The 55,842-nt window shown below is 61.3% G+C and carries 53 protein-coding genes and 2 tRNA genes (2 of these 55 only partly in view); 18 read left to right on the top strand and 37 right to left on the bottom strand.

What is annotated here, in order from left to right; all coding sequences use genetic code 11:
• The 3 genes from mprF to J3P90_RS20025 form a co-directional block, all read right to left on the bottom strand.
• Positions 1 to 1,855, bottom strand: the 5' portion of a protein-coding gene (gene mprF, locus J3P90_RS20035; RefSeq protein WP_434676593.1) for a bifunctional lysylphosphatidylglycerol flippase/synthetase MprF. 713 nt of this gene lie to the left of the window's left edge; 1,855 of the gene's 2,568 nt are visible here — the first part of the coding sequence; the start codon lies at positions 1,853 to 1,855; its stop codon lies off the left edge, out of view.
• A gap of 224 nt (positions 1,856 to 2,079) precedes the next feature.
• Positions 2,080 to 2,156 (bottom strand) — tRNA-Met (locus tag J3P90_RS20030).
• A gap of 220 nt (positions 2,157 to 2,376) precedes the next feature.
• Positions 2,377 to 2,453 (bottom strand) — tRNA-Met (locus J3P90_RS20025).
• A gap of 282 nt (positions 2,454 to 2,735) precedes the next feature.
• On the opposite strand from J3P90_RS20025, the gene dinB reads away from it, so the two are divergent.
• Complete coding sequence (gene dinB / locus J3P90_RS20020) at positions 2,736 to 3,797, top strand: DNA polymerase IV (RefSeq protein WP_420764295.1); 1,062 nt, start codon at positions 2,736 to 2,738, stop codon at positions 3,795 to 3,797.
• A gap of 63 nt (positions 3,798 to 3,860) precedes the next feature.
• Here dinB and J3P90_RS20015 read toward each other — a convergent pair whose 3' ends face one another.
• The 4 genes from J3P90_RS20015 to J3P90_RS20000 all read right to left on the bottom strand — a co-directional run bounded on the left by J3P90_RS20015 (position 3,861) and on the right by J3P90_RS20000 (position 8,673).
• Positions 3,861 to 4,814: a hypothetical protein gene (locus J3P90_RS20015; RefSeq protein WP_434609900.1), complete on the bottom strand. Its 954-nt coding sequence runs from the start codon at positions 4,812 to 4,814 to the stop codon at positions 3,861 to 3,863.
• A gap of 17 nt (positions 4,815 to 4,831) precedes the next feature.
• Positions 4,832 to 6,547 carry a proline--tRNA ligase gene (locus tag J3P90_RS20010; protein WP_420764297.1) on the bottom strand — a complete coding sequence of 572 codons (1,716 nt, stop codon included), beginning with the start codon at positions 6,545 to 6,547 and terminating at the stop codon, positions 4,832 to 4,834.
• Between the two features lie 144 nt (positions 6,548 to 6,691).
• A complete protein-coding gene (locus J3P90_RS20005; protein WP_434675286.1) occupies positions 6,692 to 8,275 on the bottom strand; it encodes an AmpG family muropeptide MFS transporter in 1,584 nt (527 codons plus the stop codon).
• 44 nt (positions 8,276 to 8,319) lie between these two features.
• Positions 8,320 to 8,673, bottom strand: a complete 354-nt coding sequence (locus tag J3P90_RS20000) for an MGMT family protein (RefSeq protein ID WP_434562610.1) — start codon at positions 8,671 to 8,673, stop codon at positions 8,320 to 8,322.
• A gap of 155 nt (positions 8,674 to 8,828) precedes the next feature.
• Here J3P90_RS20000 and J3P90_RS19995 point away from each other — a divergent pair, with 155 nt between their 5' ends.
• A complete protein-coding gene (locus tag J3P90_RS19995; RefSeq protein ID WP_420764300.1) occupies positions 8,829 to 9,836 on the top strand; it encodes a DUF481 domain-containing protein in 1,008 nt (335 codons plus the stop codon).
• Between the two features lie 177 nt (positions 9,837 to 10,013).
• Here the strand turns inward: J3P90_RS19995 and J3P90_RS19990 are convergent, their stop codons facing one another.
• Positions 10,014 to 10,223, bottom strand: coding sequence for a cold-shock protein (locus J3P90_RS19990; RefSeq protein WP_002554837.1), 210 nt, complete (start codon positions 10,221 to 10,223; stop codon positions 10,014 to 10,016).
• A gap of 353 nt (positions 10,224 to 10,576) precedes the next feature.
• Here J3P90_RS19990 and dcd point away from each other — a divergent pair, with 353 nt between their 5' ends.
• Both dcd and J3P90_RS19980 read left to right on the top strand, forming a co-directional pair.
• The gene (gene dcd, locus J3P90_RS19985; protein ID WP_017126297.1) at positions 10,577 to 11,143 is read left to right on the top strand and encodes a dCTP deaminase; all 567 of its coding nucleotides are present in this window, start codon (positions 10,577 to 10,579) and stop codon (positions 11,141 to 11,143) included.
• 102 nt (positions 11,144 to 11,245) lie between these two features.
• On the top strand, positions 11,246 to 11,452 hold the full coding sequence (locus J3P90_RS19980; RefSeq protein ID WP_420764301.1) for a hypothetical protein: 207 nt from the start codon (positions 11,246 to 11,248) through the stop codon (positions 11,450 to 11,452).
• Between the two features lie 34 nt (positions 11,453 to 11,486).
• Here the strand turns inward: J3P90_RS19980 and pdeM are convergent, their stop codons facing one another.
• From pdeM to J3P90_RS19930, 10 genes are all read right to left on the bottom strand, one after another.
• Positions 11,487 to 12,143: a ligase-associated DNA damage response endonuclease PdeM gene (pdeM, locus tag J3P90_RS19975; protein WP_434675285.1), complete on the bottom strand. Its 657-nt coding sequence runs from the start codon at positions 12,141 to 12,143 to the stop codon at positions 11,487 to 11,489.
• Positions 12,143 to 14,629: a ligase-associated DNA damage response DEXH box helicase gene (locus tag J3P90_RS19970; RefSeq protein WP_434675284.1), complete on the bottom strand. Its 2,487-nt coding sequence runs from the start codon at positions 14,627 to 14,629 to the stop codon at positions 12,143 to 12,145. Before J3P90_RS19970 ends, pdeM begins: the two co-directional genes overlap by 1 nt.
• Positions 14,630 to 14,876: 247 nt before the next feature.
• Positions 14,877 to 15,641, bottom strand: a complete 765-nt coding sequence (locus J3P90_RS19965; protein ID WP_434675283.1) for an ABC transporter ATP-binding protein — start codon at positions 15,639 to 15,641, stop codon at positions 14,877 to 14,879.
• Between the two features lie 13 nt (positions 15,642 to 15,654).
• On the bottom strand, positions 15,655 to 16,773 hold the full coding sequence (locus J3P90_RS19960; protein ID WP_434675282.1) for a succinylglutamate desuccinylase/aspartoacylase family protein: 1,119 nt from the start codon (positions 16,771 to 16,773) through the stop codon (positions 15,655 to 15,657).
• A gap of 27 nt (positions 16,774 to 16,800) precedes the next feature.
• Positions 16,801 to 17,511 (bottom strand): ABC transporter permease, encoded by a 711-nt coding sequence (locus J3P90_RS19955; protein ID WP_434562618.1) that lies wholly within the window; start codon positions 17,509 to 17,511, stop codon positions 16,801 to 16,803.
• On the bottom strand, positions 17,508 to 18,236 hold the full coding sequence (locus J3P90_RS19950) for an ABC transporter permease (protein ID WP_420764307.1): 729 nt from the start codon (positions 18,234 to 18,236) through the stop codon (positions 17,508 to 17,510). Before J3P90_RS19950 ends, J3P90_RS19955 begins: the two co-directional genes overlap by 4 nt.
• 58 nt (positions 18,237 to 18,294) lie before the next feature.
• Positions 18,295 to 19,077, bottom strand: coding sequence for a transporter substrate-binding domain-containing protein (locus tag J3P90_RS19945; protein WP_434609912.1), 783 nt, complete (start codon positions 19,075 to 19,077; stop codon positions 18,295 to 18,297).
• Between the two features lie 259 nt (positions 19,078 to 19,336).
• Positions 19,337 to 21,025, bottom strand: a complete 1,689-nt coding sequence (locus J3P90_RS19940) for an ATP-dependent DNA ligase (protein ID WP_434675281.1) — start codon at positions 21,023 to 21,025, stop codon at positions 19,337 to 19,339.
• A complete protein-coding gene (locus J3P90_RS19935) occupies positions 21,022 to 22,053 on the bottom strand; it encodes a ligase-associated DNA damage response exonuclease (RefSeq protein ID WP_434562624.1) in 1,032 nt (343 codons plus the stop codon). The genes J3P90_RS19940 and J3P90_RS19935 overlap by 4 nt, the downstream gene beginning before the upstream one ends.
• A gap of 220 nt (positions 22,054 to 22,273) precedes the next feature.
• Positions 22,274 to 24,724, bottom strand: a complete 2,451-nt coding sequence (locus tag J3P90_RS19930; RefSeq protein WP_434675280.1) for a penicillin acylase family protein — start codon at positions 24,722 to 24,724, stop codon at positions 22,274 to 22,276.
• A gap of 245 nt (positions 24,725 to 24,969) precedes the next feature.
• On the opposite strand from J3P90_RS19930, the gene J3P90_RS19925 reads away from it, so the two are divergent.
• Entirely contained in the window at positions 24,970 to 25,527 is a 558-nt protein-coding gene (locus tag J3P90_RS19925) for a cysteine hydrolase family protein (RefSeq protein WP_434562628.1), read from the top strand.
• A 128-nt stretch (positions 25,528 to 25,655) separates the two neighbouring features.
• Here the strand turns inward: J3P90_RS19925 and J3P90_RS19920 are convergent, their stop codons facing one another.
• From J3P90_RS19920 to J3P90_RS19905, 4 genes are all read right to left on the bottom strand, one after another.
• Positions 25,656 to 25,856 carry an SEC-C metal-binding domain-containing protein gene (locus J3P90_RS19920; RefSeq protein WP_034146774.1) on the bottom strand — a complete coding sequence of 67 codons (201 nt, stop codon included), beginning with the start codon at positions 25,854 to 25,856 and terminating at the stop codon, positions 25,656 to 25,658.
• 5 nt (positions 25,857 to 25,861) lie between these two features.
• Complete coding sequence (locus J3P90_RS19915; protein WP_420764313.1) at positions 25,862 to 26,347, bottom strand: LEA type 2 family protein; 486 nt, start codon at positions 26,345 to 26,347, stop codon at positions 25,862 to 25,864.
• A gap of 67 nt (positions 26,348 to 26,414) precedes the next feature.
• Complete coding sequence (locus J3P90_RS19910; RefSeq protein ID WP_434611530.1) at positions 26,415 to 26,891, bottom strand: YchJ family protein; 477 nt, start codon at positions 26,889 to 26,891, stop codon at positions 26,415 to 26,417.
• Positions 26,892 to 26,905: 14 nt separating this feature from the next.
• Positions 26,906 to 27,403 (bottom strand): DUF6231 family protein, encoded by a 498-nt coding sequence (locus J3P90_RS19905; protein ID WP_434675279.1) that lies wholly within the window; start codon positions 27,401 to 27,403, stop codon positions 26,906 to 26,908.
• A gap of 193 nt (positions 27,404 to 27,596) precedes the next feature.
• Between J3P90_RS19905 and J3P90_RS19900 the strand changes: the two genes are divergently transcribed.
• The 4 genes from J3P90_RS19900 to J3P90_RS19885 all read left to right on the top strand — a co-directional run bounded on the left by J3P90_RS19900 (position 27,597) and on the right by J3P90_RS19885 (position 30,254).
• Positions 27,597 to 28,292 (top strand): OmpA family protein, encoded by a 696-nt coding sequence (locus J3P90_RS19900; protein ID WP_420764315.1) that lies wholly within the window; start codon positions 27,597 to 27,599, stop codon positions 28,290 to 28,292.
• A gap of 90 nt (positions 28,293 to 28,382) precedes the next feature.
• Complete coding sequence (locus J3P90_RS19895) at positions 28,383 to 29,108, top strand: OmpA family protein (RefSeq protein ID WP_420764316.1); 726 nt, start codon at positions 28,383 to 28,385, stop codon at positions 29,106 to 29,108.
• A gap of 122 nt (positions 29,109 to 29,230) precedes the next feature.
• Entirely contained in the window at positions 29,231 to 29,503 is a 273-nt protein-coding gene (locus J3P90_RS19890) for a DUF1145 domain-containing protein (RefSeq protein WP_420764317.1), read from the top strand.
• Positions 29,496 to 30,254 carry a collagen-like protein gene (locus tag J3P90_RS19885; RefSeq protein WP_420764318.1) on the top strand — a complete coding sequence of 253 codons (759 nt, stop codon included), beginning with the start codon at positions 29,496 to 29,498 and terminating at the stop codon, positions 30,252 to 30,254. Before J3P90_RS19890 ends, J3P90_RS19885 begins: the two co-directional genes overlap by 8 nt.
• Positions 30,255 to 30,305: 51 nt before the next feature.
• On the opposite strand, the gene J3P90_RS19880 is transcribed toward J3P90_RS19885, so the two are convergent.
• Complete coding sequence (locus J3P90_RS19880) at positions 30,306 to 30,770, bottom strand: CopD family protein (protein WP_434675278.1); 465 nt, start codon at positions 30,768 to 30,770, stop codon at positions 30,306 to 30,308.
• 98 nt (positions 30,771 to 30,868) lie between these two features.
• Here J3P90_RS19880 and dinG point away from each other — a divergent pair, with 98 nt between their 5' ends.
• The 4 genes from dinG to pdxH all read left to right on the top strand — a co-directional run bounded on the left by dinG (position 30,869) and on the right by pdxH (position 36,211).
• A complete protein-coding gene (dinG, locus tag J3P90_RS19875; RefSeq protein ID WP_434675277.1) occupies positions 30,869 to 33,013 on the top strand; it encodes an ATP-dependent DNA helicase DinG in 2,145 nt (714 codons plus the stop codon).
• A 143-nt stretch (positions 33,014 to 33,156) separates the two neighbouring features.
• Positions 33,157 to 34,302, top strand: a complete 1,146-nt coding sequence (locus J3P90_RS19870; RefSeq protein ID WP_434675276.1) for a serine hydrolase domain-containing protein — start codon at positions 33,157 to 33,159, stop codon at positions 34,300 to 34,302.
• 118 nt (positions 34,303 to 34,420) lie between these two features.
• Entirely contained in the window at positions 34,421 to 35,539 is a 1,119-nt protein-coding gene (locus J3P90_RS19865; RefSeq protein WP_434675275.1) for an OmpA family protein, read from the top strand.
• Positions 35,540 to 35,563: 24 nt separating this feature from the next.
• Entirely contained in the window at positions 35,564 to 36,211 is a 648-nt protein-coding gene (gene pdxH, locus J3P90_RS19860) for a pyridoxamine 5'-phosphate oxidase (RefSeq protein WP_434609929.1), read from the top strand.
• Here pdxH and J3P90_RS19855 read toward each other — a convergent pair.
• Positions 36,159 to 36,440, bottom strand: coding sequence for a hypothetical protein (locus J3P90_RS19855; RefSeq protein ID WP_420764324.1), 282 nt, complete (start codon positions 36,438 to 36,440; stop codon positions 36,159 to 36,161). The two genes, pdxH and J3P90_RS19855, sit on opposite strands and share 53 nt — an antisense overlap.
• Positions 36,441 to 36,612: 172 nt before the next feature.
• On the opposite strand from J3P90_RS19855, the gene J3P90_RS19850 reads away from it, so the two are divergent.
• Positions 36,613 to 37,077: a glycine zipper 2TM domain-containing protein gene (locus J3P90_RS19850; protein ID WP_024776354.1), complete on the top strand. Its 465-nt coding sequence runs from the start codon at positions 36,613 to 36,615 to the stop codon at positions 37,075 to 37,077.
• A gap of 201 nt (positions 37,078 to 37,278) precedes the next feature.
• Here J3P90_RS19850 and nhaA read toward each other — a convergent pair whose 3' ends face one another.
• Entirely contained in the window at positions 37,279 to 38,466 is a 1,188-nt protein-coding gene (gene nhaA, locus J3P90_RS19845) for a Na+/H+ antiporter NhaA (protein ID WP_434675274.1), read from the bottom strand.
• 263 nt (positions 38,467 to 38,729) lie between these two features.
• Between nhaA and J3P90_RS19840 the strand changes: the two genes are divergently transcribed.
• Positions 38,730 to 39,824: a PLP-dependent cysteine synthase family protein gene (locus tag J3P90_RS19840; RefSeq protein WP_434675273.1), complete on the top strand. Its 1,095-nt coding sequence runs from the start codon at positions 38,730 to 38,732 to the stop codon at positions 39,822 to 39,824.
• A 126-nt stretch (positions 39,825 to 39,950) separates the two neighbouring features.
• Here J3P90_RS19840 and J3P90_RS19835 read toward each other — a convergent pair whose 3' ends face one another.
• From J3P90_RS19835 to J3P90_RS19825, 3 genes are all read right to left on the bottom strand, one after another.
• The gene (locus tag J3P90_RS19835) at positions 39,951 to 41,564 is read right to left on the bottom strand and encodes an NAD(P)/FAD-dependent oxidoreductase (protein WP_434675272.1); all 1,614 of its coding nucleotides are present in this window, start codon (positions 41,562 to 41,564) and stop codon (positions 39,951 to 39,953) included.
• Between the two features lie 109 nt (positions 41,565 to 41,673).
• Positions 41,674 to 42,348, bottom strand: coding sequence for a COG3650 family protein (locus J3P90_RS19830; RefSeq protein ID WP_434676592.1), 675 nt, complete (start codon positions 42,346 to 42,348; stop codon positions 41,674 to 41,676).
• Positions 42,349 to 42,407: 59 nt separating this feature from the next.
• Positions 42,408 to 43,007, bottom strand: coding sequence for a short chain dehydrogenase (locus J3P90_RS19825; protein ID WP_434562638.1), 600 nt, complete (start codon positions 43,005 to 43,007; stop codon positions 42,408 to 42,410).
• Between the two features lie 104 nt (positions 43,008 to 43,111).
• Between J3P90_RS19825 and J3P90_RS19820 the strand changes: the two genes are divergently transcribed.
• Positions 43,112 to 44,020 (top strand): LysR family transcriptional regulator, encoded by a 909-nt coding sequence (locus J3P90_RS19820; protein ID WP_434562640.1) that lies wholly within the window; start codon positions 43,112 to 43,114, stop codon positions 44,018 to 44,020.
• Positions 44,021 to 44,208: 188 nt separating this feature from the next.
• Here the strand turns inward: J3P90_RS19820 and J3P90_RS19815 are convergent, their stop codons facing one another.
• From J3P90_RS19815 to J3P90_RS19790, 6 genes are all read right to left on the bottom strand, one after another.
• Positions 44,209 to 44,910 (bottom strand): ABC transporter ATP-binding protein, encoded by a 702-nt coding sequence (locus J3P90_RS19815; protein WP_072409624.1) that lies wholly within the window; start codon positions 44,908 to 44,910, stop codon positions 44,209 to 44,211.
• A complete protein-coding gene (gene livG, locus J3P90_RS19810) occupies positions 44,911 to 45,678 on the bottom strand; it encodes a high-affinity branched-chain amino acid ABC transporter ATP-binding protein LivG (protein ID WP_420764330.1) in 768 nt (255 codons plus the stop codon).
• On the bottom strand, positions 45,675 to 46,931 hold the full coding sequence (locus J3P90_RS19805; protein WP_420764331.1) for a high-affinity branched-chain amino acid ABC transporter permease LivM: 1,257 nt from the start codon (positions 46,929 to 46,931) through the stop codon (positions 45,675 to 45,677). The genes livG and J3P90_RS19805 overlap by 4 nt, the downstream gene beginning before the upstream one ends.
• The gene (gene livH / locus J3P90_RS19800; protein WP_434609939.1) at positions 46,928 to 47,851 is read right to left on the bottom strand and encodes a high-affinity branched-chain amino acid ABC transporter permease LivH; all 924 of its coding nucleotides are present in this window, start codon (positions 47,849 to 47,851) and stop codon (positions 46,928 to 46,930) included. The genes J3P90_RS19805 and livH overlap by 4 nt, the downstream gene beginning before the upstream one ends.
• A gap of 230 nt (positions 47,852 to 48,081) precedes the next feature.
• Positions 48,082 to 49,209 (bottom strand): branched-chain amino acid ABC transporter substrate-binding protein, encoded by a 1,128-nt coding sequence (locus J3P90_RS19795; protein ID WP_420764333.1) that lies wholly within the window; start codon positions 49,207 to 49,209, stop codon positions 48,082 to 48,084.
• Between the two features lie 60 nt (positions 49,210 to 49,269).
• Positions 49,270 to 49,506, bottom strand: a complete 237-nt coding sequence (locus tag J3P90_RS19790; RefSeq protein WP_434562644.1) for a hypothetical protein — start codon at positions 49,504 to 49,506, stop codon at positions 49,270 to 49,272.
• A 42-nt stretch (positions 49,507 to 49,548) separates the two neighbouring features.
• Between J3P90_RS19790 and J3P90_RS19785 the strand changes: the two genes are divergently transcribed.
• A complete protein-coding gene (locus tag J3P90_RS19785; protein WP_264428324.1) occupies positions 49,549 to 49,854 on the top strand; it encodes a DUF2288 domain-containing protein in 306 nt (101 codons plus the stop codon).
• A gap of 284 nt (positions 49,855 to 50,138) precedes the next feature.
• On the opposite strand, the gene J3P90_RS19780 is transcribed toward J3P90_RS19785, so the two are convergent.
• A complete protein-coding gene (locus J3P90_RS19780) occupies positions 50,139 to 52,313 on the bottom strand; it encodes a hypothetical protein (protein ID WP_420764335.1) in 2,175 nt (724 codons plus the stop codon).
• Positions 52,314 to 52,674: 361 nt separating this feature from the next.
• Here J3P90_RS19780 and J3P90_RS19775 point away from each other — a divergent pair, with 361 nt between their 5' ends.
• The gene (locus J3P90_RS19775) at positions 52,675 to 54,024 is read left to right on the top strand and encodes a spinster family MFS transporter (RefSeq protein ID WP_434562648.1); all 1,350 of its coding nucleotides are present in this window, start codon (positions 52,675 to 52,677) and stop codon (positions 54,022 to 54,024) included.
• 174 nt (positions 54,025 to 54,198) lie between these two features.
• Here the strand turns inward: J3P90_RS19775 and J3P90_RS19770 are convergent, their stop codons facing one another.
• On the bottom strand, positions 54,199 to 55,734 hold the full coding sequence (locus tag J3P90_RS19770; protein ID WP_434674608.1) for an MDR family MFS transporter: 1,536 nt from the start codon (positions 55,732 to 55,734) through the stop codon (positions 54,199 to 54,201).
• Between the two features lie 49 nt (positions 55,735 to 55,783).
• Positions 55,784 to 55,842 carry the 3' portion of a 4-hydroxybenzoate 3-monooxygenase gene (gene pobA / locus J3P90_RS19765; protein ID WP_434650145.1) on the bottom strand. It continues 1,132 nt past the right edge of the window, so the window shows 59 of its 1,191 coding nt (coding positions 1,133-1,191); the start codon falls outside the window, past its right edge — the gene reads right to left on this strand; the stop codon is at positions 55,784 to 55,786.

Here is a 55,842-nt window from a genome sequence, read left to right as displayed (position 1 = left end):
AGTAAGGCAGGTTCTCGGCGCGTACCTGGTAGAACACTGGCCGGGCGTGATAGATGTCGCACAGGTCACGGAACTGCCAGATCATTTCCGCCCGTTGCTGGGTCGGCCCGATCGGGTCGTACAGCGCGACAAGGCTGCGGCCGCGACGGGCGTACATCAAAAATGCCTCGTCGTTGGGGTGAAACAGCAGCGCCTTGTCGCCGGTCAAGGCCAAGCCGCCGTCGGGTTGAGACGACGCCATGAGAATGGTCTTGGCGCGTTCCAGCTCTTGTGCCGTAGGCAAGTGAATCACCGGCCGCGCGGTGCGCAGCAACCAGGTCAGCGACACCACCACCAGCAGCACCGCGGCACCGAGCAATGAGCGCAGGCCGCGGGGAGCGTCGGCATCCAGGGTGAATTGCCACCACAGTTGATGACTGTAGGGCACGTCCTGATAGGCGAACAGCAACAGCCAGATCGACGCCCCCAGGACGCACAGGCTAGCGATCAAGAACAATGGCGAAAACGGCAACTCGGTCAGGCGACTCGGCCTGTAGAACGAACGCCGGAAGATCGACAGCAGGGCAGCAGTCAAGGTCAGCAGCGTGGCTTCTTCCCAATCAAAGCCCTTGAGCAGCGAGAGCAGGGCACCCACCAGCAATAACACGGTGGTGAGCATCCAGGCGGCGGACAGGCGACGGCGCAAGCCTTGGGCCAGCAACAGGCACAGCACGCCAATCAGGCTGGCGCCAAAGTGCGAGGCATCCACCAGTCGGTGAGGAATCAGAAAGCCGATGTGCTCCAGGCGGGTGTCGATTTCGGGTGTCACCCCGGAAAACAGCAGCACCACGCCCGACAAAAACACCAGCACGGCCAGGATCGGTGCCGCGAAACCTGACGCCGCCCGCAAGGACTGGCGTGTCTGGAAGAGTCGTTGCGCCTCATTGATCAGCAGCAGCACGCACGCTACCAGCATCGGCAGCAGCACGTAGATCAAGCGATACAGCAGCAAGGCGGCGGCCAGCGGCGCGGCACCCAGCTTGTCGGCAAACGCGGCCAGCAGGATCGCCTCGAACACCCCGACCCCGCCCGGCACGTGGCTGAGTACACCGGCGGCCAGCGCGAGCAAGTACACCAACAGGAATGGACCGAACGGGGGCGCCTCGGGCAGCAACAGATAGAGCACCGTCGCGGCAGCTGCGACGTCCAGCGCGGTAATCACCAATTGCAGGAGCGTCAGGCGTCGGCCGGGCAGCCGCAAGGTCCGGCGACCGGCCCTGACCAGCAGGCTGTCGCGGTAGGGTTGGTCCGGCAGGCGACGGCGATAGATACCCACCGCCAGCACGCCAGTCAGCAGCAGCACCGCGACGGCGATCGATCCCAGCAACGTGGCTGGAAGATGCAAGGCGGCGGATGCCGCAGGCAGATTGCTCAGTGTCGCCAGGGCGGCCAAGGGCGGCAGGGCGCAGCCCAGCGACAGGCTGGCGAACAACGTCATATGGGCGACATCCGTCGCTCCCAGGCCATGGCGAGCATACAGGCGATAACGAACCGAGCCGCCCGACAGCAGCGACAGGCCGATGGCGTTGCCAATGGCGAAAGCGCTGAAGCCCCCTAGCACCAGGGTTTGCGGCGGCAGCTTCACCCCCGCGTAGCGGGTGGCGGACCACTCATAGCCCAGCAGAATGACAAAACCGGCCACGGTCGCGGCGATCGCGCCGAGCAGCGCCGGCCTCGGCACCTCGAGGATCGAGTCGTGAAGGGCGTAAAGGTCGAGCTCGCTCAACAGATGGCGGCAGGCGATCAAGGCAATTGCAAACAGGAGCAGCGTGACAGCGAGGCCGATCGGTTGCCGGTACTGGCTGATCCGCTCCATCCAGCGCAATCGCTCGGCCTTGATCGGTTGTGTCGCAGAAACAGTGTCTTGTGGGTCAGACGAGTGGGCGCGCATCAATCACCTCTTGAGCTATGCGCGACAGGATGGGGGTATCCAGCCAAGTTACCAATCCCTGCGGTGGAAAATATTACAAAATATTTGTCATGGAGTTTTTTCGACACGCACAAAAAAGGCCACTCTTTCGAGTAGCCTTTCTTGATGTTTGGTTGCGGGAGCCGGATTTGAACCGACGACCTTCGGGTTATGAGCCCGACGAGCTACCAGACTGCTCCATCCCGCGTCTGTGTGGCGGCATTCTACAGGCGAACGCCAGAGTGTCAACCGTTAATAAGGGGCTGGGTGAAATAAACGACGAGTTCACCTAAATACACGAAAACAAAAGAAAATTGTCCTACAACCATCAGCAAGGGCTTAGGTTGATAGAAGCGCCATGGGGCGCAGGCGCATAAATCAGGCGTGCACAAAAAAGGCCACTCTTTCGAGTAGCCTTTCTTGATGTTTGGTTGCGGGAGCCGGATTTGAACCGACGACCTTCGGGTTATGAGCCCGACGAGCTACCAGGCTGCTCCATCCCGCGTCTGTGAGGCGGCATTCTACAGAAGATCGACGGGCTGTCAACCCTTGCTTAGGAAAAACATGTTCCGCTTCAAGCGGTTAGCCCAGGGGCAGGGCTAGGTTTCGCGCTGTGACGCAAGCCGGGCAAGGGCTGGCGCCCTATTGGCGGGCTCTGGGTGATTGAGGAAATACATCCATGTAGGAATTTTCAAGGTTCAACGAAGGATCTTTCAAAGCACTGGTGCTATATACAGGTTCGAATGAGATACTGGCGCCCCGAATCAATCCGTGTGCCGCTTCTCTCATGACGCAACGCAAAATCATCCACGTCGACTGCGACTGCTTCTATGCCGCTATCGAGATGCGTGATGATCCGCAGCTGGCCGGCAAGCCATTGGCGGTCGGCGGCTCGGCGGACCGGCGCGGCGTAATCGCGACCTGCAACTATGAGGCCCGAGCCTATGGCGTGCGCTCTGCCATGTCTTCCGGCCATGCGCTGAAGCTCTGCCCTGACCTGACCATCGTCAAGCCGAGGATGGACGCCTACCGAGAGGCGTCGAAGGAAATCCACACGATCTTCAGCGATTACACCGATCTGATCGAGCCGCTGTCCCTCGACGAGGCTTACCTGGATGTCTCCGCCAGCGCGCATTTTGGCGGCAGCGCCACGCGTATTGCCCAAGACATTCGCCGGCGTGTCTCCAATCAGCTGCACATCACCGTGTCCGCTGGCGTTGCGCCGAACAAGTTTCTCGCCAAGATCGCCAGTGATTGGAAGAAGCCCAATGGCTTGTTTGTCATCACCCCCGACCAAGTGGAAGATTTCGTCTCGGCATTACCGGTGAATAAACTCCACGGTGTTGGCAAGGTCACCGCCGACAAGTTGAACAGGCTCGGGATCACCGATTGTTCACAGTTGCGTCAGTGGGACAAGCTCGCCCTGGTGCGTGAATTCGGCAGTTTTGGCGAGCGCCTCTGGAGCCTTGCCCGTGGGATCGATGAGCGTCTGGTGCACAACGACAGCCGTCGTCAGTCCATCAGCGTGGAAAACACCTACGACGTTGATCTGCCCGATCTGAAAAGCTGCCTGGATAAGTTGCCGGAGCTGATGGAAACCCTCAGCGGGCGCATGGCGCGGATCGACAGCAGTTACCGCCCGGGCAAGCCATTCGTCAAAGTCAAATTCCATGATTTCACCCAGACCACCCTGGAGCAGTCCGGGGCCGGGCGGGATCTGGGCAGTTACCAGCTTTTGTTGACCCAGGCCTTCAACCGTGGCGGCAAGCCGGTGCGGTTGTTGGGGATCGGGGTACGGTTGGAGGATTTGCGGGGAGGGTATGAACAGTTGGAGCTGTTTGATCGGTAAGCGCTCGTTGTGGTGAGGGATAATCCCCTCACCACAGGGGAAACATCCCTCGTTCAGCCAGGTTCAACTCGCCCCTGGGTCCGCCACCAACCGTCCGCCATCCTTGGTCAACGCCTTCAGGAACTCGGTCTGCAGTTCCGGATCGTTGCGGGTCAGTTCGATCAGGCTTTGCTCCAGCTCACTGGCTTCTTCTTCAAGGCCCAGTTCCGACAGGCGTTTGACCCGGTGAACCCACTGGCTCACTTCGTCATCTTCCAGGTCGTCGTAGATCAATGCGTGGGCTTCGACCAATTTGCTGCGCAGGGTGCTGCTGATGCTCAGCGACGAGTCGGTATGCACCTCGTCCTGGGCATCCGTCACGCTGATTTGCAATTTGCCGAACTGGCTCAGGTCATGTTCGGCGAACGGGCTTTCCAGCAGGTTCAAGCGCAGCACCCCGTTGCGGTCGGTGCTCATCTCGAATGTCTGGCGGGCGGCCTTCACCTGTACCGAGCGTTCGCTCCAGGGCAGGCTCGAGTGCTCGGTGCGCTTGTCGCGCTGGATTTCGTCGATACCGGCCAGGTTTTGTTGCGCTCGACCGTTGGACGGGACGTTCATGAATGGGTTCAGGCCGGCGAAACCGTAGCTGATCCAGTCACGGGTCGCGGTGTCAGGCAAGGTGCCCAGGGCGAACACATTGACCACGTTCGCGCCGACACCGGCCACCACCGCCACCGCGCCCAGCGGGATCTCATAGACCTCGCGCCAAGGCTGGTAGGGCGTGTAGCGATCGTAGTGCCGGGTGACTTCGAATTCAGTGACCTCGAAAGTCTTTTGCTCGTTGATCCGAACCCGACGCTGCGGTAAGTCGAGCACCTTGGGCTCGCCCACATCGATCTGCAGACTATGGTCGAGCAGCTTGCGCTCGATCCGCTCTTCGTGCTCGTTGCGTTGCGACATCTGGTTGGCGCAGCCGCTGACCAGCAGGGCGCCGCACAGTGCGGCGCCCCCGAGGCCTAAGGTGTTTCGCTTGAACATGACGTCTCTATCTGGTCTCAGCGGCGGATACGAGCCTGGAGGAAGGACAGCACTTCGGCGACCGGTAGCGCTTGCGGCTCGGCCTCGGTGCGGCTCTTGTATTCCAGGTTGCCTTCGGCCAGGCCGCGATCACTGACTACGATCCGGTGCGGGATACCGATCAGTTCCATGTCGGCGAACTTGATACCGGGGCTGGTTTTCTTGTCGCGGTCGTCCAGCAGCACCTCGAAGCCAGCGGCCGTCAATTCGGCGTAGAGCTTGTCGGTCGCTTCGCGAACCTGTTCGGTTTCATAGCGCAGCGGCACCAGCGCGACCTGGAAGGGCGCCAGTGTGTCGCTCCAGATGATCCCGTTCTCGTCGTTGTTCTGCTCGATGGCAGCGGCCACCACGCGGGATACACCGATGCCGTAGCAGCCCATCTGCAGGGTGACCGGCTTGCCGTTGTCGCCCAGCACCTCGCATTTCATCGCCTTGCTGTACTTGTCACCCAGCTGGAAGATGTGTCCGACTTCGATACCGCGTTTGATTTCCAGAGTGCCCTTGCCGTCCGGGCTTGGATCGCCGGCCACCACGTTGCGCAGGTCCGCGACGGCTGGAACCGGCAGGTCGCGCTCCCAGTTCACGCCGAAATAATGCTTGTCGTCGATGTTGGCGCCGATGGCGAAATCGCTCATCAGCTCCACCGAGCGATCGATGATGATCGGCAGCGGCAGGTTCAGCGGGCCGAGGGAGCCGGCGCCGGCGCCGATGGCGTCGCGCAGCTCGGCGTCGGTGGCCATGACCAATGGGCTTGCGACGCCAGGCTGGTTGGCCGCCTTGATTTCATTGAGCTCGTGATCGCCGCGGACGATCAGGGCGATCAGCTTGCCTTCTTCTTCCGCGCGCACGATCAGGGTCTTGATGGTGCGTTCGATCGGCAGGTTGTAGCCTTCCACCAACTGGGCGATGGTCTTGGTGTTGGGTGTATCCACCAGGCGCAATTCTTCGGTCGGCGCGGCGCGGGACGTTTCCCGTGGCACGGCTTCGGCTTTCTCGATGTTCGCGGCGTAGTCGGAGCCGTTGCTGAAGACGATGTCGTCTTCGCCGGACTCGGCCAGTACGTGGAATTCGTGGGAGCCGGCACCGCCAATGGAGCCGTTGTCGGCTTCAACCGGGCGGTATTTCAGGCCCAGGCGGGTGAACACGTTGCAGTACGCCTGGTGCATGCGGTCGTAAGTAACCTGCAGCGACGCCAGGTCGGCGTGGAACGAGTAGGCGTCCTTCATGATGAACTCGCGACCGCGCATCAGGCCGAAGCGCGGACGGATCTCGTCACGGAACTTGGTCTGGATCTGATACAGGTTGATGGGCAGCTGCTTGTAGCTGCTCAACTCGTTGCGCATCAGGTCGGTGATCACTTCTTCGTGGGTCGGGCCTGCGCAGAAGTCGCGACCGTGACGGTCCTTGATGCGCAGCAGCTCGGGGCCGTACTCCTCCCAGCGTCCCGACTCCTGCCACAGCTCGGCCGGTTGGGTGCTCGGCATCAACACTTCCAGAGAGCCGGCGGCGTCCATTTCTTCACGGACGATGGCTTCGACCTTGCGCATGACCCGCAGGCCCATCGGCAGCCAGGTGTACAGGCCGGAGGCGAGTTTGCGGATCATGCCGGCACGCAGCATCAGCTGGTGGCTGATCACGACGGCGTCGGAAGGCGTTTCTTTCTGTGTGGCGAGCAAAAATTGACTGGTGCGCATGGTTGGCCGTTGTCGGTTGCTGATGACGAGAAGTGACGCAGCATTGTACGGGCGAGATGCCCTGGCGTACAGGCGCGTGGCCTGTTGCCGGATCCAGGCGCCGCTTTCTTCGGCGCCTGCTGAGCTTTCCTACGATTCTTGGGCCTACGACTCTTGGGCGGGCCGGGTCGGCGTCGATTTCGACTCCGGCTCTGACTCTGACTCCGTTCCGTGCGTCGAGTCCTGGCGGCGATTTTCCTGATACCAGTGGAGCGCGATCAGCAGCAAGGTTGGAACGCCGAGCAGGGCGGTGATCAGGAAGAAATCGTGATAGCCGAACTTTTCCACCATGACCCCGGAATACCCACCGATCAGGCGCGGCAGCAAGAGCATGATCGAGCTGAGCAGGGCGTACTGGGTTGCGGAAAATTTCAGGTTGGTCAGGCTGGACAGGTACGCGACGAATGCCGAGGTCGCCAGGCCGGAGCTGAAATTGTCCAGGGAGATGGTGACAATCAGCATCTCCAGGTCGGCGCCCATCCCCGTGAGCATCAAGAACAGGATATTGGTGGCCGCCGAGGACACGCCGCCAATGAACAGGATCGGCAAGATGCCGAATCGCACGATGAGCAGGCCGCCCATGCCTGCGCCCACCAGCGTCATGATCAGCCCGAATATCTTGCTGACGCTGGCGATCTGGTCCTTGGTAAATCCTTGGTCGATGTAGAACACGTTGGCCATGACGCCCATGACCGTGTCGGACATCCGGTATGTGGCGATCAGGCCGAGCAGCAGCAGCGCCTGCCAGCGGTAGCGCAGGATGAAGTCGTTGACGGGGGTGAGCACCGGCGCCAGGCCGCGACGGCCCATCGACGACAAGCACATGACAGTCAGGAGGATATAGAGGATGGCGCGCAGGAACGCCCGGTCCTTGAGCAGCAGGTCGAGCAGGCTGACGCCCTCGAACAGCACGCTGGCGAAGTCGGTGTTATAGAGTTGGGTGAACATGGCCGGAACCGACACCAGGAGCACGATCAGGACGAACACCGATGCGAGCTGATGGACGAAGGTATAGCGCCCGGCCTGCAACTGTGTGCGCAGTGGCACCGGAGGCTCGCGCATGAACAGTGAGGTCAGCAAGGCGGGCACCATCAGCACGCCGAACAACAGGTACGTGCCCGCCCAGGCCGAATGTTTGTAGCTGAACCCGGTGGAGCCGAAGCCCTCGGCGAAAAACAGCGCGCCGGCCGTGGCCAGCAGGGCGGCGACCCGGTAGCCGGACATGTAGCTGGCGGCCAATGCGGCCTGGCGGGTGTCGTCCACGATTTCCAGTCGATAGGCATCGACGGCGATGTCTTGGGTCGCGGAGGCGAAGGCCACTATCACCGCGATTGCGATCAGCCAGGACAGGTGCTTTTGCGGATCGCAGAAACCCATGCCCACCAGGCCCAGGATGACCAGCCCTTGGGATAGCACCAGCCAGGATCGGCGGCGTCCCAGCTTGCCCAGCAGTGGCAGGCGCCATTGGTCCAGCAATGGCGACCAGACCCATTTGAAGGCGTAGGCGAGGCCGATCAGGCTGGCGTAACCGATGGTCTCGCGAGCCACGCCGGCTTCGCGCAACCAGACCGAGAGCGTGGAAAACACCAGCATGTACGGCAAGCCGGCGGCGAAGCCAAGCAGCAACAGCACGAGCGTCGAAGGACTGGCATAGGCGGCGAGGGCGGCGCGCCAGGTTTTACGGGGCATGGGCTGGAGTCTGCCTCAAAAATTGCGAAAACAAAGCGCGCACTCTAACCGCTGTGCTCTACCGGGCGCCAGCCATGGCGCTGAATATCAACACGATTATTCAGGACACTGATCCCCTCCGTGCGCAAGCGCGCGCGTTGTTCGTCCCCTGAGGGGCTTCCCACCGGCAGGCTGATCCGACCGCCGGCACCGAGCACGCGATGCCACGGCAGCTTCGTGTCGCCGGGCAATTGGCTGAGGGTTCGTCCGACCCAGCGCGCGGCGCGGCCCAGCCCGGCCATTTCGGCGAGTTGGCCGTAGGTTACGACTTTGCCGGCAGGCACCTGTGCCAGGGTGAGGTAAAGCGTGGTGCGGCGGATCTGGGCGGCGTTCTCGGTGGCCGAAGTGGCGTCAGTCACAAGCGCGGTTCCTGAAAGTGTCCGTCTGTAGATTAATTCCTACAGGGCGGGTTGATAAATGAACTCATCTTCCATACGTGGGTCAGTCGTTGCTGAGGTGTCATCCTGGGGGATAATGCCGCCTTTTCATCGCAAACTTGAGCCCATTATCGCTTATGTTGTCCAGAACCCTGCTTTGCCTAGCTGTTACGAGCGCCTCCATGCCTTTGCTTGCCGATACCGTCTGGTTGAAGAATGGCGACAAGCTCAGCGGCAAGATCACCGTTTTCGACGGCGGCAAGTTGCTGATCCAGACCGATTATGCCGGCGCGGTCCCTATCGATTGGAAACAGGTCAAGACCCTTGAAAGCGACCAGCAGTTGTTGGTCAAGCAGGACGCTTACAGTGGCGAGAAAGCCAAGGCGTTGCAGGCGGCCGAGGATGGCAAGGTGACCTTGGCCAATGGTGATGTGCCCAAAACCGTCGAGCTGGCGAGCATCCAGCAGATTCTCAAGCCCAAGCCGGTGGTCGAGGATTTGGTGTGGAAGGGCAATATCGACGCCGCACTGGATTACCAGCGGGCGGAAAACGACACCGACGACTACGACATCGACTTCAAGACCTCGGCGCGCCACGGCAGGTGGCGGCACACCGCCGAAGGCGAATACAACCGCGAATTCCAGGACGACATAGTCTCGGCTGATAACTGGCGACTGGAGTACTCCCTCGACCGGTTCATCACCGATAAATGGTTCTGGCAAGGTCGGCTCAACTACAAGCGCGACAAAGTCGAGGACCTGGCCCGCCAGCGTGTCGTGGGTACCGGTCCGGGCTACCAGTTCTGGGACGACGAACTGGGTGCGTTCTCCCTGGGTTCGCTGCTCAACCGCACCGATTACGAGTACAGCGATGGCGGCAAGGACAACTTCTATTCCGTCGCCATGAAATGGGACTACAACCGTTACCTGATCGGCAAGCGGGTTGAGTTTTTCACCAATGGCGAAGTCGGCAAGCCGCTGTCTGGCGTGGCGGATTATGCCTACGACGCAGAGTTGGGGTTGCGCTATAAAGTGACCGACTGGGCGTCACTCAATCTCAAGGCCGAGAAAGATGTCATCGAAGGGACGGAAGACAGCGACATCAGTAAGACGCGCTACACGGCTGGGTTCGGTGTGACCTGGTAATCCCAGGCTAATCAACGAACCCTCCTGTGGGAGCGAGCTTGCTCGCGATAGCGGTGGATCAGACAGACCGCTATCGCGAGCAAGCTCGCTCCCACAGTTTTTTTGTGCCTGAAAAATCAACAGGCACAAAAAAGCCCCGCTTTTAAGGGCGGGGCTTCTTACTAAAGCAAGTACAAGTTAGATAACTTGAACTTCTTCAGCTTGCATGCCTTTCTGACCGCGGGTAGCGATGAAAGAAACCTGTTGGCCTTCTTTCAGGCTTTTGAAGCCGTCGGATTGGATAGCTTTGAAGTGAACGAACAGATCGTCACCGGATTGTGGAGTGATGAAGCCGAAGCCTTTTTCATCGTTGAACCACTTAACGGTACCGGTTTGGCGATTAGACATGGTGTAACTCCTTGAACAAAGATAACTGCGACTCAGGAAGAACCCTGGCCGAGACTGAGTGCAAAGAGCAGGAAAAATTCTTGTAGATGGTTGGATCGAAATTCAACATATCGTGTAGAGATTCTCAGTGACACAAGCAGCACAGTGACGCCACCTTAACCCTTTTTCCGGAACGTGCCAATGGTCTTTGCGAAGGTTTCTCGGTTTTAATGACTGACGGCGCTGACGGTTGCCGCCAGGGCCCGGAAATCAAGGTGGATCGGCGAGAATTGCGTCCCGCACTTTGAACCCGCCCCGCGCCCCGGTAAGATGCCGGACAGTTTTTTCCACCTCGCTATTTCAGGAAACCCGCCATGAGCATCAAATCGGACAAGTGGATTCGCCGCATGGCGCAAGAGCACGGCATGATCGAGCCCTTCGTAGAGCGCCAGATGCGTGGCGAAGGCGCCGACCGGCTGATTTCCTTCGGTGTTTCCAGCTACGGCTACGATGTGCGCTGCGCCGATGAATTCAAGGTGTTCACCAACATCAACTCGGCCACAGTCGACCCGAAGAACTTCGACGAGAAGAGCTTCGTCGACATCAAGAGCGATGTCTGCATCATTCCGCCGAACTCCTTCGCCCTGGCCCGCACCGTCGAGTATTTCCGTATTCCGCGCAACGTGCTGACCATTTGCCTGGGTAAAAGCACCTATGCCCGTTGCGGCATCATCGTCAACGTCACGCCCCTGGAACCGGAATGGGAAGGCCATGTGACCCTGGAGTTTTCCAACACCACGACCCTCCCGGCCAAGATATACGCCAACGAAGGCGTGGCGCAGATGCTGTTCCTCGAATCCGATGAAGAGTGCGAAGTGTCCTATAAGGACCGGGGTGGCAAATACCAGGGCCAGCGCGGCGTGACACTGCCGCGCACCTGATTCTGACGAGCTGTTGGAATTCCTGGGCGGGCAGGCACTCTATGAAGTGTACTGCCCGTTTTTTTGCGTCAGCCCAATGGGCCTTCGCTCAGGAGTAGCTCTATGAAGATCGATCCGCGAATCAGTGCCGAACTGGCAAGTCTTGAGCCCAATCAGATCGGCGTCCTGGCTTGGTCACTGCTGGCCCATCCTGCTGAAGCGGCAGGCGGCATCCCCGGTCAGCCAGATCCCGATACCCCCAACGAGCAGCCAACCGAACCCGGCGAACCGACACTTCCCGACGAGCCGCCTCCTGCGCCCGTAGCCTGATCACATATGGCCCGTCAGTTGAAGCGAATGCGCTTCAGCTGACGGGCCATATTTCGTTGTCGCCAATCACGAAGATCTTGCAGTCGTTGTCCTGCTCGACCCGATAGCCTCCGGTGAACGCACCGAAGGCCGGCAGCAGGCTGACATCACTACCGAGGCGGAAACACGGAAGCCGAAGCCGTTGCCGGCCTTTGCCTGTCAAGTGATAGACCGGGTGCACATGCCCGGCCAGCACATGTCGGCTTGGGTGCGGCGTGGGTTCGTGTTGCACGGCGAACGGGCCCAGCAGCAGTGGCTCGGGTACGACGCGGATATTCATTGAGGGCGGTGGATCGCCAGCGCTCTTGTCGTGATTGCCACGTATGAGCGTGATGGGAAGTCCTTGATGCCGTTCACGCCAACCGGCGAGAGCGTTCAGTGTGCCGGGGGCATGGGAACCAGGCCCGTGAAGGAAATCCCCAAGGAAAATCAGCAATCGACACGGCACGCTTGCCAGCAGTTGATCCAGCACGGCGATATTGCTCGCCGTCGTGCCGTGGGGCACCGGTTGGCCGAGGCTGCGATAGGCAGCGGCCTTGCCGAAATGTGCGTCGGCCACCATCAGGGTTTCCTGGGCCGGCCAGTACAGGGCTTTGTGCGGCAGCAGCCAGAGTTCTTCACCGGCGAGGTTGATGGGGTAGGGCGCGGGCATCAGACGGTACCTTTATCGGCGGTTCGTTCCAGTTCGCTGACCATCCGGCGGATGCGATCGGCAAGTTTTTCCGAGCTCATGCTTTCGCGGAACCGTTCCACCAATAACGGGAAGCCCAGCGGGGTGGGGCGTTTAATGATGTGCAGGTCCAGCTTCAACGTATCGAGGCGTTCCAAGGTCTGCTCCAATCGGCGTATATCCAATTCTTCGCGCAGGACCTCCTCGCCGGCCTGGGCCAGCAGCAGGTTATCGGCGTCGTATTGCTTGAACACTTGAAAAAACAGTCCGCTGGAGGCCTGGACTTGCCGTGTGCTCTTCGGCGCGCCGGGATAGCCGGCGAATACCAGCCCGGCGATTCGGGCGATCTCGCGAAAGCGCCGCAGCGCCAGTTCTCCGGCATTCAGGCTGGCGAGCACGTCCACCAGCAGATTATCGGTGCGCAAGAGCCCCGGGTTCAGGTGCGCTGACCAGTCCACTTCGGTGGCGCTGAGCAGTTCCAGTCCGTAGTCGTTGACCGCGATGGAAAATGTCACCGATTGTCGCTGGCTGACGCGCCAGGCCAGCAGGCTGGCAAGCCCGAGGTGAACCTGGCGCCCGGCGAACGGATAGAGGAACAGGTGCCAGCCCTCCCGGGACTTGAGCGCTTCGGCCAGCAACGTGCCCTGCGTGGGGAGGCCGGACCAGCGCAGTTGCGTCGATAGCAATGGTTGCACGGCGCGCATCTCCGGGCCGTCGAAATGGCCTGCGGCGGCCTCGCTCAGGCGTGCTACGACCGCGGCGGCAAGTTCGCTGGAAAGTGGCATGCGGCCGCCGTTCCAGCGTGGCACGGCAGCTTTTTTCGCCTGGCTGCGCCGCACGTAGGCCGTCATGTCTTCGACCCGGACCAGTTCCAATAACCGCCCGGCGAAGAGAAACCCGTCGCCGGGACGCAGCCGCGCGATAAAACCTTCTTCCACGCTGCCCAAGGTTTTGCCGCCCCCGCCCTTGCTCCAGAACTTCAGCTGCAGGCTGGCGTCGCTGACGATGGTGCCGATGCTCATGCGGTGGCGCCGGGCCAGGCGTGCGTCAGGCACGCGCCATACGCCGTGCTCGTCCGGCTCGACCCGTCGATAGTCAGGGTAGGCCGTCAACGAGAGTCCACCGTGGCGCACGAACGCCAGGGCCCATGCCCATTCGGCAGGGTTCAAATCGCGGTAAGCCCAGGCGCCACGCACCTCGTCGAACAGTTCGTCGGGCCTGAAACCGCCGCCCAGGGCCATGCTGACCAAATGCTGGACCAGCACGTCCAGGGGTTTGTGCGGCGATTCCCGGGGCTCGATGCGCCGCTGCGCCACGGCGTCCTGCGCGGCGGCGGACTCGATCAGTTCCAGGCTATGGGTCGGCACGAGTGTGATTCGCGAGGTCCGTCCCGGCGCGTGGCCGGAGCGTCCGGCGCGCTGCATCAGCCGCGCCACACCCTTGGCCGAGCCGATCTGCAACACCCGTTCTACCGGCAGAAAATCCACCCCAAGGTCCAGGCTTGAGGTGCACACCACCGCTTTGAGCTGGCCATCCTTGAGGGCTTGTTCCACCCAATCCCTGGTCTCGCGGGACAACGAGCTGTGATGCAGCGCGATCAGCCCGGCCCAGTCCGGACGTGTCTCGAGGATCGCCTGGTACCAGATTTCCGACTGCGCACGGGTGTTGGTAAAGACCAGGCAGCTGCTGCTGGCGTCGATTTCGGCGACGACCTGGGGCAGCATTTTCAAGCCGATGTGCCCGGCCCAGGGGAAACGTTCAAGGGTCGGCGGCAACAGCGTATCGACCTGTAGGGCCTTGGCGTTGGCGCCCTGCACGCTGGCACCATTGCCTTGTGGGATAAGCACCTGTTCGGCGTGGGCCTGGTTACCCAGGGTCGCGGAGACTCCCCACACAATCAGCCCCGGATGCCAGCGCCGCAGGCGGGCCAGGGCCAGTTGCAGCTGCACGCCACGCTTGTTGCCGAGCAATTCGTGCCATTCATCCACCACGACCATGCGCAAGGTCGAAACGGCGGTTTGCGCGTCGGCGCGGGCCAGCATCAGGGTCAGGCTTTCCGGGGTGGTGATCAGCGCCGTGGGCAGGCGTCGGCCTTGGCGGGCGCGTTCGTTCGCGCTGGTGTCACCGGTGCGCAGGCCGACGGTCCAGGGGATCTGCAACGGGTCGAGGGGCGCTTGAAGTGCCTTGCCAGTATCAGCGGCCAGCGCGCGCATCGGCGTTATCCACAAGACTGTCAACGGCTCGGCCGCAGGTTTGCGTTTTCGGGGTTTGTCCGGCGGCGGCACGGCGCGGGCGAAACGGTTGAGAGCGGCAAACCACACGGCGTAGGTCTTGCCGGCGCCGGTGCTGGCGTGCAGCAGCCCCGACTCGCCGCGCTTGACCGCGGCCCACACATTTTTTTGGAAAGCGAACGGCTTCCAGCCCCGGGCGTCGAACCACTTTTTTGCGAAGTTGCTGGATGTCGCCATGCGTGCCGTGTGCGCCCTGAAGGTCCTTCTTCAGTGACCACGGCAGGAGATGAAGGTTTATTTGATCGACTGGTCGGGCACGGACCTTTGTGGGAGCGAGCTTGCTCGCGATAGGGCCAGCTCAGGCAGCATCGATGGCGACTGGTCTATCGCCTTCGCGAGCAAGCTCGCTCCCGCAGGTATTGCTGTGTTTAAGACTCGTTGATTGAACGCCAGCGGGAGCAAGCTCCCTCGCCACGGAGGGGAGTTATTTCAGATTGCCGCTGAGGAACTGCTTGAGTCGCTCGCTCCTGGGGTTGCCCAGCACGTCTTGCGGCGCGCCTTCTTCTTCCACCAGGCCCTGGTGCAGGAACAGCACCTGGTTGGAAACCTTGCGGGCGAAGCTCATTTCGTGAGTCACCATGATCATGGTGCGGCCTTCTTCCGCCAGGCCTTGGATCACCTTCAACACTTCTCCCACCAGCTCCGGGTCGAGGGCGGAAGTCGGTTCGTCGAACAGCATGACTTCCGGCTCCATCGCCAAGGCGCGGGCAATCGCCACGCGCTGTTGCTGCCCGCCGGACAGGAACGCCGGGTATTGCTCGGCGACGCGGGCCGGCAGGCCGACCTTGTCGAGATAACGACGGGCGCGCTCGTCGGCTTCCTGCTTGCTGACGCCCAGCACCCGGCGTGGCGCCATGGTGATGTTTTCCAGCACGGTCATGTGGCTCCATAGGTTGAAGTGCTGGAACACCATGGCCAGGCGCGTACGGATGCGTTGCAGCTCGTCGGCATCGGCCACGCGCATGCCGTGATGATCCTTGATCAACTGGATCGACTGGCCGTCCAGGGTCATGGCGCCGTCGTTGGGTTGTTCGAGGAAGTTGATGCAGCGCAAGAAGGTGCTTTTGCCCGAGCCGCTGGCGCCGATCAGGCTGATCACGTCGCCGGTCCTGGCCTTGAGTGAAACCCCTTTGAGCACCTCGTGCTGGCCATAGCTCTTGTGCAGGCCTTCGATGGTCAGTTTGTACATGGAACAGGCATCCTCAAGGCGAAAGTAAGTAGCCGCTGCGGTAGGCTTCGGTTCCGGCGACATGGGCGATGACCATGCCGGCGGTGGCCATGCGGCGCAGCGAGCGGGCATAAAGCAGCCCGGCGTTGCGGCAATGAACGGGCGTGACGGTGTCGTTGACCGGGTCGATGATTTCGGCGATCAGTTGCCCCGCCTCCATGTACTCGCCGGGCAGGGCGTTGTACACCAGCAGCCCGCCAACCGGCGTCGCCACCGGTTCGACGGCCGCCAGCGGCGTGGCCGGGTAGGGCAGGTCGGGCAACGGCACCGGTTCGCCGTCGATGGCGCCGTAGTGGATCAGGTACTCGATCAATGCCTGGCAGTCGAGGCTCGCCAGGCCGTGGTTGACGTCACCCTGGCCGCGCAGTTCGACGGTGACCGAAAAGCTTCCCAGGGGAATCTCGAATCGTTCGCCAAAACGTTCCTTGAGTTGCCACCACAGCAGCGTGAAACACTCATCGAACGACTGGCCGCCCGAGTCGGTGGCCAACAGGCTGGCCTCGGCGCCGATGTAGCGCGCCAGCGGCTCGACCTGCGGCCAGGCTTCGGGGGTGGTGTAGAGGTGGGCCACGGCTTCGAAATCGCAATGCAGGTCGAGCACCATGTCGGCGTCGCAGGCCAGCCGCTGCAGGACCAGGCGCTGGGATTGCAATTGCGTGCTGGCGCTCTGGCGGCTCAGGGCATCGCGCAGGCTGGTACGGATCAGCATCAGGTTGTGCTGCGGGTCGTCGGTCAGCAAGCCTTCGATTTCGTTGCCGATCTCTTCGCTCAGGTCGACGAACCGGCGGTTGAAATTCTGCCCGCTCTCCAACTCATAGCGACCCAGCGGCACGTCCATCAGCACTTGTTCAAGGCCGATGGGGTTGGCGATCGGCACCAGCACGATCTCGTGTCGCAAATGGCCGGAGGCCTCCAACTCGGCCAGGCGCTGCTTGAGGTGCCAGGCCACGAGCATGCCGGGCAGCTCATCGGCGTGCAGGGACGACTGGATGTAGATTTTGCCATCGGCCTTTTCCGGGCCGAAGTGAAAGCTGTGGATCTTGCGTGCGGTCCCCGGCAGCGGGGCCAGCAGGTCATGTATCTGGTGGCGCATGTGCGTGTATGTCCTGGAACGGAAGCCTTAGTGGGTTGGCCCGAGGAAGGCCAGCCAGCGGCGTTCGGCGAGGCGGAAGAGGCCCACCAGTGCAAACGTTATGGTCAGGTAGATCAAGGCGGCGATCCCGAACGACTGGAACGTCAGGAACGTGGCCGAGTTTGCATCCCGCGCGACCTTCAGCACGTCTGGAACGGTAGCGGTGAACGCCACGGTCGTCGAGTGCAGCATCAGAATCACTTCGTTGCTGTAATACGGCAGCGAACGACGCAGGGCCGACGGCATGATCACGTAGGCGTAGAGTTTCCAGCCGGTCAGGCCGTAAGCCTTGGCCGCCTCGACCTCGCCGTGGTTCATGCTGCGAATGGCCCCGGCGAAAATCTCCGTGGTGTAGGCGCAGGTGTTCAAGGCGAATGCCAGGATCGTGCAGTTCATCGCGTCGCGAAAGAAACTGTCGAGCATGGGTTGGGCGCGCACCGCCTCGAGGCTGTAGATGCCGGTGTAGCAGATCAGCAGCTGAATGTAGAGCGGCGTGCCACGGAACAGGTAGGTGTAGAACTGCACCGGCCAGCGGACGTAGAACCTGGGTGAAACCCGGGCGATGGACAGCGGGATCGATACCACGAAGCCGATCAGCAACGAAGCGCTGAGCAGCCACAGAGTCATCGCCAGGCCCGTGATGTTGACGCCGTCGCTGTAGAGAAACGGTCGCCAGTATTCCTGCAGGAGTTCGATCATCGCACCGCCTCCCGGGCTCCGGCGGCGTAGCGCCGTTCAAGCCAGCGCAGGATGATATTGGACGCGCTGGTGATCATCAGATAGATCAGCGCCGCGAGCACCAGAAAGTAGAACAGCTGGTAGGTGCTCTTGCCGGCGTCCTGGGCCGCCTTGACCAGGTCAGCCAGGCCGATGATCGACACCAGCGCGGTGGCCTTGAGCATCACCATCCAGTTGTTGCCAATGCCCGGCAGGGCGAAGCGCATCATTTGCGGGAACACCACGTAGCGGAAACGCTGGCCACGCTTGAGGCCATAGGCCGTGGCCGCTTCGACCTGCCCGCGAGGCACCGCGAGGATCGCGCCGCGAAAGGTTTCGGTGAAGTACGCGCCATAAATGAAGCCCAGGGTGATGACCCCGGCGCCGAATGGGTTGATCTCGATGTATTCCCATTCCATGAAATCGGTAAAAGACGTCAGCCAGGTTTGCAGGCTGTAGAAGATGAGCAGCATCAGCACCAGGTCGGGTACACCGCGAATCAGCGTGGTGTAGAGCTGGGCTGGAACACGCAGCAGCTTGACGCTGGACAGCTTGGCGCTGGCGCCCAGCAGGCCGAGCAGAACGCTTAACAATAGGGACAGGGCAGAGAGCTTGATCGTCATCCAGGTGCCTTGCATCAGGAGCGGGCCAAAGCCCTGCAGGCTGAAGGCCGAGAGCCCCAGATTTTGTAGGAGTTGTTCGAACATGGAAGATTGCCTTGGGCAGAAAAAAAGTGCCCACCCGAAACCGGGTGGGCACTGCGCATTATTTGCCGCTGTACAGATTCAGATCGCCAAAGTGTTTTTTCTGGATTTCGGCGTACTTGCCGTCGTCGTGTAACGCTTTGATACCTTTATCCAAAAGCGCCTTCAGCTCTTTGTTACCTTTCTTGATACCGATAGCGGTCTTGGAGGGCAGCAGTTCGCTGTCCACTGGCTTGCTGACTTCATAGCCTTCGCCTTTTGGCGACTTCAGGAAGCCCAGCTCAGCCTGGAGCATGTCCTGGATCGCGGCATCGAGGCGGCCGGAGGTCAGGTCGGAATAGACCTGGTCCTGGTTCTGGTAGGCCTGGGTCTTGACGCCAGCCTTGTCCAGCACGGTCTTGGCGTAGGTTTCCTGGATGGTGCCTTGCTCGTAGCCAACGGTCTTGCCTTTGAGCGAGGCAACGTCTTCGCTCAGGCCCGAACCTTTCTTGAATACATAAGCCGTTGGGCCGGAGAACAGTTCGTTGGAGAAGTCGATGACTTTTTCGCGGGCCGGGGTCACGGTCATGGACGAGATCACGCCGTCGAATTTATTGGCCTTGAGGCCTGGGATCATGCCGTCGAAATCGCTTTCGACCCATTTGCATTTGACCTTCAGTTCTGCGCAGATCGCATTGCCCAGGTCGATGTCGAAACCGACCAGATTGCCGTCGGCGGCCTTGGATTCGAACGGGGCGTAGGACGGGTCGACACCAAAACGCAGTTCCTTGTATTCCTTGGCCGTGGCAGCGCCAGCAGCCACGCACAATGCCAGTGCAGAAAGGGTCAGCAGTGCTTTTTTCATTATTGAGTCCCTAAAACCAATTTGAGCGCTTGTGGCGCGTTGGATTGTTACCGGTGAAGGTCTGAACGGTATGACGGCATAAAGGTAGCAATTTCCGAACCATAGTGCCGAACAAGTGTTTTAAAAGCACTCGCGGCAGGTGACGGAACGCGATGGTGCGCGGGGATGAGCGTACATCAAAAAGCGCACCGGGATGGAGCGTGCGCTGTTTGGAAAAACGCTATGGCAAAAGACGAACGGTTTTTTGTGGCGAGGGGTGTTATTTCAGCAAGTCCTGAAGGGTTGCCAGTGTGTCGGCCTCATCGACGCTCTTATCCTGGCGCCAGCGCAACATTCGCGGAAACCGCACCGCGATCCCACTCTTGTGGCGCTTGGACAGGGCGATGCCTTCAAAACCCAACTCGAACACCAAGGTGGGGGTGACGCTGCTCACCGGGCCGAACTTTTCCACGGTGGTCTTGCGCACGATGCTGTCGACCTGGCGCATTTGTGCATCGGTCAGGCCTGAATAAGCCTTGGCGAACGGCACCAGCGTGCGTTCGCGACTGCCCGGCGGGTTGTCCCACACCGCGAAGGTGTAGTCGCTGTACAGGCTGGCGCGTCGGCCATGGCCGCGTTGGGCGTAGATCAACACGGCATCGACGCTGAACGGGTCGATTTTCCATTTCCACCAAACGCCCATGTCCTTGGTCCGCCCGACGCCGTACAGCGCATTGCGGGCCTTGAGCATCATGCCTTCGACGCCGAGGCTGCGTGAGGCTTCGCGCTGGCGGGCGAGGTCGAGCCAGTCCCGGCCGGTCACGACGGGCGACGGCAACAGCGCGGGGCTGTGGCAGCGGGCGACGAGGGTTTCCAACTGTTCGCGACGCTCGGCCTGGGGCCGGCTGCGCCAGTCCTCGCCTTGCCATTCCAGCAGGTCATAGGCCATCACCACCACGGGGGCGTCTTCGAGGATCTTCTTGCCCAGGGTCTTGCGACCAATGCGTTGTTGCAACAAGGCGAAGGGTTGCACCGCAGGTTGCAGTGGCGCCTGCGGGTCGAAAGCGTCGTCGGTGACTGACTGCGGCGCTTTCCAGACGACGATCTCGCCGTCGATTACCGTGCCGTCGGGCAACGCCTGGGCCAGTGGGTGCAGTTCCGGGAATCGTTCCGTGACCAGGTCCTCGCCTCGGGACCAGATCCACAAGTGGCCGTCGCGCTTGATCACCTGGGCGCGGATCCCGTCCCATTTCCACTCAACCTGCCAGTCACTGGCTGGCCCCAGCAGGGTGTCGAATTGCTCCGCCGGTTGCGACAGGGCGTGTGCCAGGAAGAACGGATATGGCTGGCCGCCGCGCTGGGCATGTTCATCGTCGGACTCGGCGGCGATCAGCTTGAGGTAGCTGGCCGCCGTGGGACGATGGGACAGATCGGTGTAGCCCACCAGTCGTTGGGCCACCCGTTTGCTGTCCAGCCCGGCCATGGTCGCCAGGGCACGGGTCACCAATAGCTTGGACACACCGACGCGGAAACTGCCGGTGATCAGCTTGATGCAGAGCATCAGGCTCGACCGGTCGAGCTGCGCCCACAGCGCCGGAAGCCGTTGAGCCAGGACCTCGGGCGACTCACCGCGCAGCGGCAACAGTTTCTCTTCGATCCAAAGCGCCAGGCCCTCGTCGCTGTTGTGGGTCGATTCGGGAAGGACCAGAGAAATGGTTTCGGCCAGGTCGCCCACGGCCTGATAACTCTCCTCGAACAGCCAGAGCGACAACCCGGACACCCGGACCGCCAGCTCACGCAGGATTTTCACCGGCACCAGTTGCCGTGGACGGCCACCGGAGAGGAAGTACACAGCCCAGGCGGCATCTTCCGGCGATGCCTTGCCGAAATAATCCTGCATGGCGGCCAGCTTGGCGTTGCTGGAGGTGGTGGCGTCCAGTTCGGCATACAGCTCGGCGAAGGCTTTCATGGTGCCTCCTCGCCGCTGACGGGTGCCTGGGCGAGGTCTTCTTCATCGTCGCCGTACTCGGTGGTGAAACCCTGGGCGTCGAGACCTTGTTCGCAAAGGTGGCGCACCAGCACGGCGACCGAACCATGGGTGACCATGACCCGCTCGGCGCCGGTCTGCTCGACGGCCCAGAGCAGGCCAGGCCAGTCGGCGTGGTCGGACAACACGAATCCGCGGTCCACGCCGCGGCGCCGACGGGTGCCGCGCAGGCGCATCCAGCCACTGGCGAAGGCGTCGCTGTAGTCGCCGAAACGACGCATCCAGCTGCTACCGCCGGCGGAAGGTGGAGCAATGATCAGCGCCTGGCTCATGATCGGGTCGTTCTTTTTGAAATCGCCCGCATAAAGTGTCGGCGGCAGGTGAATACCTGCTTCTCGGTACACCCGGTTCAACGGTTCCACCGCGCCGTGGGCGAGGATCGGCCCGAGGCTGTCATCGATGCCGTGGAGAATCCGCTGGGCCTTGCCGAAGGAATAGCAGAACAACACGCTGGCCCGGCCGGCGGCAATGTTCCCGCGCCACCACTGGTTGATCTCATCAAAGACTTGCGCCTGGGGTTGCCAGCGATAGATCGGCAGGCCGAAGGTGGATTCGGTGATGAACGTGTGACATTTCACCGGCTCGAACGGTGCGCAGGTGCCGTCGGGCTCGACTTTGTAATCGCCGGAGGCGACCCACACTTCGCCTTCGTATTCCAACCTGACCTGGGCCGAGCCCAGCACATGCCCGGCGGGATGAAAGCTCAGCGTTACGCCGTGATGCCGCAGGCGTTCGCCATAGGGCAGGGTTTGCAGATTGATGTCCTGGCCCAGCCGGGAACGGAGAATGCCTTCGCCGGGGGCCGCTGCGAGGTAGTGCTGGTTGCCGCCGCGTGCATGATCGCCGTGGGCGTGGGTAATCACTGAGCGTTCTACCGGGCGCCAGGGGTCGATGTAGAAATCTCCGGGCGGACAGTACAGGCCTTCGGGGCGGGCAATGACAAGATCCATGCGGTCACCGGGGCGATGGGCTTGTCAGGTAGAGGCGGGGGCGGGGGGAGAAGTTCGATCGGTTTTCAGAGGACGGACTGACGCCATCGCGAGCAAGCTCGCTTCCACAGCGGCTTGGTGTGATGCGGAAATACGGAACTCAACACCGCCTCATTGTGGGAGCGAGCTTGCTCGCGATGACAATTTTCAACTCACCGCAAATCTCAAAGGCCGTTCCAGGTTATTTTCCAGGCACCAACGTCAACCGCGCCTTGCCATACCCGCGATCAAAGTTCTGTGGTTGCATCGGCAGGCTTTGATACTGCGCCTTGATCCACGGATCGATGCCGTTCACATAGTTCGGGCTGGCCGGGTTCCCCGATTGACCGGCGCCGCCCTGGATCGTCAACGGCTCGGGCTGGCTGAAATCGACGATCAAGCGCAGGGCCGGCGCCAGGGCGGTGTTGAAATCCTGGCCCCAGGCGAATGCGGCGGCATTGAGCGTGGTGCCATCACCGCCAGCCGCCAACGGCCCACGTACGACTTGGCCGCTGGTGTTTTTCCACTCGTAGCGGTGCAGTTTGCCCCACTGCCAAGTGGTGTGATCGCTGCCCAGTTGGCTCTCGCCGACAGTGATGGCCGCTGCCAGGCTGCGAGCAAGGATCACGGCCTTGTCTTCTTTCTGCGGGGTGCGCACGTCGTCCCAGAACGGGCTGTCCTCGCGGCCGAGCAGGTGATCGGCCTGGGCCGAGTAGGACCGTTGGCCGTTCGCGACCAGTGCTTTCCAAGCTGGGCTGCTTTCCGGACCCAGTTCATCGAGGAACGTCTGCTTCATGCTTTCCTGCAGGAACAGCTCGTAGATCGCCGCGTCGGTGGACACCGGGCTGAGCCTGCCGTCGAACGCCATCAGGCGGGTGTAAGCCTCGCGAGCCTTGGCCCGGTCCGCCACCGGCAGGGCTTCGATCGCCTGTTTCAGCGGCTGGGCCATGCCTGGGGCTTCGAAGACTTTCTTGAGTTTGGCTGCGAACGTCGTGGTCTGGTCATATTGCATGGCGCTCAGGCTGCGGGCGTCGTGCTTGCCGGCGCCGGCCAGTTCGGCCAGGCGCTCGCCACGCTCCGGCGCCGCCCAGGAGTTGGACAATTGCATGCCGTAGCCATGGGGAATGACCCGCTGGTTGGTAGTGCCGAGCCAACCCTGGACCGGGTCCTGGTCGTAGGGGTGCAGCATCGGGTCGGCATAACCGTCCCAGTCATAGCGACCCTCCCAGCCGGGCGATGGCAGCAATCCTTCGCCTTCACGGCGGTTGGGGTAGCGGCCGGTCACTTGCCAGCCGATGTTGCGCGCGTCGGCAAACACCATGTTCACCGCCAGGGCGCGAATCTCCCGGCTGGCATCCGAGGCTTTCTCGATATTTCGCGAGCGTGACAGATCGAAGAACGCATCCAGGGTCTTGTCGTCGGTGAAACTCGGCAACTGCAAGGCCAGCCCCAGACCGTTGGCCATGGCCGGGCCTTGGGCGCTGTTGAGCAGGGGGCCGTGGCGGGTCTCGTACACGGCTTCACGAATAGATCGTTGACCCTTGATGAAATAGGTTTCGTTGCGCACGGTCGCCGGCTGCCATTTGCCGTTCAGTTCGTAGGACAGCCCGTTGCCCTGGCGTCGGATCTTTTCCAGGAACAGGTCTTGGTTGTCACCAAGGACGCTGGTCATGCTCCACGCCACGTGGCCGTTGAAGCCGGCCAGGATCATCGGAATACCCGCCACGGAAAGCCCGGCCGCCTGGTACTTGGGCGCGCGGATCTGCACCGGGCTCCAGAGCGACGGCACGCCCAGCGGGCCATGGCTGTCGCTGGCCAACAGGCTTTTACCGTTGCGGCTGCGTTGCGGGGCGATGGCCCAGTTGCTCGAAAACGCTGCGCCCAACAGATTCAGGTCGGACAACTGGGCGCCAGCCTTGCTGATTTGGTCCAGGCCGGGCACCTGGCCATTGAGGCGGACGCCCTGAAGTTTATCGGCTTCCGCCAGAGGCAGCGGTTCATCGGGGTAGGACGGGCTCAGCCAGGCCAGTTTGTCGTTTGTGACGGTCTGGGCCAGCACCAGGGTGGCCAGCTCTTCCGGCAAGTTGGCCGACTGGCTGAAATTCAGCAGGCAGAACAGCAGCGCCGAGTCTTCCGGCTTCCAGTATTCGGGCTTGTAGCCGGTGGCAGCCAAGTCCGCCGGCAACTTGTCGCGATAGCGGAACAGGTAGGCATTGACGCCCCGGGCATAGACTTCAAAGAATCGCTTGAGGCGCGGCGATGACGCTTTATAAAGCTCGTCGGCGTTTTTCTTCAGGTTCACCGCCCGCATGTAGCGGTCGATATCGAGCCGTTCGGCCCCGGACATTTCCGCCAGCCGACCTTGGGCAAGCAGGCGCAGGGTCGCCATCTGCGTGATCCGATCACTGGCGTGGACATAGCCGAGGGCGAACAGGGCGTCGTGGAAACTGTTGCTTTCGATCAACGGCATGCCCATGGCGTTGCGCCGGACCGAGACATTCTGCGCCAGCCCCTTGACCGGTTGCACGCCGGTGGTAGGCGGGACAGTGTCCTGGGTATTCCAGGCCTGGCAACCGCTCAAACCGAGCACACTGGCCGCTGCTGCGGCTACGCCGAGCTTGGGAATGAGGGAAATAAAGGCTGGCGAGGCCATGGCAAAGCTCCTGCGGGAGGGGTGGCACCAATAAAGGCGCTACGTTAGTGAGCAGGAAGGGGCCGCGCAAGCGGGCGGAGGGGTTATTTGTTGATTTGGCGATGAAGCCTGCGGCGAAGCCCGCAATCCGCTGAACACGTGGCGATGAAGCGGCCCCTCGCCACGGGCCGATCGACGACTTGCTCGTAGGGAACGGTGATGTTCAAGTGGTGCAAAATCCAACGATCGATCATGGGAAATCCGACATGGATCTACAGAAAAACGCGGCGCTGATTCTTATCGATCAACAAAAAGGCATCCTCCACCCCAAGCTCGGCCCCCGCAACAACCCCGAGGCGGAGCTGCGCATGCTTGAGCTGCTTGCCCGCTGGCGGAATTCGGCGCGGCCTGTCATCCATGTCCACCATCTGTCCCGCTCTGAAGACTCGGTGTTCTGGCCCGGGCAATCAGGCGTGCAAGTCCAGGAACGGTTCGAGCCGATGGCCGGGGAGCGGTTGGTTCAAAAGCAGGTGCCGGATGCGTTCTGCGGCACCTCCCTGGAGGCGGATTTGCGCGGTGCGGGAATCGGGCAACTGGTGATCGTCGGCGTCGCGACGAACAATTCGGTGGAGTCCACCGCGCGGACGGCCGGCAACCTGGGATTCGATACGTGGGTGGCCGAAGACGCCTGTTTCACCTTCGACAAGGCCGATTACTTCGGCAATGCCCGTTCGGCTGCCGAGGTGCATGGGATGTCCCTGGCTAACCTGCACGGGGAATATGCGACGGTGGTCAGTGTGATGCAGATTCTGCAGGCGGGGTGATGGATGGGGTACAGGGCGGCCTCATCGCGAGCAGGCTCGCTCCCACAACATTCTTAGGCGGACTTTGAATCCTGTGGGAGCTAGCTTGCTCGCGATGACGGTCTAACAGGCAAAAAACTTTTTAGCCATCAAGCCCCGTGGCACTTCTTGAATTTCTTGCCATTGCCGCAAGGGCATGGATCGTTGCGGCCCACATCCTTCAAGGCATTGCGCACGGGCTCTTGGTGGGCGTGGCCGCAGTTCGGGCCATGGACGTGGCCGTGATCATGGTCGTGGTGGTCATGATCGTGGTTGCAATCAGGGCCATGGACATGGGGTTGCTGTGTCATCGGGGTTACTCCGCAATTAAATCGGCGGCGATTATCACGCCATTGCGCTCCAGGTGCACGTAATGGGCGATGAATAAACCGGTTTCCAGCTCACCTTCCAGGCGATAGGGGATCTGCTCACGAGGTTTCTCCAACAGCTTTACCAGCTCCCGCACCTGGGGCCACAGGTTGGTGCGAACCGGCAGCTTGAAATACCCGCTGCGTCCGGGGCGAACCGTGAACCAGTGCTCATGCTCGCCTTCGGTCAGCAAGAGGTCGCCCAAATGAACCCGGTAGGTCAGGCCGCGCACGGTGAGGTCGCTATCACCGGGGTTGTCGACGCGAAAGTGCAGCATGAACCTTTGTTCCACCAGGCGCGCCCGCACCACCTCGACCTTGACCAGGTGGACTCGCGGCTCGGGTGCCTCTTCAGCTTGCCAGGACGCGCAACCGCCGAGCCCTACGATCAGTAGCAGGCAGGTGACGCATAGCCATTGGAGTTTGAAGGTCATGTCCGTGCCTCTGGTTTGTCCCCAGTTTAGCCCTCGGGTGGTGGACGAGCGTCAGGCGTTTGCAAAATCAGCGATTGAAATACCCGGCGCAGCATTTTTTGAATTTATGCCCGCTGCCACAAGGGCAACTGTCGTTGCGGCCGATCTTCACCGGCACGGTGGGGTCGATGAAGTACCAACGCCCGCCGTTCTGCACGAACGATGACTGTTCGCGATGGCTGTGCTCACCTTGGCCGTCGTGCCAGCGCGCGGTGAACGTAACGAAAGCGTGTTCCGGTTGGCCGCCGAACACTTCGCTGCTTTCCACTTCCAGCCCCAGCCAGGTGCTCCTGGCGCTCCATTCGCTGATGGACTGGCGATCGAGGCCATCCTGCTGGGCCGGCAGAGTGGTGCTGACCAGGTAGTCCACAAGGCCCAGTACATAAGCGCTGTAGCGCGAGCGCATCAAGGCTTCGGCACAGGGCGCGGGATGGCCGTCATGGTAACGGCCGCAGCAGCCATCCAATGGGTTGCCACTGCCACAAGGGCAAATGGTCGTGTGCAGGCTTGTGTCCACAGCTACCACCAATATTTTCCAAAGTTTTCGGGGTTAGCCCAAAACCGTGAGTTGAGCCAGTCGGGGACCTGCTTGTATTCAAGCAGATCGTAGGTAAACAGGGTCAACACCTGGTCCTCGCGCTGGAACCGCTCGCTGGCTTGCAAGGCCAGGGAAAAGAAGTCCGTTTCCTGCCAGCCGCAGGCGTTGAGGTCGGCCAGCACCGCAATCCGGCTGGCGTTGAGATTGCGGATGCCGCCCAACAGGTTCAGACCGTCGCGCTTGGGCAAATGCTCCAGGCAATCGAGCGCAAGGGCCAGGTCGAAACGCCGCGCCGCCACGTCCGCCGGCAGCGCGCCGGGGCCCGCGTGGACCACTTCGGTGGCGGGATGGACCTGCTGGAACGCCTCCAGCGCAGGAAAGCTGCTGGCGCCGATCAGCAGCAGCCTTTGCGGGGCGTAACGGTCAAGAACGGCGGCCAGGGCTTGCTGGGGCGTACGCGAAGAAATGGCAACGGTCATCGAAGTTCCTCAATCAGAACCGCCAAGATAGCCTGCCCGGACATCATGGCCTAGAGCGGTTTGTCCACGAACGTACGGAACCTGCGCAAACACGTGGCGAAAACCTGTAATCGTTGGGGCTGGCGCAGATCCGAAGTCCGGTCTTTACTCCCCTGAATCGGCGGCGAAGCCGATCCTTCAAGGAGAAAACCCGATGAGCATAGTTCGGACAGCGTTACCCCTGGTTCTGCTAACGAGTGTGTTGACTGGTTGCGCAGGTTTGCAGAAAACCGACTGGCCGATCTGTGCGGCCACCGGTGGTGTCGTGGGCGCGGGATTGGGCGCCATCGAGAGCAGTTCCTGGATTGGGCCGGGCGCGTTGGTGGCCGGCACCGTGGCGGCAGGTTGGTGCTGGGCCCATGGCGATGGCGACGAAGACGGCGATGGCGTCCCGGACAGCCGCGACAAGTGCCCGGGCACACCGAAAGGCGTGCAGGTCGACGCCGACGGCTGCCCACCGCCCGCCCCGGCGCCAATGGCCGAAGAGCCGGTAGTGGTCAAGGAAGAAACGATCGTGGTGCGCGATGTGCATTTCGAATTCAACAAGGCCACGCTGACACCAACCGACAAGGAAGTACTGAGCACCATCGCGACCCGGTTGAAACAGGAAACCTCCACCGCGCAACTGCGGGTGACGGGGCACACCGACAGTGTCGGCAGTGATGCCTACAACCAGAGACTGTCGGAAAAACGCGCCAATTCCGTGGTGCAGTACCTGGTGGAAAGCGGCGTGCCTCGCGCCAGTTTCGTCTCGGTGGAAGGCGCCGGGGAAGGCCAGCCGGTGGCGGACAACAAAACTGCTGATGGCCGGGCGATGAACCGTCGTACCGAAATCAAGATAAACCGTTGAAACCCTTGTCATCCGCGGCTTGTACAGTCGCGGATGCGGGTCTTTACTCCTGTGTGACCGGTATGGGCCGGTGACACAGGAGCATTCATCATGAAGGTTCTCATCAGGGTTGCCATGCCGGTGCTGCTCGCGAGCAGTCTGTTATCCGGTTGCGCCACTCACAGCGACGGCAGCGCATCACTCAATCAACGCACCTGGCCGATCTGCAGCCTGATCGGCGGGCTCGTCGGCGGCGGTCTGGGTGCCATCGAAAGCACTGGCTGGGCGGCCGGTGGCGCCGCGTTGGGGCTGCTCGGCGGTGGCTTGATCTGTTATGCCCAGGATGGCGACGAAGATGACGATGGCGTGTTCGATCGTCGCGACCGTTGCCCCGACACGCCGGCCGGTACGGCCGTTGAACACCACGGTTGCCCGCTGCCGCAGTATCCGGCCAGCGCACCACCGGACGAGCCGCAAACGCCGACCAGTGAAGTCATCACCCTCAATGACACCGGCAAGGTGCTGTTCGAATTCGATAAATCCGATCTCACCCCGGCGGCTCGAAGCCAGCTCGACGAGCTGATGGGCAAGCTGAGCCACGCCAACGTCGCGAGCATTCGCGTGGTCGGCCATACCGACAGTGTCGGTACCGACGCTTATAACGAAGGCCTTTCCGAGCGCCGGGCCGGCAGCGTCGTGGAGTATTTGCTGACCCAGGGCGTGGCGCCGGCAAAAGTCACCAGTGAAGGCAAGGGCGAAAGCGAACCGGTGGCCGACAACGAGACCGACGAAGGCCGCGCCCAGAACCGTCGGGTTGAGTTGCGCATCCAGCGTTGATAACGGTTGCGACAACGGGCCAGAGCCGTCGGATCACAAAATTAAATTTGCCCGGCCCTCTGGCTTATCCTTTGCGCGAGCCGTTACTGTTCACGCAAAGAATAATTTCGAACGGGGGGCGTATGAAGGTGTTTTGGGGGCTGGGGCGCTTGTTGACCCTGCTGTTCTGGCTGGTGGTGCTGGTCAACCTGCTCTTGCCGTTTGTCCACCCGCTGCATGTCTTGGTCAATCTCGCCGGGGCGCTGTTGCTGGCGGTCCATTTGCTTGAGCTGTTGTTGTTCAGGGCACAGTTTCGCGGGCGTCCCGCTCCGGGCCGTGATCGCCTCCGAGTGCTGCTGTTCGGCATCTTCCACTTGCAAACCCTTCCGACCGCGCCAGAGGCTTCCCATGCGTAAATTGTGTCTACTCGCGGCATTCGTGTGCCCGTTGGCCTGTGCCCAAGTGGTCCAGGTCGAAAGCAATTCCTTGATGCGCCTGCCGAACACCACCAGCGTGCTGGCCCTGGAGCGCTTGGATGTGGCCGATTACGGCACGCTGTTGGTGCCTTCGAACGTCACGCAACTGTCCATCGCAGAGCTGCACCTGGGGCGCGAGGCACGCATTGCGATCGTGCCGGCGCAACAGGCATTGGAGATGAAGGTGGCCCAGGCCGAACTGGACGAAGGCAGCCAGATCACGGCTCGCGGCGCGCCGGGAACCTACACGAAGGCGGCGCGGCCGGGGCGCAATCTCAACCTGCGCTTCAATGCGTTGAACGCACCGCTACTGTCAGTCGATGCCCGTGGCGGCAGCGGTGCGCCAGGTTATGTGGGGCTCGACGGCGCCAACGGACAAGCTCCGGGGTGTACCTGGGGTTCGGCCGGTCGCGGCGCCGACGGCAGCAATGGCGGCGACGGCCAGCCGGGCGCGGCCGGTGCGCTGGTGCGGCTCGAGTTGCCTCGCGCCTACCCCGATGAACAGATAAAGGTCACGGTGGACGGCGGCGCCGGCGGCAAACCTGGGCACGGTGGCAAACCCGGAGCAGGCGGCAAGGCCAAGGGATGCCTGGTCTATACCGCCGACGGTGGCAAGAGCGGCCGGCCAGGCGCCGATGGCCAGCCAGGGCCTGCCGGAACGGCGGGCGCGGTGACGGTGCAGCGGTTCTGAATAACATTCATGACCCAGTGGGAGCGGGTTCCCACTGGGTTTGATGCGATATCAAAACATCGGCCGCGCCGCGCCTATCGCCACCACCAGCAACCCGATCAACAGATTGATGCCCACCAAGCGGCGTATCTTGCCCAGCATCGCTGCGCCAGTCGGCCAGTCCTGGGCCGTCACGGCGGTGCGCAATGCAGGCAGTTGCAGGCCCTGAATACGGATGAACAGTGCCGTCATCACGATATACAGCCCCATCATCACCTGCACATAACGTGGCGCGGTTTCGAAGCCGGTGAAGCGCATGTGGATCAGGCCCACGCCGCTGATCGGCAAAAGCACCACCGCCACCCAGACCCAGACAAAAAAACGCTGAAACACTTCTACCCATAGTTTTAGCCGGGCGGGGCCTTCAAGCGCCGTCATTGCGGCGGGACGCAGGATCATCCAGGCGAAAAACATGCCGCCGACCCAGATCAGGGCCGCCAGTAAATGCAGGGTGTAGACGAGGGCAAAGGGTGTCATTGGGTCACTCCGTTCTGCGCGAGATTCATTAGCGGGGTATGATAGCCGCCGATCCGAACCACTGAAAATTTATCCAGCGTTTTTTGCGCCCGACATTCATGATCAACACCGAACTCAAAACCACGATCCAGGGCGCCTACTCGCGTTTTCTCGAAGCCAAGAGCCTCAAGCCGCGATATGGCCAGCGCCTGATGATTGCCGAAGTGGCAAAAGTCCTGGGCGACATCGACACCGATGACGAAGGTCGGCGCAGTGGCGAGCCGGCCGTCGTGGCGGTCGAGGCCGGCACCGGTACCGGCAAGACCGTGGCCTACAGCCTGGCGGCGATTCCGAGCGCCAAGGCTGCCGGCAAGCGGCTGGTGATCGCCACAGCCACCGTCGCCCTGCAGGAGCAGATCGTCTACAAGGACCTGCCCGACCTGATGCGCAACAGCGGGCTGAATTTTACCTTCGCCCTGGCCAAGGGCCGCGGGCGCTATATGTGCCTGTCCAAGCTCGACATGTTGCTGCAGGAAGGCCACGCCCAGACCGCCACCGCGCAGTTGTTCGAAGAGGAAGGCTTCAAGATCGAAGTCGACGAGGCGAGCCAGAAGCTGTTTACCAGCATGATTGAAAAACTGGCCGGCAATAAGTGGGACGGTGACCGCGACAGCTGGTCAACGGCCCTGGAAGACGCCGACTGGTCGCGCCTGACCACGGATCACAGCCAGTGCACCAATCGTCACTGCCCTAACTTCGGCCAGTGTGCTTTCTACAAGGCGCGCGAAGGCATGGGCAAGGTCGACGTGATCGTCACCAACCACGACATGGTCCTGGCCGACCTGGCCCTGGGCGGTGGTGCGGTGTTGCCGGACCCGCGCGACACCATCTACGTGTTCGACGAAGGCCATCATCTGCCGGACAAGGCCATCGGCCATTTCGCCCATTACACGCGGCTGCGCTCCACCGCCGACTGGCTGGAAACCACGGCGAAGAACCTGACCAAGCTGTTGGCTCAGCACCCACTTCCGGGCGACCTGGGCAAATTCATCGAACAGGTGCCCGAGCTCGCGCGTGAGATCAAGACGAACCAGCAGTTCATGTTCACCGCATGCGAACAGGTGGCTGATTTCAAGCCAGGCGAAGATGTAGAGGGCCGCGAGCGGCCTCGCCATCGGTTTGTCGGCGGGATCATCCCCGAGCATATGCGCGAGATGGGCATCGAGCTCAAGAAGGGCTTCGCGCGCCTGACGGATTTGTTCACGCGCCTGACCGACTTGCTCAAGGAAGGCATGGATGGCGAGGTGAACATCGGGATCGCCAGCAACCAGGCCGAGGAATGGTATCCGCTGTTCGGCAGCTTGCTGTCCCGCTCGCAAGGCAATTGGGAGCTGTGGACGGCTTTCACCACCGAAGACCCGGAAGACAACCCTCCGATGGCGCGCTGGTTGACCCTGGCCGAGAGCGGTTCGCTGTTCGACATCGAGGTCAATGCCAGCCCGATCCTGGCGGCGGACATGCTGCGGCGCAACCTGTGGAACGTTGCCTACGGCGCGCTGGTGACGTCCGCCACACTGACCGCCCTGGGTACGTTCGACCGTTTCCGTATGCGCGCCGGCTTGCCGAAAATCGCCGTGACGGCCGTGGTCCCGAGCCCATTCCACCATGCCGACGCCGGCGTGTTGCGAGTCCCCGACCTCAAGGCCGACCCACGGGACGCCGCGGCCCACACCGCGGCGATCATCCGTGACTTGCCGGACCTGGTGGAAGGTTCCCGTGGCACCCTCGTGCTTTTTTCCTCACGCAAGCAGATGCAGGACGTGTTCGACGGTCTCGACCGTGACTGGCGCAAGCAAGTGTTCATCCAGGGCAATCTGTCGAAGCAGGAGACCCTGAACAAACACAAGGCGCGGGTCGATGGCGGCGACTCCAGCGTACTGTTCGGCCTGGCAAGTTTTGCCGAAGGCGTCGACTTGCCCGGCGCCTATTGCGAGCACGTGGTGATCGCAAAGATACCGTTCTCGGTCCCGGACGACCCGGTTGAAGCCGCGCTGGCCGAATGGATCGAAGCCCGGGGTGGCAATCCGTTCATGGAAATCTCCGTGCCGGACGCCTCGCTGAAACTGGTCCAGGCCTGCGGTCGCTTGCTGCGCACCGAGGAAGACCGCGGCACCATCACTTTGCTCGACCGCAGGCTGGTGACCCAACGTTATGGCAAGGCCATCCTCAACGCGCTGCCACCGTTTCGGCGGGAGATTTCCTGACGGTCTTGTGAGGCGAGGGGGCTTGCTCCCTCGCCAAACAAGACTGCGCTTAACCAGCCGTCTCGCGAAGGTTCACAAAAACATCAATGACTGAAACAATGCCAGCCAGCTGAAAAAAAGCGTGTGTTTCAAAGGAGTTGCGGGTGCAAATTCAAGGCCATTACGAACTTCAGTTCGAAGCAGTGCGTGAAGCGTTCGCGGCACTGTTTGACGATCCGCAGGAGCGCGGCGCGGCGTTGTGCATCCAGGTCGGGGGCCGCACGGTCATCGACCTCTGGGCCGGCACAGCCGACAAGGATGGCCATGAGGCTTGGCACTGCGACACCATCGCCAATCTGTTTTCTTGCACCAAGACATTCACCGCCGTTACCGCCTTGCAATTGGTCGCCGAAGGCAAGTTGCAACTGGACGCGCCGGTCGCTCGCTATTGGCCTGAGTTTGCGGCGGCGGGCAAGCAATCCGTCACCCTGCGCCAGTTGCTCTGCCATCAGGCCGGACTTCCCGCATTGAGGGAGTTGATGGCCCCCGCGGCACTTTACGATTGGCAGACCATGGTCGATGCACTGGCTGCCGAGACGCCTTGGTGGACCCCCGGCGAGGGCCACGGCTATGCCGCGATCACGTACGGCTGGTTGGTGGGCGAATTGTTGCGCAGGGTCGATGGCCGTGGGCCAGGCGAGTCCATCGTGGCCCGGGTTGCCAAACCCCTGGGACTGGATTTCCACGTTGGCCTGGCCGACGAAGAGTTTCATCGCGTGGCGCATATTGCCCGCGGCAAAGGCAACGTTGGCGACGCAGCGGCCCAGCGTCTGTTGCAGGTCACGATGCGCGAACCGACGGCCATGACCACCCGGGCCTTCACCAACCCTCCATCGATCATGACCAGCACCAACAAGCCGGAATGGCGGCGGATGCAGCAACCGGCTGCCAACGGTCACGGCAACGCCCGCAGTCTCGCCGGGTTCTACGCCGGCCTGCTGGACGGAAGCTTGCTGGAAGGTGAAATGCTCGACGAACTGACTCGCCAGCACAGTTTCGGCGAGGACAAGACATTGTTGACCCAGACCCGTTTCGGCCTGGGTTGCATGCTGGATCAACCGGATGTGGCCAATGCGACCTACGGCCTGGGGCCGCGGGCGTTTGGTCATCCCGGAGCCGGGGGCTCCATCGGTTTCGCCGATCCTGAGCATGACGTTGCGTTCGGGTTCGTGACCAATACCCTCGGGCCCTATGTCTTGATGGACCCACGTGCCCAGAACCTTGCACGGGTGCTTGCCACTTGTCTATAAAACGCCATTGGCGGTAGTGGGTAAAGGAACAAGGTGTTGTTTTTGCTTTCCAAGCGACTGTTTATGCGGCCGGAACATGGCCTTCGTTTTTTACTTCAGATCATTTTGTGGATATCCAATGTCATCGAACAAAACCCTCGCTCTGGCGCTGTGCTTCGCTATCACCGGTTGCGCACAAAACCCACAAAATGATGCCGAGGGCGGCGGTGGCTGGTGGCCGTTCGGGTCCTCCGACAAGGTCGCGGCCAAGGAGCCGGTCCCGCCGGCTCCCCTGAAACCCGCCGCCGTGGCGCCGCAAGCCAAGGCAGAGGGGGCCACGCATTGGTGGTGGCCGTTCTCCTCCGACGATGGCGCCGATGTCGCCAAGAAAGAAGAAGCGAAACCTGTCGCCAAGCCTGAAACCAAGGCGCCGGCTACCGTCGCCAAGGCCCAAGCCGAGAGCAGTGGCAAGTGGTGGTGGCCGTTCGGCGGCAAAGAGCAGGAGACCGCGAAGGCAGTGCCGATGCCCGACCCGAAAGTCACTCAGGCCTGGCTCGACGACTATGAGCCAAAGCTGCGTACCGCCATCAAGGACAGCAAGCTTGAGCTGGAGCGCCGCGATAATGTGCTGGTGGTTACCGCTCCCGTGGACGGCTCGTTCAACCCGGACCGTCCGGCCATGCTGCTGCCGGTGACACTCGGCCCGTTCACTCGCGTCGCCAAGATTCTAGAGGCCGATCCGAAAACCGCGGTGCTGATCCTCGGTCACGCCGATACGTCGGGCGCGGCGCCGGCGAATCTGAAGCTCAGCCAGGAACGCGCCCAATCCGTCGCGGCGATCTTCCGGCTCAGTGGCTTGCAGCGTGATCGCCTGATGCTGCGCGGGATGGGCTCGGTGGCGCCACGTGCGGCCAACGATAGCGTCGAGGGTCGGGCTTTGAACCGTCGTGTCGAATTGCTGGTCACGCCCGCCAATACCATGGTCGCGTTGTTGAGCAAGTACAACATGCCGACCCCTGCGCCGGTGACCATGGTGGCTGCCCAGGACGTCAAGCCCGCGGCACCTGCCCCGGCCCCGGCGGTGAAAAAATCCGCCGCGCCGGCAACCAAGAAAGCCGCAGCCAAGAAGGCTCCTGCAAAGGCCCCGGCAAAAAAAGCCCCGGCCAAGAAGGCGACTCCGGCGAAAAAACCTGAACCGGCCAAGGCCGCGGCTGACGGAAAAAAAGTTGCTGCCGCCGACTCCTCCAAAAAACAGTGATTGGCTGATCACAAGGAACGCGCCATGACCCAAGCGCTGGCTGATATGCGCCGTGACTACACCCGCGATGGCCTGACCGAGGCGCAAGCCCCGGCCGAGCCGTTCGCGTTGTTCCACCAATGGTTCGCCGACGCGGTGAAAACCGAACAGGCTCCGGTGGAAGCCAATGCCATGACCCTGGCAACAGTGGACGCTGACGGCCGGCCTCATTGCCGGATCCTGCTACTGAAGGGCCTGGATGCCCAGGGCTTTACTTTCTTCACCAACTACGACAGCGCCAAAGGCCAGCAACTGGCTGCGAATCCGTACGCGGCCATGACGTTTTTCTGGCCGACACTGGAGCGTCAGGTGCGTATCGAAGGCAAGGTAGTGAAAGTCACTTCGCAGGAGTCGGACGCTTATTACCAGGTCCGACCGCTGGGCAGCCGCCTTGGTGCCTGGGCCTCTCCCCAGAGCCGGGTGATTGCCGGGCGCGGCGAGCTGGAAGACTTGCTCAAGGCCACTGAGCAGCGTTTCAGCGACAGCCAACCCCATTGTCCCGAGCACTGGGGCGGCTACCGCTTGCTGCCCGAGCGCATCGAGTTCTGGCAGGGGCGCCCCAGTCGCCTGCATGATCGTCTCAACTACCGCCTGCAAGGGGCGGATTGGACTCGCGAGCGCCTGGCGCCTTGATGGGGTAACCTGCCGCTGCCGCCTGGAGCCATTGCGGCAGGTCCCGTCGCTTGACGCCTTGTTCGCGGGCGCGAGCCAGTTGTTGCAGCATGTAGTGTTTTTTCGGTTCATCCTGCCCCGCCAATGACAGCGCCAGGTCTCGGTCCATCCAGCGTTTGATGCGTACGTACAGCCACCAGTGGAAGTACAGGCCGGCTAGGGTGGTAGCGACTATGATGAAGTAATCCATGGAGAGTCCTTGGAGCGGTAACGCTGCTGACTGAATTTGGCGCTGATGTTTGGTGAATTTTCTCGGGTGCGCCTGTATCCCACCTGAATGAAAACAATTTTATCCCGGCGAGGCCGTGACAGGTGTCAAGCCGGGGAGTTTAATGGATCCCTGTCTTTTGGAGTTTGATGCTATGCGTAAGTCTGTTTTGCTGGTTGCTTCCTTTTCCACGATGGCGATGTTGCTCACTGGCTGTCAGTCGAGCCTGACCGGTGACTCCTACTCCCGTGACGAAGCGCGTCGCGTTCAGACGATTCGCATGGGCACTATTGAATCCCTGCGTCCGGTCAAGATCGAAGGCACCAAGACGCCTATCGGCGGTGCGGCGGGTGCTGTAGTAGGCGGCGTGGGTGGCAGCGCGATCGGTGGTGGCCGTGGCAGCATCGTTGCCGCCGTAATCGGCGCGGTGGCTGGCGGCTTGATCGGTTCGGCCACTGAAGAAGGCCTGACCCGTACCCAGGGTGTTGAAATCACGGTTCGTGAAGACGACGGCAGCATGCGTGCCTATGTTCAACAGGTTCAGGAGAATGAAGTGTTCCGCGTGGGCGAGCGGGTGCGGATTTCTACTGTCGGTGGAACCAGTCGCGTTTCCCACTAAGTGGCTTTGATCGCGAACGCCGCTGATAACGTTGAATGAACTGGCCTCTTCGCGAGCAAGCTCGCTCCCACAGTGGATCGGGGTATACACCGAATGGTGCGTCCGCCGAAAAAACCGTGGGAGCGAGCTTGCTCGCGATAGGCGCTGGTTCAGCTATGAAAACGCTGGATGAGTGCCCCGCTGTACGGCCCGCTCAACACGTCATGAATGCTGCGAAACGGGCTTGCGACTAGCCATCGCCGTAACCCCATACCCAATTACCGCCGCCAGGATCGACCCGGTAAGAATCCCCATCCGGTCCATTCCTGCATACTCACTTGCACCCGGTGCGAACGCCAGGGAACCCACGCACAGGCTCATCGTGAAACCGATCCCGCAGAGAATCGCCACCCCCAGTATCTGCCCCCAGTTCGCCCCGGCGGGAAGGCTGGCAATGCCGACTTTCACCGCGAGCCAGGTCAGGCCGAACACACCGACTGCCTTGCCCAGCAACAGCCCGACCGCGATGCCCATCGGCACGTGGTGAGTAAAACTTTCGACGGTGACGCCGCTCAACGACAGACCCGCGTTGGCGAAGGCGAACAGCGGCAGGATGCCATACGCCACCCAGGGATGAAGCGCATGTTCGAGGGTCAGTAATGGCGACGTTTCAGCGTTTTTCGTGCGCAGTGGAATGCAGAAGGCCAGGGTGACACCCGCCAGGGTGGCATGGACACCGCTCTTGAGCACGCAAACCCACAGAATCAGCCCGACCACCATGTAGGGGCCGAGTTTGACCACGCCCATGCGGTTCATTGCCACCAATGCCGCGATGCAGGCCGCAGCCAGCCCCAATGACAGGGTCGACAGGTCGCCAGAGTAGAAGATCGCAATGATGATAATGGCGCCCAGGTCATCAATGATCGCCAGCGTCATCAGGAACAGCTTGAGCGACACCGGCACTCGCTTGCCCAGCAAGGCCAGCACGCCCAGGGCGAAGGCAATATCGGTGGCCGTCGGGATCGCCCAGCCGGCCAGTGCGGCTGGGTTGTCGCGGTTGAGGAACCAGTAGATGAGCGCCGGCACCAGCATGCCGCCGACGGCTGCAGCGCCCGGCAGGACAATCTGCGATGGTTTGGACAATTGCCCGTCGAGGACCTCCCGCTTGACCTCAAGGCCGATGAGCAGGAAGAACATAGCCATCAGGCCGTCGTTGATCCACAGCAGCAAGGGCTTGGCGATCTGCAAGGCGCCGACCTGAGCCACCACCGGAGTCTCCAGCAAGCCGTTATAAAGCCAGTCCAGCGGCGAATTGTTGATCACCAGGGCCAGCACAGCGGCCGCGATCAACAAAAGGCCGCTTGCCGCTTCCAGTTGGAAAAAACGTGTCATAGAGCTACGTAGAGCCAAGACTGCTCTCCATTCATCGGATCCAAAGATAGGGACACCCTAACCCGTACCCTTAGTTGTTAAAACAAAAGTTATATTCTTTTTTGTTATATGCTGTTACAGCGCCTGTATTGCCGTCGGGCAGTTGACGGGCATATTGGACCTTAGCTGTACCTGTGCGCGATGTCGGTTTTTTCCTAAGCTTGCGTCTCGTATTTCCGAACCAGATCGTGCCCCGTGGCTATCGGTCTGCCTGCGTCGTACCGATCCAGCGAGAAAACACCATGAACGACCACCGTCCGTGGGCGCGTGAAGCCATCCGTATCATCGAGGCGGACTTCCAGCGCAGCGCCGATACGCACTTGATCCCACTGCCGTTGCCGGGGTTGCCGGGCATTGAGCTGTACTTCAAGGATGAGTCCAGCCATCCCACTGGAAGCCTCAAGCATCGATTGGCTCGTTCGCTTTTCCTCTATGCGTTGTGCAACGGCTGGCTCAAGCCGGGGGCGCCGGTGATCGAAGCCTCCAGCGGATCGACGGCAATTTCCGAGGCCTACTTCGCCCGGTTGCTGGGCCTGCCATTCATTGCGGTGATGCCGGCGACGACCTCTCGGGAAAAAATCGCACAGATCGCCTTTTATGGCGGCCAGAGCCATTTGGTGGATGATCCTACGCAGATCTACGCCGAGTCCGAACGCCTGGCGCGGGAGCATGACGGCCATTTCATCGACCAATTCACCTACGCCGAGCGCGCTACGGACTGGCGCGCCAACAACAACATCGCCGAGTCGATCTTCCAGCAGATGCGTTTTGAGCAGCATCCGGAACCGACTTGGCTGATTTCCAGCCCCGGAACCGGTGGCACGACCGCCACCCTGGGACGTTATGTGCGTTACCGCCAGCACTGTACCCGTGTGCTGTGTGCCGACGCCGAGCGCTCGGTATTCTTCGATTACTACCGCAGCGGCGACGCCAGCCTGCGCCTGGATTGCGGCTCGCGGATCGAAGGCATCGGCCGACCACGGGTCGAAGCGTCGTTCCTGCCCACGGTCATCGATGCGATGGTCAAGGTCCCGGACGCCTTGTCTCTCGCGGCCATGCATTACCTGGCCCAGCGGTTGGGGCGACGGGTAGGTGGGTCCAGCGGTACCAACCTGATCGGCGCGCTGATCGCCGCGAAGGGGATGGTGGATGCTGGTGAGTCAGGGTCGATCGTGGCCATTCTTTGCGACGGCGGGGAGCGTTATGCCACGACTTATTATGATCCGGCGTGGCTCAAGCAGCAGGGGTATGAGTTGAGTGGGTTGATCGATGCGGTGGCTGCGTGTGCGGAACGCGGAGAAGCGCTGCCGGAGAGTGTGTTGCGGGCTAACATCTGAGTTCTTGAACACGCTGAGATCCCTTGTGGGAGCGAGCCTGTTCGCGATAGCGGATCAACATTCAACACAAATGCTGGCTGATCCACCGCCACCGCGAGCAAGCTCGCTCACACACCGGGATGAATGTCAGGCCTCGAGGCCGAGCATATCCCGCGCCACCGCCTCGGCAATCCGGATTCCATCCACGGCCGCCGACAGGATGCCGCCTGCGTAACCGGCGCCTTCCCCAGCGGGGAACAAGCCCTTCACATTCAGGCTTTGCAGCGTTTCGTTTCGCGTGATGCGCAGCGGTGACGAGGTGCGCGTCTCGATGCCGGTGAGCACTGCATCGTGCAGCGAATAGCCACGGATCTGTTTCTCGAACGCCGGTAACGCTTCACGAATGGCTTCGATGGCGAAATCCGGCAGGGCCAGGGCCAGGTCGCCCAAGGCAACCCCCGGTTTGTAGGACGGTTCAACGCTGCCCAGCGCCGTCGAAGGCTTGCCGGCGATGAAATCGCCCACCAGTTGCGCGGGGGCCTCATAGTTGCTGCCGCCAAGTACGAAGGCGTGGGACTCCAGGCGCTCCTGCAACTCGATTCCCGCCAGCGGGCCCCCCGGGTAATCCACTTCCGGGGTAATGCCGACAACGATGCCGGAGTTGGCGTTGCGCTCGTTACGTGAATACTGGCTCATGCCGTTGGTCACGACCCGGTTCGGCTCGGAAGTCGCCGCCACCACTGTACCGCCCGGGCACATGCAGAAGCTGTACACCGAACGGCCGTTCTTGGCGTGGTGCACCAGTTTGTAGTCGGCCGCGCCGAGCTTCGGATGGCCGGCGTACTTGCCCAGGCGTGCACTGTCGATCAGTGATTGCGGGTGTTCGATGCGGAAACCCACCGAAAACGGCTTCGCTTCCATGTACACGCCACGGCTGTGGAGCATGCGGAACGTGTCCCGGGCGCTGTGGCCCAGGGCAAGGATCACGTGTTTGGAATGGATCTGTTCACCGCTGGCCAACTCGACACCGACCAATTGGCCGTCTTCGATCAGCACATCGGTGACTCGCTGCCCGAAGCGCACTTCGCCGCCCAGCGCGCGAATCTGCTCACGCATGTTTTCCACGACGCCTGTCAGGCGGAACGTACCGATGTGTGGCTTGCTGACGTAGAGGATTTCTTCGGGCGCCCCGGCCTTGACGAACTCGTGCAGGACCTTGCGTCCGAGGAATTTAGGGTCCTTGATCTGGCTGTAGAGCTTGCCGTCGGAGAATGTCCCCGCACCGCCCTCGCCGAATTGCACGTTGGATTCAGGGTTGAGCACGCTTTTGCGCCACAGGCCCCAAGTGTCCTTGGTGCGCTGGCGCACCTCCGGGCCGCGCTCGAGGATGATCGGCTTGAAGCCCATCTGCGCGAGCAACATGGCGGCGAAAATGCCGCACGGGCCGAAGCCGACCACGATCGGCCGTTCGCCCAGGTCGGCCGGCGCCTGGCCAACCACTTTGTAGCTGACGTCCGGCGCTTCGTTGACGTTACGGTCATCAGCGAACTTGCGCAGCACGCTGGCTTCATCGCGCACCGTCAGGTCGATGGTGTAAATGAAGCACAGCTCGGAAGATTTCTTGCGTGCGTCATAGCTGCGCTTGAACAAGGTGAAGTCGAGCAGGTCATCGCTGGCGATGCCCAGGCGTTGCACGATGGCGGGACGCAGGTCTTCTTCGGGATGGTCGATCGGCAGCTTGAGTTCGGTGATTCGTAACATGACAGGATCCGGTTCGCGGGGCGCACAACTGCGCCAGGGCGTGCTTCAAACCGGCGATTATAAGCTGCATTCCCTGCTACCCGTGAGGTTAAAACAGACTGGCGACAAGTCAGTCGTCCCGTGCGCCACCGAAATAGGCACATCCGCGCTGGACCTGGCCGTTGATCCGCAATTCGGCGCTCATGTGTTGCACGCTGCCGCTGGCGCTGTCGACACAGCGAGCCGGGGTGACCCATAGCTCGACTTTCTGGCCATTGGCTTCGGTACCGAGGTTGAACCGGCCATCACCCAATTGCTCCTCGACATAGGGCACCGCCAGTGGCGGCTGACCTACCCGATCCAGCACCAGGCCCTTGCCGCTGGCCGTGAGGGTCCATTCAGGGCTGTGGCCCGTTGCACGCAGAATCACGCGCTTGAAGTCTGCGTCGCCGCACGCGGTCCCCGAAGGTTCCAGGCGATAGAGCTGGCCAACGTCCAGCTGGCTGTCGGCACCGGCCGATGCGCTGGAAACGATGCGGCCGCGCAGGTCGGCGAACGACTTGCCGCTATCATCCGCCAGGGTGGCGGCTTGTTGCAGGACGCTGGTGCCGCCGGCGTCATTGACCATGTAGCGGCGCTGTTCCTGGCACGGCTGGAACATCAACTTGCCGTCCGCGGCTGTCAGTTCGCCTTGCATACGTGTTTGCCCCGCATGGGGCGCGCTCTGGCGCGGGGCTTCGAGCAGCTGGCAGCCGGCGAAAAGCGGGAGGAGGGCGACAAACAGCAGGGAACGAGCGGCACGCATCATTGGGTCTCCAGACAAGTGCCGCCACGTTACTCAGACTGTCCCTCTATCACAAGGGGTCAGCCCACGTGAAAGGTCTGGCCGGTTTGCAGGCCTTCGACACTCTTCGCGTAGGCCAACGCCACTTCCGCCGCAGGAACGGGCTTATAGCCACGGAAGTACGGCGCATAGTTGTCCATGGCTTCCAAAAGCACGTTCGGGCTTACCGAATTGACCCGTAGCCCGCGCGGCAATTCGATTGCCGCCGCGCGCACGAAACTGTCGAGGGCGCCGTTCACCAGTGCCGCCGAAGCGCCGCTCTTGATGGGGTCGTGGCTAAGTACGCCAGTGGTGAAGGTAAAGGATGCACCGTCGTTGGCGAACTCGCGGCCGATCAGCAGCAGATTGACCTGGCCCATCAGTTTGTCCTTCAGGCCTAGGGCAAAGCTGTCTTCGGTCATGTCGCCCAGAGGTGCGAAGGTGACATTGCCCGCGGCACAGACCAGCGCGTCGAAGCGGCCGGTCTTTTCAAACAAGGCGCGGATCGAGGCGCTGTCGCTGATATCGACTTGTACGTCACCGCTATGGCGGCCGATGCGTACGATTTCGTGGCGGGGCGATAATTCATTATCGATGGCCGAACCGATGGTGCCGTTGGCGCCGATCAACAGGATTTTCATGGGCTGTTCCTCATTGGTTTGAACGAGGTTGCAGTTTAGGCTGGATTTTCTTCGGGATAATCGTGCTAATAGGAAACCTTTGGTTTTCAATTGGAAACAATCCAGTGAGCGAGATAGATGACCTCGCAGCGTTCGCCGTGCTGGTGGAGGCTGGGAGTTTCACCTTGGCGGCGCAGCAGTTGGGGTGCAGCAAGGGGCAACTGTCCAAGCGCATCAGTCTGTTGGAAGAGCGGTTTTCGGTGCTGCTGCTCCAGCGCACGACACGACGCCTTAGCCTGACGGCGGCGGGCGCTGCGCTGTTGCCCCAGGCCCAGGCATTGTTGGTCCAGGTGGAAAGGGCGCGTCAGGCGTTGGCGCGCTTGAAGGGCGAAATTTCCGGGCCGGTGCGCATGACGGTTCCGGTTTCGTTGGGCGAAACGTTCTTCGAGGGATTGCTTACGGAATTTGCCTGTGCCTATCCCGACGTGCAGATTGAGCTGGAGCTCAACAATGGTTACCGCGATTTAACCCGCGATGGCTTCGATTTGGCGATTCGTTCGGATGCGGCGGTCGATGAGCGGTTGGTGGCTCGACCGTTGCTGGCCTGGCATGAAATGACCTGCGCCAGCCCGGCCTACCTGGAACGCTACGGCGAACCCGAGTCCCCCCACGCCTTGGTGGAGCACAAGTGCCTGCTCAACAGCCACTACAGTGGTCGGGAAGAGTGGCTGTATCACCAGCAGCACGAATTGTTGCGGGTGCGAGTGTCCGGGCCGTTCGCCAGTAACCATTACAGCCTGTTGAAAAAAGCCGCCTTGGCCGACGCGGGTATCGCCCGTTTGCCATCGTATTTGCTCCATGAAGAGCTGGCGGACGGACGCCTGCGTTGGCTGTTGCGCGATTTCCAGACCCGGCGCATGCCGATGTACCTGGTGCATCCTTATCAGGGTGGGTTGCCCAAGCGTACCCAGGTGCTGGCTGATTATTTGATTGAATGGTTCAAGCGCAGTGGGGAGGCGTTGGATCGGTTGTAGAGTGAAGACGCTATACCCGTGGCGAGGGAGCTTGCTCCCGCTCGGTTGCGTAGCGACCGCAAGAACTGGGGGCCGCTACGCCCGAGGCGTCGGACCGGCCCAGCGGGAGCAAGCTCCCTCGCCACGGGGGCGTGCGCATCCAGATAAAAAAAAACGGCCCGAAGGCCGTTTTTTTCTTGGTGACAGCCTCAGCCGCCCAGGTACGCCTCGCGCACTTTCGGGTCGGTCAGCAGCGCTTCACCGGTGCCTTGCATCACCACGCGACCGTTCTCCAACACGTACGCCCGGTCGGCGATTTTCAGCGCCTGGTTGGCGTTCTGCTCCACCAGGAACACGGTCACGCCATCCTTGCGCAACTGTTCGATGATGTCGAAGATCTGCTGGATGATGATCGGTGCCAGGCCCAGGGAAGGCTCGTCGAGCAGCAGCAGCTTGGGCTTGCTCATCAGCGCACGGCCGATGGCGAGCATTTGCTGTTCGCCACCGGACATGGTGCCGCCGCGCTGGGTAAAACGCTCTTTCAGGCGTGGGAAAAGGTGCAGCACCTTGTCCATCTGTTCCTGATAGTCGCCCTTGTCGGTGAAGAACCCGCCCATGGCGAGGTTTTCTTCCACGGTCAGCCGGGCAAATACCCGACGGCCTTCAGGCACCACAGCGATGCTCTTGCGCATGATCTGCGCCGACTCCTGGCCCACCAGTTCCTCGCCCATGTAGCGGATGCTGCCGCTGTGGGCCTGGGGCGAACCGCAGAGGGTCATCAGCAGCGTCGATTTGCCAGCACCGTTGGCGCCGATCAGCGTGACGATTTCGCCCTGGCGGACCTCGACGTTGACGCTGTGCAGCGCCTGGATCTTGCCGTAGAAGGTGGAAACGTTTTCGAATTGCAGCATTTACGCTTCCCCCAGGTAGGCTTTGATCACTTCGGGATTATCGCGGATCTGTTCCGGCGTACCGTCGGCCAGCGGCGTGCCCTGGTTGATCACGACGATGTGGTCGGAAATGCTCATGACCAGCTTCATATCGTGCTCGATCAGCAGGACGGTGACGTTGTGCTCCTCGCGCAACACGCTGATGAGCGCCTTCAGGTCTTCGGTTTCCTTCGGGTTCAGGCCGGCCGCCGGTTCGTCGAGCATGAGGATCCGCGGGCGGGTCATCATGCAGCGGGCGATTTCCAGGCGCCGTTGCTGACCGTAGGCCAGGGTGCCGGCGGTACGGTTGGCGAACTCGGTGAGGTTGACCTTGTCCAGCCAGTACGCGGCGTACTCCATCGCCTCGCGTTCGCTCTTGCGGAACGCCGGGGTCTTGAACAGGCCCGCGAAGAAGTTGGTGTTCAGGTGACGGTGCTGGGCGATCAACAGGTTCTCGACCGCCGTCATGTCCTTGAACAGCCGCACGTTCTGGAAGGTCCGCACCACGCCCTTGCGAGCGATGTGATGGCCGGCCAGGCCCTGGATCGGCTCGCCGTCCAGCAGGATGGTGCCGCCGGTGGGCTGGTAGAAGCCGGTCAGGCAGTTGAACACTGTGGTCTTGCCCGCGCCGTTCGGCCCGATCAGGGCAACCACCTGTTTCTCTTTCACGGTCAGGGCCACGCCGTTGACCGCAAGCAAGCCGCCGAAGCGCATGCTCAAGTTTTCAACTTTGAGGATCTCGCGGCTCATTTGCGCAGCTCCATGTGTGGGCGTTGCATAGGCAGCAGACCTTGAGGACGCCAGATCATCATCAGCACCATCAAGGCGCCGAACATCAACATGCGGTATTCACTGAATTCACGCATCATTTCAGGCAGCAGGATCATCACGATCGCCGCCAGGATCACGCCCAGCTGCGAGCCCATCCCGCCCAGCACGACGATGGCGAGGATGATCGCCGACTCGATGAAGGTGAACGATTCGGGCGTCACCAGGCCCTGGCGAGCCGCGAAGAAGCTACCGGCGAAACCGGCGAACGCAGCACCGAGGGTAAAGGCCGACAGTTTGATCACGGTTGGGTTGAGACCCAGCGCGCGGCAGGCGATTTCGTCTTCACGCAGCGCTTCCCACGCACGGCCGATCGGCATGCGCAGCAGGCGATTGATGACAAACAGTGCCGCCAGTGCCAGCAACAGGGCAACCAGGTACAGGAAGATCACCTTGTTGATCGAGTTGTATTGCAGGCCGAAGTACTCGTGGAAGGTCTGCAAGCCTTCGGCGGCCTTGCGCTCGAAGGTCAGGCCGAAGAACGTCGGCTTCTCGATGTTGCTGATGCCGTTCGGACCACCGGTGATGTCGGTCATGTTACGCAGGAACAGCCGGATGATCTCACCGAAACCCAGGGTCACGATCGCCAGGTAGTCACCACGCAAGCGCAGGACCGGGAAACCCAGCAGGAAACCGAAGGTGGCAGCCATCAGCCCGGCGATCGGCAGGCAGATCCAGAAGCTCAGGCCGAAGTAGTGGGACAGCAGCGCGTAGCTGTAGGCGCCGACGGCATAGAAGCCGACGTAACCCAGGTCCAGCAGGCCGGCCAGGCCTACCACGATGTTCAGGCCCAGGCCGAGCATCACGTAGATCAGAATCAGCGTAGCGATGTCCACCGCGCCGCGCGAGCCGAAGAACGGCCATACCAGCGCGACGATGATGAGGGCGATGATGAAATAGCGCTGAGTCGTTGGCAGGGTCAGGAAGTTGCTGGCCTTGGCCGGGATCAGCGGCAGGCCCGGGGAGGAGCGCCAGGCCTTGCTGATTTGCTGGTTGAACAGCACGCGCAGGAACATCAGCACCGAGCAGATCGCGATGGTCGCAAGCACCGCAGGGCTGGTGTTGTGCACTTCCAGGTTGATACCGACGATGGTCAGTTTCAGACCGAGTACCGGGTAGGCCACGGCCCAGACCAGCAAGGCACTGAACAGTGCCTGTTTAAGATTCCTAGTCATACTTTCTCAACCTCCGGACGGCCCAGAATGCCCGTCGGACGGAACAACAGCACCAGAACCAACAAGCCGAATGCAACGACGTCCTTGTACTGGTCGCCGAAAATATCGGCGCCAAAGGCTTCCGCCACCCCCAGCACCAATCCACCGAGCATGGCTCCGGGAATGCTGCCGATGCCGCCCAATACCGCAGCGGTGAAGGCCTTGAGGCCGACGAGGAAACCAGCGTTCGGGTTGATCACGCCGTATTGCATGCTCAGCAGAACAGCCGCAACGGCTGCCAGCGCAGCACCAATGACAAAAGTCAGGGCGATGATGTTGTTGGTGTTGATGCCGAGCAGGTTGGCCATCTTGATGTCCTCGGCACAGGCGCGGCAGGCGCGGCCCAGGCGAGAACGGGAGATGAACAGGGTCAGGCCGAGCATGGCGATCACAGTGACGACGAACACCACGATCTGCATGTAGGAAATCAGCACTTCTTGTGCGCCACCCGGACCGAAGGCGAAGTTGCCAGGGATCAGGTTGGGGATTGCTTTGTCCTTGGAGTCTTGCGCCAGCAGAACGGTGTTCTGCAGGAAAATCGACATACCAATGGCGGAAATCAGCGGGATAAGACGGTTGCTGCCGCGCAAGGGGCGATAGGCGATCCGTTCGATGCTGTAGCCATAGGAACTGGTGACCACGATGCTCGCGATAAAAGCCGCGGTCATCAACAGCGGGACACTGTCGAGTCCCATCATGGTCAGCCCGGCAATGGCGATGAACGCCACGTAGGAGCCGATCATGTACACCTCGCCGTGGGCGAAGTTGATCATTCCAATGATGCCGTAAACCATCGTGTAGCCGATGGCGATCAGGGCATACATGCTGCCAACGTTAAGGCCGTTAACCAGCTGTTGGAAGAAGTGATAGATGTCAGGCATTACAGCGCTCCTAAAAACCTGATACGCATTTCACTGGTGGAGTCATTTTCCCGCCCGGCCCCGTGGATCTCTATCCACTTCGAATCCGGGTTTTGCCAGCGAACCGCTGATGACGGTTTTGAGATTTTCAGGTGGGGAGACTGGCGGATCACGCCAGCGCGGCCCATACATTCGTAAAACAAAGCCCACGGCACGCCGTGGGCTTTATTGGCAGTCAGTGAGGCAGCGCCTTACTGAGGCGAAACTTCAGTTTTAGGTTTGCCGTTGTGCCACTCGTAAACCACGAATTTGAAGTCTTTCAGGTCGCCCTTTTCATCGAAGCTCAGGTCACCGGTCGGCGTCTTGAAAGTGCCGGCGTGGATGGCTTCAGCCACTTTGGTCGCGTCTTCGGACTTGGCCGCCTTGATGCCTTCGGCAATCACGGTCACTGCGGAGTAGGACGGGAACACGAACGGGCCGCTCGGGTCTTCCTTCTTCGCTTTGAACGCGTCAGCCAATGCAACGTTGGCCGGATCCTGGTCGAAGGACTTCGGCAGGGTCACCAGCAGGCCTTCGGAAGCATCCTTGGCGATCTGGGTGATCGAATCGTTGCCCACGCCTTCCGGACCCATGAAGCGGGCTTTCAGGCCCTTTTCCTGGGCCTGGCGCAGGATCAGGCCCAGCTCCGGGTGGTAACCGCCGTAGTAAACGAAGTCGACACCGGCTTGCTTGAGCTTGGCGATGATCGCGGAGAAGTCCTTGTCGCCGGCGTTGACGCCTTCGAACACGGCAACCTTGGTGCCTTTCTTCTCGAGGGTGGCTTTCACCGCGCTGGCGATGCCTTCACCGTACTGCTGCTTGTCGTGCAGGACCGCAACGATTTTCGGCTTGACGTGATCGGCGATGTAGTTGCCGGCCGCTGGGCCTTGGGCACTGTCCAGACCGATGGTGCGGAAGATCATCTTGTAGCCACGGGCGGTGATGTCCGGGCTGGTGGCCGCTGGGGTGATCATGATCACGCCTTCGTCTTCGTAGATGTCCGAAGCCGGCTGGGTGGAGCTGGAGCACAGGTGGCCGATCACGAACTTGACGCCGTCGTTGACGACCTTGTTCGCGACGGCGACCGCTTGTTTTGGATCGCAGGCGTCGTCGTATTCAACGGCTTCGAGTTTCTTGCCGTCGACGCCGCCCTTGGCGTTGATTTGCTCGATCGCCATCTTGGAGCCGCTGAACTGCATGTCGCCGTATTGGGCTACAGGGCCGGTTTTCGGGCCGGCGATGCCGATCTTGATGGTATCGGCGGCAAACGAATGGCTGGCAACCCCGGCCAGAACCATAGCGGCAAACAGTTTGGAAATCTGCTTAGTAGCCTTAGTCATAGTGCTCCACTCATGCTGTTGTAGTTTTTATAGTCCTGGCGCCGTAGCAGCAGAACCGGGTCAGATATCTTGGATATCCTCGCGGAAAATGCCCCCGGCAACTGTACCGGTACAGTGTAGAGCGCCGATTGTTGGCAAGGGAAGCTGGCGCTTGGGGGCAAAACCTGAGGGTGTCGCTTTATTGAAAGAAAAAGACAGATTCGCGGCGGGGGTTGTCCGGTCAAATCGGCAATCCTTGGCTTTGCTGCGCTTTTCAATCGGTGCTGCAATTGCAACTGGGTTTTTCTGCCAGACCACCGACGTTATCATTCGCGCCGATTTCTTTTCCGGACAGCTCCCATGAATCAAGAACCTAGCACCCTCTATGCCAAATTGCTCGGTGAAACCGCATCCATCACCTGGAAAGAGCTGGAGCCGTTCTTTGCCAAGGGTGCCCTATTGTGGGTCGATCCGGCACTGGATCTGATCGCTGCCGCCGAGGCCGTGGCCCAGGACGAAGGTACCAAAGTCGCCGCCTGGCTGGGCGCCGGGCAGGTCGCCAAGCTGTCTGAAACGCGGGCGCTGGATTTTCTGGAGCGCGATCCGCAGCTCTGGGCGGTGGTGGTTTCGCCTTGGATCATGATCCAGGAAAGGGCATCGAATTGATCGATGCACCAACTTGGTTCGCTCCCTGGCTCGGTTGAAAGTGTGTAGGTGAGTAGCGAGATGACAGCCTGCCGTGGCGAAACGCCACAGGGCAGGGTGACGTATACGTAACGGGAACAGTTTATTGGGCAGCCTTTTGGCTGCTTAATTGTTTCTGGATGTTGTTCTGGGGAGAGATTCAAGGCCGCTATCGCGAGCAAGCTCGCTCCCACAACGGGTCTGTGTTGACAAAACCTGTGGGAGCGAGCTTGCTCGCGATTTGGGCGACTCGGTTCAAGCCAGCCTCAGTAAGTACGGCCAGTATGGTTATTAAGCGAAATAACCTTGGTCTTGCCGATCCGATGACGGTAGATCTCGCGCAGGTACTTGATGGACTTCTTCACGCAGTCGCGGGACAGGCGGATGTCGTTGATCGAGACGAATTTTTCCTTGTCGCTGATCAGCTCGCGGTATTTCTTTTCATACATCGGCTTGATCGCGTACCAGTTGGTGTCGAGGATTTTCGCCGGGTTCTCGAATTCATTGAGCAGGTCGTCGATGCGTGCCTCGTCGAATTCTTCGTTGATGATGAAGTCCAGGATCGAGTTGTCCAAGGTCTCATCGAAGCGGTACGGCGTACGGGCGAAGCAGCGTTTGATAAACGCCACGATCAGGGTCAGGAAGTCGTCCGAAAGGCACGGGCTCTTGGCGATCAGCGTGGTCAGCGACAGGTTCGCCGAGGCGCCGATCACCAACGCGTAGCGCTTGAGCGTGGTGTTGGGGAACAGGCTGTTGAGGTGGGTCTTGAGCCGGTTCAAGTCCATGTAGGACAGCTTGTAATCCTTGGGCAACGAGACGATCGATACCACCGACGAGCAGTTTTTGAAGAAGTGCAGATCATGCAGCGCAGCGGCGTCGTAGCCGGAGTTCTTGTACTGCTCCAGCGAGGCGCGGTAGCGCTTGGACTCGATGGGCAACAGGCTGATGCCTTCGATGGCCTGGGTGACTTTGTTGAAGTGCGGCAGGTCGATGGAACGGAAGAACAGGTCATCGATGTTCAAGCGCGGTGGCTCTTTCTCGAACACCTTGAACTTGTCGCCGCTCGGCGCCGGGGTTTCCGGGACCACGGACTCGGCGTAGGCAATCGCCACCGGGCCGGCCAGGCTCATGAACAGGTCGTTGGCGTCCAGGCGAATGGTTTCACCAATGTCGATGCCGGCGCGACGGAAGTAGTTCTGGTCGTAGTCGGTGGTCACGGCCTGGGCCGTCAGGATGTTGAATATCTGCTGGGAAATGTACTGGTTGGCGTGCTTTTCCATGGCATTGACATCAATGTTCTGGATGTTGCCGTCATCACTCTCTTCGGCGTAGCGCATGATGTCGTTGGAGATCAACATCATCGCGTTCCACGGACGGATGCGGCCCATGACGCTGGCTTCGCTGCTGTCTTCGTTGGCGAAGTTGTACGAGAAATCCCATTCTTCCGAGAGGTATTTGCACAACAGCCGACCGGCGTTGATGTGCAGAGCCTCGGACATTTCGCTGCGGTGGTCGGAGATATTCGGCAGCACACAGATGCCGCTGGTGAAAATCGGCTCGAAGACGAAGGAGTGACCGCTCTTGCTATCGTGTTCGTCCATCGGCTTGGTGTCGAACGTCTTGTTCATGTAGGAGTACTGCTGGGCCAGGCCAAACTCCGAGGCCATGCCCGAACCGGTACCGCCGCCGGCGCTGAAGATCGAAAAATACAGGCGCGACTGGTTGGCCTTGATGCCGCAGCTGTCGATCAGGTACGAGTGAATCATCTTCCAGTCGGGGCTGGAGAAACGCTGGGTGTCCTTGTTCAGGATGATCTTCGCCAGATACTGGCCGAGGATCGGCGCGTTGCCGGCGCCACCAGCATGGACTTCCGACAGGTCCATGATTTTCATCTTGCTGTAGTCGCGCAAGAAGCCGCTTTTCTCGCCTTTGCGCGAGAAACGGATGCGCCCGGCGATGTCCTTGTCCAAGTCTCCCAGCATGACCAGTGGTTCCACCAGGAACACCGGTTTGCTTGCCTTGCTGTTGCCCAGGCGCAGGTTGCGCATCCACTGCGCCGGGCGATAACTTTTGTCGCCGTAGTTTTTATCCTCGGCATTGAATTCGTTGAGGTAGAACTTGCGGGCGTTGTAGACCAGCTCCGCGACGTCCAGGGCGATGTTGGAACCGCAGCGACCTAGGCCGATCAGGCAAACCGATGGGAACTCCTGCTGGCCACGTTCGCTCTCGTCGTCCACCAGGTGCGGCGGACGGGGGAACACGGCATCGCGCAGGCCGTCGAGGTTGTCGAGGATGCGGTCGGTGTTGGTCTCGGTGAAATACAGGTATTGCTGGGTAGCCAGGGATCGCGAGCTGCTCGACAGCGTCGAGGTTTCAGGGCCGTTGGCGGCTGGGCTCAAGGTCAGATCGGAAACCGCAGTGGCTGTTTTTTTGGAAGTCATTGTGCGCCGTATGCCTGGACTGGTCGGATCGACGACATGTCATCGAACCATCGCGAATGGGAACTCGCGTCCTTTGATGGCAACGCGAATGTCGGCCCAAGCGTTCAGGGCTGCAGCCTGAGCAGCGCTCGGGAGAATCTATTCCTGATCATGTTGGATCGGCCATCGCGCGAGGTTCTTTAATCAAGAGCAGGCAAAATGATGGCAGTTGTTGCAGCAAATTGACCAAAGCAATGAAACACGCCCTGCGCCATGGTTTGGTATCAGCCATGCGAATGATTGGAGACAGCTCGCGTCCCGCTGTCTAGATTGCAGACTCCGGGCTCGGATGCCTCGCCCAACAATAAAAAGAGACGGACCCATGCAGAACTCGACCCAAGCGGCGAATGCCTGGCGCATTCTGTTCCTGTTGTTCCTGGCCAACCTGTTCAACTTCTTCGATCGCACCATCCCGGCGATCATCATCGAGCCGATCCGCATGGAGTGGAGCCTCAGCGACTTCCAGATCGGCATCATCGGCACCGCGTTCACAATCGTCTACGCCATTGCGGGCTTGCCGCTGGGGCGCATGGCCGATACCGGTTCGCGCAGCAAGTTGATGGGCTGGGGCCTGGCCGCCTGGAGCGGATTGACCGCGGTGAATGGCCTGGTGGGCAGTTTCTGGGCGTTCCTGGTGGTGCGCATGGGCGTGGGCATCGGTGAGGCCAGCTATGCGCCGGCCGCCAATTCGTTGATTGGCGATCTGTTCCCGGCTCACCGCCGGGCTCGGGCAATGGGCATCTTCATGTTGGGGCTGCCGCTGGGCCTGTTGTTGGCGTTCTTCACCATCGGCGCGATGGTCAAGGCCTTCGACAGCTGGCGTGCGCCTTTCTTCATCGCGGCGGTGCCGGGGCTGGTGCTGGCGGTGTTCATGTTCTTCATCAAGGAACCCAAGCGCGGCGCGGCGGAAACCGTGCAGGTGTCCCAAGAGAAGGTTGATAAACCGGTTCGCCGGGTGCTGGCGATTCCGACCTTTCTCTGGTTGGTGCTGGCGGGGCTGTGCTTCAACTTCGCCACCTACGCCTGCAACTCATTCCTGGTGCCAATGCTGCAACGGTATTTCGGGATGCCGCTGCACGAGGCGGCCGTGGCGACCGGCATCATGGTGGGCGTGACCGGATTGTTCGGGCTGACCCTTGGCGGCTGGGTCGCAGACAAGATCCACCAGCGCGTGCCCAACGGCCGTCTGTTGTTTGCAGCGTTCAGCCTGGCCATTTCGACAGTGACCACGGCGTGGGCCCTCCATGCCGGGCGCATCGAGATCGGTGTTTTCGTGGCCGTGTTCAGCGTTGGTTGGTTGTTTGCCTATAACTTCTACACCTGCGTCTATACCGCGATCCAGGACGTGGTGGAGCCGCGACTGCGTGCTACGGCGATGGCCTTGTATTTTGCCGGGCTGTATCTGCTCGGCGGCGGCCTCGGGCCGGTGGTGGTGGGCGGCTTGTCCGACTACTTCGCCCACACGGCGATGGCTGTAGCAGGTGCCCCGCAAATGACCGAAGCCTTCAAGGCCATCGGCCTGCATGACGCGATGTATCTGATCCCGGTGGCGCTGTTGCTGACCATGGTGTTCCTGTTCCTGGCGTCTCGCTGCTTCGTGCGCGATGCCAAGCGGATGAAGGACGGGATGAGCGTCGTGGTGGAGCCGGCGGGCGTGGCGGCGACAGCTTGAGATCAAACTGCTGGCGAAACAGCTTTTGTGGCGAGGGGATTTATCCCCGCTGGGCTGCAGAGCAGCCCTCGAAAAACACTCAGCTAACCTGACACAGTGCGGCGTCGGTTTTAGGGCTGCTGCGCAGCCCAGCGGGGATAAATCCCCTCGCCACAGGGTTCAGCGCCATCTGCACTAACGAGCCTTTTCCTCTCGCCCGCGCAACAGGCGATCGGGCATGGCCACCGCAGCCGCCAGCCCCAGCAATGACACCGCCGCGCTGATCATCAGCAAGTGCCGGAACGTCGCTTGCAACTCCTCACGCAAGGCGTCCCGTGCCTCTCCGGGAGCGGCGTTCAAACCATCGAGCAGGACGTTGCCGGAATGCCCCTCGCCGATCATCGACGAACCGGCGAGCTGGGCAAAACCGGAATCCTGCAGCAAGGCCAGCAGCAACGCCGACATCAGCGCCACACCCACCGCGCCGCCCAATGAGCGAAACAGGTTAGTGGTGCTGGTAGCGACACCGATGTCCCGTTGCTGCACCGAATTCTGCGAGCCCACCAGCGAAGTGGGAAATTGCATGCCCGAAGCGATGCCGCTGAGCAACATGAACAGGCTGCTCAGCCAGAACACGGCGGGCGGCGTGAAAGCCATGCCAAGAATGGCGAACGGGAAGAGCAGGGCGCCACTGAGGATCATCGGTTTGTAGCGCCCGGTGATCGAGGTGCGCCGCCCGGCAAAATAGGCGCCCATCGGCAAACCCATCGCCAGCGGCAGCAAGTGCAGCGCGGCGCTGTCGGCGCCGGCGCCGGTCACGCTCTGGAAGCGCAACGGCACCAGCACTGTCAGGGAAATCGCCTGGAAGCTGGTGAAAAAAACCGTGCACCAGCACAGCACCGCGCTGCGGTTGACGAATAGGTGCATAGGCAGCAACGGCTCCCGTGCGCGGCGTTCATGCCAGGCGAAGAGACCCAGCACGAGTACTGCGCCACCCAGCAGCCCGAGCACTTCGCGGCTGTGCCAGGCATGGCCTTGGCCGATCTGGGTAATGCCCAGCAGCAGCGAGGTCAGACCGATGATCAGCAACACGGTGCCCAGGTAATCGATGATTGGTGTGCGTTGTGGCACCGGCAGCCCCACCAGGGCGCGCCGGGCCACCAGCCAGGCGCCCAGGCCCAATGGCAGGTTGATCCAGAAGACCCAGCGCCACGACAGGTACTCGGTCATGTAGCCGCCCAGCACCGGTCCGGCCACGCTGGCCACCGCATACATGCTGCTGAAATAACCCTGGTAGCGCCCACGCTCGCGGGGCGGGATGATGTCGCCGATGATCGCCTGGCTCACAGAAATCATGCCGCCGGCGCCGATGCCCTGGAAAATCCGAGCCAGCACCAGTTGCTCCATGTTCTGTGCCAACCCGCAAAACAGCGAAGCGAGGGTGAACAGGCCCATGCCGAACAGCATCAGCGGGCGCCGGCCATACAAGTCGCCCAGCTTGCCGTAGATCGGCACCGCTACGGTCATGGCGACCATGTAGCCGGAGATCACCCAGGCCAGCAGGCTGACATCCTTGAATTGCGCGGAAATGGCCGGCATCGAGACCGCGACGATGGTCTGGTCCAGCGCACCGAGGAAAATCGCCAGCATCAGCGCCACCAGCACGCTGCGGATAGCGGGTTGCATAGCTTGAGGCGTATCGAGCTGAGTCAAGGCAGGACCTGCGGGCATCGCGCCTGGCGGCGAGGGGACGAAGCCCGCAGTTTAATTCGGTAGCCGCCTATTCGATAGCCTCATAAGGAAGGCCGACGTAATTTTCCGCGATGGTTTTGCGCCCCG

It is taken from the genome of Pseudomonas sp. D3-10 (assembly GCF_051132175.1).
GTDB lineage: Bacteria > Pseudomonadota > Gammaproteobacteria > Pseudomonadales > Pseudomonadaceae > Aquipseudomonas.
This window is presented reverse-complemented; position numbering and strand designations above follow the sequence as displayed.

Excerpts from the sequence above, each read along its gene's own strand:
- dinB (WP_420764295.1), top strand. The coding sequence starts at position 2,736 with ATGACGCAACGCAAAATCATCCACGTCGACTGCGACTGCTTCTATGCC.
- J3P90_RS20015 (WP_434609900.1), bottom strand. The coding sequence starts at position 4,814 with ATGTTCAAGCGAAACACCTTAGGCCTCGGGGGCGCCGCACTGTGCGGC.
- J3P90_RS20010 (WP_420764297.1), bottom strand. The coding sequence starts at position 6,547 with ATGCGCACCAGTCAATTTTTGCTCGCCACACAGAAAGAAACGCCTTCC.
- J3P90_RS20005 (WP_434675286.1), bottom strand. The coding sequence starts at position 8,275 with ATGCCCCGTAAAACCTGGCGCGCCGCCCTCGCCGCCTATGCCAGTCCT.
- J3P90_RS19995 (WP_420764300.1), top strand. The coding sequence starts at position 8,829 with ATGTTGTCCAGAACCCTGCTTTGCCTAGCTGTTACGAGCGCCTCCATG.
- J3P90_RS19990 (WP_002554837.1), bottom strand. The coding sequence starts at position 10,223 with ATGTCTAATCGCCAAACCGGTACCGTTAAGTGGTTCAACGATGAAAAA.
- dcd (WP_017126297.1), top strand. The coding sequence starts at position 10,577 with ATGAGCATCAAATCGGACAAGTGGATTCGCCGCATGGCGCAAGAGCAC.
- J3P90_RS19980 (WP_420764301.1), top strand. The coding sequence starts at position 11,246 with ATGAAGATCGATCCGCGAATCAGTGCCGAACTGGCAAGTCTTGAGCCC.
- pdeM (WP_434675285.1), bottom strand. The coding sequence starts at position 12,143 with ATGCCCGCGCCCTACCCCATCAACCTCGCCGGTGAAGAACTCTGGCTG.
- J3P90_RS19970 (WP_434675284.1), bottom strand. The coding sequence starts at position 14,629 with ATGGCGACATCCAGCAACTTCGCAAAAAAGTGGTTCGACGCCCGGGGC.
- J3P90_RS19965 (WP_434675283.1), bottom strand. The coding sequence starts at position 15,641 with ATGTACAAACTGACCATCGAAGGCCTGCACAAGAGCTATGGCCAGCAC.
- J3P90_RS19960 (WP_434675282.1), bottom strand. The coding sequence starts at position 16,773 with ATGCGCCACCAGATACATGACCTGCTGGCCCCGCTGCCGGGGACCGCA.
- J3P90_RS19955 (WP_434562618.1), bottom strand. The coding sequence starts at position 17,511 with ATGATCGAACTCCTGCAGGAATACTGGCGACCGTTTCTCTACAGCGAC.
- J3P90_RS19950 (WP_420764307.1), bottom strand. The coding sequence starts at position 18,236 with ATGTTCGAACAACTCCTACAAAATCTGGGGCTCTCGGCCTTCAGCCTG.
- J3P90_RS19945 (WP_434609912.1), bottom strand. The coding sequence starts at position 19,077 with ATGAAAAAAGCACTGCTGACCCTTTCTGCACTGGCATTGTGCGTGGCT.
- J3P90_RS19940 (WP_434675281.1), bottom strand. The coding sequence starts at position 21,025 with ATGAAAGCCTTCGCCGAGCTGTATGCCGAACTGGACGCCACCACCTCC.
- J3P90_RS19935 (WP_434562624.1), bottom strand. The coding sequence starts at position 22,053 with ATGGATCTTGTCATTGCCCGCCCCGAAGGCCTGTACTGTCCGCCCGGA.
- J3P90_RS19930 (WP_434675280.1), bottom strand. The coding sequence starts at position 24,724 with ATGGCCTCGCCAGCCTTTATTTCCCTCATTCCCAAGCTCGGCGTAGCC.
- J3P90_RS19925 (WP_434562628.1), top strand. The coding sequence starts at position 24,970 with ATGGATCTACAGAAAAACGCGGCGCTGATTCTTATCGATCAACAAAAA.
- J3P90_RS19920 (WP_034146774.1), bottom strand. The coding sequence starts at position 25,856 with ATGACACAGCAACCCCATGTCCATGGCCCTGATTGCAACCACGATCAT.
- J3P90_RS19915 (WP_420764313.1), bottom strand. The coding sequence starts at position 26,347 with ATGACCTTCAAACTCCAATGGCTATGCGTCACCTGCCTGCTACTGATC.
- J3P90_RS19905 (WP_434675279.1), bottom strand. The coding sequence starts at position 27,403 with ATGACCGTTGCCATTTCTTCGCGTACGCCCCAGCAAGCCCTGGCCGCC.
- J3P90_RS19900 (WP_420764315.1), top strand. The coding sequence starts at position 27,597 with ATGAGCATAGTTCGGACAGCGTTACCCCTGGTTCTGCTAACGAGTGTG.
- J3P90_RS19895 (WP_420764316.1), top strand. The coding sequence starts at position 28,383 with ATGAAGGTTCTCATCAGGGTTGCCATGCCGGTGCTGCTCGCGAGCAGT.
- J3P90_RS19890 (WP_420764317.1), top strand. The coding sequence starts at position 29,231 with ATGAAGGTGTTTTGGGGGCTGGGGCGCTTGTTGACCCTGCTGTTCTGG.
- J3P90_RS19885 (WP_420764318.1), top strand. The coding sequence starts at position 29,496 with ATGCGTAAATTGTGTCTACTCGCGGCATTCGTGTGCCCGTTGGCCTGT.
- J3P90_RS19880 (WP_434675278.1), bottom strand. The coding sequence starts at position 30,770 with ATGACACCCTTTGCCCTCGTCTACACCCTGCATTTACTGGCGGCCCTG.
- dinG (WP_434675277.1), top strand. The coding sequence starts at position 30,869 with ATGATCAACACCGAACTCAAAACCACGATCCAGGGCGCCTACTCGCGT.
- J3P90_RS19865 (WP_434675275.1), top strand. The coding sequence starts at position 34,421 with ATGTCATCGAACAAAACCCTCGCTCTGGCGCTGTGCTTCGCTATCACC.
- pdxH (WP_434609929.1), top strand. The coding sequence starts at position 35,564 with ATGACCCAAGCGCTGGCTGATATGCGCCGTGACTACACCCGCGATGGC.
- J3P90_RS19855 (WP_420764324.1), bottom strand. The coding sequence starts at position 36,440 with ATGGATTACTTCATCATAGTCGCTACCACCCTAGCCGGCCTGTACTTC.
- J3P90_RS19850 (WP_024776354.1), top strand. The coding sequence starts at position 36,613 with ATGCGTAAGTCTGTTTTGCTGGTTGCTTCCTTTTCCACGATGGCGATG.
- J3P90_RS19840 (WP_434675273.1), top strand. The coding sequence starts at position 38,730 with ATGAACGACCACCGTCCGTGGGCGCGTGAAGCCATCCGTATCATCGAG.
- J3P90_RS19835 (WP_434675272.1), bottom strand. The coding sequence starts at position 41,564 with ATGTTACGAATCACCGAACTCAAGCTGCCGATCGACCATCCCGAAGAA.
- J3P90_RS19830 (WP_434676592.1), bottom strand. The coding sequence starts at position 42,348 with ATGCGTGCCGCTCGTTCCCTGCTGTTTGTCGCCCTCCTCCCGCTTTTC.
- J3P90_RS19825 (WP_434562638.1), bottom strand. The coding sequence starts at position 43,007 with ATGAAAATCCTGTTGATCGGCGCCAACGGCACCATCGGTTCGGCCATC.
- J3P90_RS19815 (WP_072409624.1), bottom strand. The coding sequence starts at position 44,910 with ATGCTGCAATTCGAAAACGTTTCCACCTTCTACGGCAAGATCCAGGCG.
- livG (WP_420764330.1), bottom strand. The coding sequence starts at position 45,678 with ATGAGCCGCGAGATCCTCAAAGTTGAAAACTTGAGCATGCGCTTCGGC.
- J3P90_RS19805 (WP_420764331.1), bottom strand. The coding sequence starts at position 46,931 with ATGACTAGGAATCTTAAACAGGCACTGTTCAGTGCCTTGCTGGTCTGG.
- livH (WP_434609939.1), bottom strand. The coding sequence starts at position 47,851 with ATGCCTGACATCTATCACTTCTTCCAACAGCTGGTTAACGGCCTTAAC.
- J3P90_RS19795 (WP_420764333.1), bottom strand. The coding sequence starts at position 49,209 with ATGACTAAGGCTACTAAGCAGATTTCCAAACTGTTTGCCGCTATGGTT.
- J3P90_RS19785 (WP_264428324.1), top strand. The coding sequence starts at position 49,549 with ATGAATCAAGAACCTAGCACCCTCTATGCCAAATTGCTCGGTGAAACC.
- J3P90_RS19780 (WP_420764335.1), bottom strand. The coding sequence starts at position 52,313 with ATGACTTCCAAAAAAACAGCCACTGCGGTTTCCGATCTGACCTTGAGC.
- J3P90_RS19775 (WP_434562648.1), top strand. The coding sequence starts at position 52,675 with ATGCAGAACTCGACCCAAGCGGCGAATGCCTGGCGCATTCTGTTCCTG.
- J3P90_RS19770 (WP_434674608.1), bottom strand. The coding sequence starts at position 55,734 with ATGCCCGCAGGTCCTGCCTTGACTCAGCTCGATACGCCTCAAGCTATG.